This window comes from Paenibacillus sp. ATY16 (assembly GCF_003399985.2).
Lineage (GTDB): Bacteria > Bacillota > Bacilli > Paenibacillales > Paenibacillaceae > Pristimantibacillus > Pristimantibacillus glycanilyticus.
The window spans coordinates 230,686-288,356 of sequence record NZ_NMOK02000052.1 but is presented as its reverse complement, the minus strand read 5'-3'; the positions used below and the strand labels follow the sequence as shown (position 1 = coordinate 288,356).

Annotated in this window: 45 protein-coding genes (2 of these 45 only partly in view); 10 read left to right on the top strand and 35 right to left on the bottom strand. The window is 52.0% G+C overall.

Annotated features, from left to right (window positions below):
• Positions 1-1,274: the 3' portion of a stalk domain-containing protein gene (locus CFI03_RS27005; protein ID WP_248761543.1), read on the top strand. 22 nt of this gene lie to the left of the window's left edge; only the last 1,274 of its 1,296 coding nucleotides appear in the window; its start codon lies beyond the left edge, outside the window; it ends in the stop codon at positions 1,272-1,274.
• Between the two features lie 55 nt (positions 1,275-1,329).
• Here CFI03_RS27005 and kapB read toward each other — a convergent pair whose 3' ends face one another.
• Positions 1,330-1,716: a kinase-associated lipoprotein KapB gene (gene kapB, locus CFI03_RS27000; protein ID WP_201007894.1), complete on the bottom strand. Its 387-nt coding sequence runs from the start codon at positions 1,714-1,716 to the stop codon at positions 1,330-1,332.
• A gap of 282 nt (positions 1,717-1,998) precedes the next feature.
• On the opposite strand from kapB, the gene CFI03_RS26995 reads away from it, so the two are divergent.
• The 4 genes from CFI03_RS26995 (at position 1,999) to CFI03_RS26980 (ending at position 6,887) form a co-directional block, all read left to right on the top strand.
• Positions 1,999-3,114, top strand: coding sequence for an MGDG synthase family glycosyltransferase (locus CFI03_RS26995; RefSeq protein WP_248761541.1), 1,116 nt, complete (start codon positions 1,999-2,001; stop codon positions 3,112-3,114).
• A 118-nt stretch (positions 3,115-3,232) separates the two neighbouring features.
• Entirely contained in the window at positions 3,233-4,648 is a 1,416-nt protein-coding gene (locus tag CFI03_RS26990; protein ID WP_248761539.1) for an NAD-dependent malic enzyme, read from the top strand.
• A 161-nt stretch (positions 4,649-4,809) separates the two neighbouring features.
• A complete protein-coding gene (locus CFI03_RS26985) occupies positions 4,810-6,006 on the top strand; it encodes an acyltransferase (RefSeq protein ID WP_248761537.1) in 1,197 nt (398 codons plus the stop codon).
• A 29-nt stretch (positions 6,007-6,035) separates the two neighbouring features.
• Complete coding sequence (locus CFI03_RS26980) at positions 6,036-6,887, top strand: polysaccharide deacetylase family protein (RefSeq protein ID WP_248762452.1); 852 nt, start codon at positions 6,036-6,038, stop codon at positions 6,885-6,887.
• A gap of 61 nt (positions 6,888-6,948) precedes the next feature.
• Here the strand turns inward: CFI03_RS26980 and CFI03_RS26975 are convergent, their stop codons facing one another.
• The 4 genes from CFI03_RS26975 to CFI03_RS26960 all read right to left on the bottom strand — a co-directional run bounded on the left by CFI03_RS26975 (position 6,949) and on the right by CFI03_RS26960 (position 11,896).
• Complete coding sequence (locus CFI03_RS26975) at positions 6,949-7,845, bottom strand: cation diffusion facilitator family transporter (RefSeq protein WP_248761535.1); 897 nt, start codon at positions 7,843-7,845, stop codon at positions 6,949-6,951.
• Between the two features lie 135 nt (positions 7,846-7,980).
• Entirely contained in the window at positions 7,981-9,600 is a 1,620-nt protein-coding gene (locus tag CFI03_RS26970; protein ID WP_201007890.1) for an ABC-F family ATP-binding cassette domain-containing protein, read from the bottom strand.
• 134 nt (positions 9,601-9,734) lie between these two features.
• Positions 9,735-10,805 (bottom strand): Gfo/Idh/MocA family protein, encoded by a 1,071-nt coding sequence (locus CFI03_RS26965; RefSeq protein WP_248761533.1) that lies wholly within the window; start codon positions 10,803-10,805, stop codon positions 9,735-9,737.
• Between the two features lie 113 nt (positions 10,806-10,918).
• On the bottom strand, positions 10,919-11,896 hold the full coding sequence (locus CFI03_RS26960; protein WP_248761531.1) for an MBL fold metallo-hydrolase: 978 nt from the start codon (positions 11,894-11,896) through the stop codon (positions 10,919-10,921).
• A gap of 154 nt (positions 11,897-12,050) precedes the next feature.
• Between CFI03_RS26960 and CFI03_RS26955 the strand changes: the two genes are divergently transcribed.
• Complete coding sequence (locus CFI03_RS26955) at positions 12,051-13,199, top strand: virulence factor (RefSeq protein ID WP_248761528.1); 1,149 nt, start codon at positions 12,051-12,053, stop codon at positions 13,197-13,199.
• Between the two features lie 202 nt (positions 13,200-13,401).
• Here CFI03_RS26955 and CFI03_RS26950 read toward each other — a convergent pair whose 3' ends face one another.
• Positions 13,402-14,544, bottom strand: a complete 1,143-nt coding sequence (locus CFI03_RS26950) for a transglutaminase domain-containing protein (RefSeq protein WP_127491587.1) — start codon at positions 14,542-14,544, stop codon at positions 13,402-13,404.
• Positions 14,545-15,026: 482 nt separating this feature from the next.
• Here CFI03_RS26950 and CFI03_RS26945 point away from each other — a divergent pair, with 482 nt between their 5' ends.
• The gene (locus tag CFI03_RS26945) at positions 15,027-16,934 is read left to right on the top strand and encodes an LTA synthase family protein (RefSeq protein WP_248761526.1); all 1,908 of its coding nucleotides are present in this window, start codon (positions 15,027-15,029) and stop codon (positions 16,932-16,934) included.
• 58 nt (positions 16,935-16,992) lie between these two features.
• On the opposite strand, the gene CFI03_RS26940 is transcribed toward CFI03_RS26945, so the two are convergent.
• The 7 genes from CFI03_RS26940 to CFI03_RS26910 all read right to left on the bottom strand — a co-directional run bounded on the left by CFI03_RS26940 (position 16,993) and on the right by CFI03_RS26910 (position 26,689).
• Complete coding sequence (locus tag CFI03_RS26940) at positions 16,993-18,750, bottom strand: glycoside hydrolase family 2 protein (protein ID WP_248761519.1); 1,758 nt, start codon at positions 18,748-18,750, stop codon at positions 16,993-16,995.
• A 55-nt stretch (positions 18,751-18,805) separates the two neighbouring features.
• A complete protein-coding gene (locus CFI03_RS26935; RefSeq protein WP_248761517.1) occupies positions 18,806-21,229 on the bottom strand; it encodes a glycoside hydrolase family 43 protein in 2,424 nt (807 codons plus the stop codon).
• A gap of 4 nt (positions 21,230-21,233) precedes the next feature.
• Complete coding sequence (locus CFI03_RS26930) at positions 21,234-22,073, bottom strand: carbohydrate ABC transporter permease (RefSeq protein WP_248761515.1); 840 nt, start codon at positions 22,071-22,073, stop codon at positions 21,234-21,236.
• A gap of 14 nt (positions 22,074-22,087) precedes the next feature.
• Positions 22,088-22,981 carry a carbohydrate ABC transporter permease gene (locus tag CFI03_RS26925; protein ID WP_248761512.1) on the bottom strand — a complete coding sequence of 298 codons (894 nt, stop codon included), beginning with the start codon at positions 22,979-22,981 and terminating at the stop codon, positions 22,088-22,090.
• 87 nt (positions 22,982-23,068) lie between these two features.
• Complete coding sequence (locus CFI03_RS26920) at positions 23,069-24,478, bottom strand: ABC transporter substrate-binding protein (protein ID WP_248761510.1); 1,410 nt, start codon at positions 24,476-24,478, stop codon at positions 23,069-23,071.
• A 282-nt stretch (positions 24,479-24,760) separates the two neighbouring features.
• A complete protein-coding gene (locus CFI03_RS26915) occupies positions 24,761-25,684 on the bottom strand; it encodes an ArsR/SmtB family transcription factor (RefSeq protein WP_248761508.1) in 924 nt (307 codons plus the stop codon).
• Between the two features lie 132 nt (positions 25,685-25,816).
• The gene (locus CFI03_RS26910; RefSeq protein WP_248761500.1) at positions 25,817-26,689 is read right to left on the bottom strand and encodes a LysR family transcriptional regulator; all 873 of its coding nucleotides are present in this window, start codon (positions 26,687-26,689) and stop codon (positions 25,817-25,819) included.
• 112 nt (positions 26,690-26,801) lie between these two features.
• Between CFI03_RS26910 and CFI03_RS26905 the strand changes: the two genes are divergently transcribed.
• Complete coding sequence (locus tag CFI03_RS26905; RefSeq protein WP_201007881.1) at positions 26,802-27,125, top strand: antibiotic biosynthesis monooxygenase family protein; 324 nt, start codon at positions 26,802-26,804, stop codon at positions 27,123-27,125.
• Between the two features lie 13 nt (positions 27,126-27,138).
• Here CFI03_RS26905 and CFI03_RS26900 read toward each other — a convergent pair whose 3' ends face one another.
• The gene (locus tag CFI03_RS26900; RefSeq protein ID WP_248761494.1) at positions 27,139-27,591 is read right to left on the bottom strand and encodes a MarR family winged helix-turn-helix transcriptional regulator; all 453 of its coding nucleotides are present in this window, start codon (positions 27,589-27,591) and stop codon (positions 27,139-27,141) included.
• Positions 27,592-27,723: 132 nt separating this feature from the next.
• Here CFI03_RS26900 and CFI03_RS26895 point away from each other — a divergent pair, with 132 nt between their 5' ends.
• Entirely contained in the window at positions 27,724-28,158 is a 435-nt protein-coding gene (locus CFI03_RS26895; protein ID WP_248761485.1) for a GNAT family N-acetyltransferase, read from the top strand.
• A 315-nt stretch (positions 28,159-28,473) separates the two neighbouring features.
• Here CFI03_RS26895 and CFI03_RS26890 read toward each other — a convergent pair whose 3' ends face one another.
• The 3 genes from CFI03_RS26890 to CFI03_RS26880 form a co-directional block, all read right to left on the bottom strand.
• Positions 28,474-28,626, bottom strand: coding sequence for a hypothetical protein (locus tag CFI03_RS26890; RefSeq protein ID WP_201007879.1), 153 nt, complete (start codon positions 28,624-28,626; stop codon positions 28,474-28,476).
• 510 nt (positions 28,627-29,136) lie between these two features.
• Positions 29,137-30,135, bottom strand: a complete 999-nt coding sequence (locus tag CFI03_RS26885; protein ID WP_248761482.1) for an aldose 1-epimerase — start codon at positions 30,133-30,135, stop codon at positions 29,137-29,139.
• 31 nt (positions 30,136-30,166) lie between these two features.
• Positions 30,167-32,044, bottom strand: coding sequence for a beta-L-arabinofuranosidase domain-containing protein (locus CFI03_RS26880; RefSeq protein WP_248761480.1), 1,878 nt, complete (start codon positions 32,042-32,044; stop codon positions 30,167-30,169).
• 178 nt (positions 32,045-32,222) lie between these two features.
• On the opposite strand from CFI03_RS26880, the gene CFI03_RS26875 reads away from it, so the two are divergent.
• Entirely contained in the window at positions 32,223-33,104 is an 882-nt protein-coding gene (locus tag CFI03_RS26875) for a helix-turn-helix transcriptional regulator (protein WP_248761478.1), read from the top strand.
• Here the strand turns inward: CFI03_RS26875 and CFI03_RS26870 are convergent.
• From CFI03_RS26870 to CFI03_RS26785, 18 genes are all read right to left on the bottom strand, one after another.
• Positions 33,097-34,161: a glycoside hydrolase family 76 protein gene (locus CFI03_RS26870; protein WP_248761470.1), complete on the bottom strand. Its 1,065-nt coding sequence runs from the start codon at positions 34,159-34,161 to the stop codon at positions 33,097-33,099. The genes CFI03_RS26875 and CFI03_RS26870 overlap by 8 nt on opposite strands.
• Entirely contained in the window at positions 34,161-35,225 is a 1,065-nt protein-coding gene (locus CFI03_RS26865; RefSeq protein WP_248762450.1) for a glycoside hydrolase family 76 protein, read from the bottom strand. The genes CFI03_RS26870 and CFI03_RS26865 overlap by 1 nt, the downstream gene beginning before the upstream one ends.
• A gap of 28 nt (positions 35,226-35,253) precedes the next feature.
• A complete protein-coding gene (locus CFI03_RS26860) occupies positions 35,254-36,411 on the bottom strand; it encodes a glycoside hydrolase family 76 protein (RefSeq protein WP_248761468.1) in 1,158 nt (385 codons plus the stop codon).
• Positions 36,412-36,416: 5 nt separating this feature from the next.
• Positions 36,417-37,340, bottom strand: coding sequence for a carbohydrate ABC transporter permease (locus CFI03_RS26855; RefSeq protein ID WP_201007874.1), 924 nt, complete (start codon positions 37,338-37,340; stop codon positions 36,417-36,419).
• Between the two features lie 12 nt (positions 37,341-37,352).
• Positions 37,353-38,240, bottom strand: a complete 888-nt coding sequence (locus CFI03_RS26850) for a carbohydrate ABC transporter permease (RefSeq protein WP_248761466.1) — start codon at positions 38,238-38,240, stop codon at positions 37,353-37,355.
• Between the two features lie 107 nt (positions 38,241-38,347).
• Positions 38,348-39,694, bottom strand: a complete 1,347-nt coding sequence (locus CFI03_RS26845) for an ABC transporter substrate-binding protein (RefSeq protein WP_248761463.1) — start codon at positions 39,692-39,694, stop codon at positions 38,348-38,350.
• An 87-nt stretch (positions 39,695-39,781) separates the two neighbouring features.
• A complete protein-coding gene (locus CFI03_RS26840; protein WP_248761461.1) occupies positions 39,782-41,077 on the bottom strand; it encodes a glycoside hydrolase family 125 protein in 1,296 nt (431 codons plus the stop codon).
• A 202-nt stretch (positions 41,078-41,279) separates the two neighbouring features.
• Positions 41,280-41,798, bottom strand: coding sequence for a CBO0543 family protein (locus tag CFI03_RS26835; RefSeq protein WP_248761459.1), 519 nt, complete (start codon positions 41,796-41,798; stop codon positions 41,280-41,282).
• A 28-nt stretch (positions 41,799-41,826) separates the two neighbouring features.
• Positions 41,827-42,381, bottom strand: a complete 555-nt coding sequence (locus CFI03_RS26830; protein ID WP_248761457.1) for a CBO0543 family protein — start codon at positions 42,379-42,381, stop codon at positions 41,827-41,829.
• A 120-nt stretch (positions 42,382-42,501) separates the two neighbouring features.
• Positions 42,502-43,653, bottom strand: coding sequence for a GntR family transcriptional regulator (locus CFI03_RS26825; RefSeq protein WP_248761447.1), 1,152 nt, complete (start codon positions 43,651-43,653; stop codon positions 42,502-42,504).
• Between the two features lie 164 nt (positions 43,654-43,817).
• A complete protein-coding gene (locus tag CFI03_RS26820) occupies positions 43,818-44,513 on the bottom strand; it encodes an SDR family oxidoreductase (protein ID WP_127491626.1) in 696 nt (231 codons plus the stop codon).
• Between the two features lie 154 nt (positions 44,514-44,667).
• Positions 44,668-49,719: a glycoside hydrolase family 66 protein gene (locus tag CFI03_RS26815; RefSeq protein ID WP_248761445.1), complete on the bottom strand. Its 5,052-nt coding sequence runs from the start codon at positions 49,717-49,719 to the stop codon at positions 44,668-44,670.
• Between the two features lie 107 nt (positions 49,720-49,826).
• On the bottom strand, positions 49,827-51,434 hold the full coding sequence (locus CFI03_RS26810) for an ABC transporter substrate-binding protein (RefSeq protein WP_248761443.1): 1,608 nt from the start codon (positions 51,432-51,434) through the stop codon (positions 49,827-49,829).
• 64 nt (positions 51,435-51,498) lie between these two features.
• Complete coding sequence (locus CFI03_RS26805) at positions 51,499-52,380, bottom strand: carbohydrate ABC transporter permease (RefSeq protein WP_248761435.1); 882 nt, start codon at positions 52,378-52,380, stop codon at positions 51,499-51,501.
• 10 nt (positions 52,381-52,390) lie between these two features.
• Entirely contained in the window at positions 52,391-53,305 is a 915-nt protein-coding gene (locus CFI03_RS26800; protein WP_248761427.1) for an ABC transporter permease, read from the bottom strand.
• Positions 53,306-53,380: 75 nt separating this feature from the next.
• Positions 53,381-54,985 (bottom strand): response regulator transcription factor, encoded by a 1,605-nt coding sequence (locus CFI03_RS26795; protein WP_248761419.1) that lies wholly within the window; start codon positions 54,983-54,985, stop codon positions 53,381-53,383.
• A complete protein-coding gene (locus CFI03_RS26790) occupies positions 54,963-56,738 on the bottom strand; it encodes a sensor histidine kinase (RefSeq protein ID WP_248761417.1) in 1,776 nt (591 codons plus the stop codon). Before CFI03_RS26790 ends, CFI03_RS26795 begins: the two co-directional genes overlap by 23 nt.
• Positions 56,739-56,818: 80 nt before the next feature.
• Positions 56,819-57,671 carry the 3' portion of a LacI family DNA-binding transcriptional regulator gene (locus CFI03_RS26785; protein WP_248761415.1) on the bottom strand. Its footprint extends 155 nt past the window's final position, so only the last 853 of its 1,008 coding nucleotides appear in the window; its start codon lies off the right edge, out of view — the gene reads right to left on this strand; the stop codon is at positions 56,819-56,821.

Below are 57,671 nucleotides of genomic sequence, written 5' to 3'. Positions count from 1 at the left end.
TCCAATCTGTAGTTGTAATGTTAGCTTTCATGATCTTGGCCGCATCGGCCTGGGGAGGGGCGCCGGCTAGGGCTGAATCGGGGGTGTCTGAGCCTTATCGGATCGTTGCTCTCGGCGATTCCTTAACTGCGGGTTACGAGCATGGTTATACCGAAAAATCCGTTCCTTACGGTTACGTCGAGCAGGTGTACGAGCAGTCGCTGTTCCACGGTCTCCGCGCGGAATACGTCAATTACGGGATACTTGGACTTAAAGCCGAAGGCTTGAACCGCCTGCTTGAGGCTGTTTCGGGCGGCCGTACCGTGAAGGCCGACGATATTCAAAAAGAGCTGCAGGACCCCCGCAAGGAAACGCTTGCCGCTCAAACCGCCCAAATGGCTAAATCCATACGTTCCGCCAGCTTGATCGTTCTAACGATCGGAGGAAACGACCTGCTTCCGGTGATGACGAAGCTGGATTCCGGAGCAACCGCCGAAGAAATTACCACCTACATCCAAACGATATTGGATCAGTACGAAAAAGATCTCGAAGCTTCAATCCGAACGATAGCCGCCCTGAACCCCAAGGCGCAAATGGTCATGTCGGATCAATATTTGCCGGTTCCCGCGCCTTTGCAGTTCGGCTCCACGACAATCGAGCTGTATCCCGAAGCAAAGCGCAAGCTTCTGCTCGACGGAGTAACGAAGCTCCGCGGCAAGCTTGAATTGGTAAGCACCCGTCTTGCGGACGATGGCATCAAGCTTCAGGTTGCGGATGTCAGCAGCTTGTTTGTCGGCCACGAGCTGGAGTACACCTCCATCGCGCAAGGCGACATTCATCCGAACCATCTCGGTTACGCGGCAATGGGACGCGCTTTCGCAACCGCGATCTGGGGCGATTACCGGACCATCCGCCCGCGCCAGGCCAACGTTCAAATGTCCGTTGTTGTGGCCGGCAAGGAGCTTCCCGCTTCGGCAGCCCCGCCCGTTCTTCGCAGCAACCGCAGCTTTGTTGCGATGAGGGACATTACGGATGCTTTAGGCGCGAAGCTGACCTGGAATAACGCAACCCAAAGCGCAACGGTTTCTTATAATAATCATACCGTTATCCTTGCTATCGGTTCCGCATACGTAACGATCGACGGCAAGAAGGTCAAGCTGACAACGCCTCCCGCATTTTTGCTGAAGTCAGGAAAGGAATCGAAAACTTACCTTCCGCTCGCCGCCTTGTCCGAAGCACTCGGCCTTCAGGTCACTTACCGCGGCACCCTGCAAACCGCCTTTATTAACAAATAACCAAAAAGACCGCAAGGTCTCGATTTACCTACTATAGTAGAAGAGATTATTCTAGTTACTTATATTCCTTCCGCAATTCCTTCAACATTTCCAGCCCGCGCGCGGACCATCTCATCAGACGGTCCAGCGCGGCGATCTGGGCTGCAACCGCCTCCTGCAGCGAGGCATTGTAGTCCGGCACTTCCCCTTCAAACGGCTTCACATCGCGAAGCAGCACATTCGTTTTTTCCGTATAGCTCAATGCTCTGCGCTCATGAAACATCGCGACGTCCGGATTATAAGGATGATGCAGGTCTCCCTGCTCGGGATGCTTCAATACGGCCAGCACCTTAAAAACCGCGCGCGGCCCGTTTACTTCCACAATCTCGCCAATATATTGGCCGGACCTGACATCGGCTTTAACCAACGCTCCCGGAACGATAAAATCACGATTGTCTTGCATATGTAATAGACCTCCTAAAATAAATTGATTTGCACATTCGAATGCTCGCTACTTATTTCCAATGTGCTATAATACCGCTTAGTACATCGATCGGCTTTTCTTCATCCAGCAGAAATTCACAATATCATATAAGAATGTTTTCTTGCAAAGCAACCCGTGATTTTCCGATTGCAGCCGCGATGGCCGTCAGCTAGGACTATCGCCCCTGCAACTTCAATAGCAGGATGACTTGTTTTAAATCGAGCAGAGTCGTAATATGGAACTAGAAAAGTAGGTGACATTATGCGTAAGAAAAGAGTGCTCCTGCTCTCCGAAGGATTCGGATCAGGGCACACGCAAGCCGCGCATGCCTTGGCAGCAGGCCTGCGCCAGCTCAACCCGGATATACAGACCCGCGTGATGGAGCTGGGCAATTTTCTTAATCCCGTGCTAGGACCTTTAATTATTTCAGCCTATCGCAAAACGGTAAGCAGGCAGCCCAAGATGGTTGGCCTGATGTACCGCAGCAATTATAAAAAATCGTTAAACCGATTTATGCAGCTTGCGCTTCACCGTATGTTTTATACACATACTTCGCAGGTTATCGCCCAATTGAAGCCGGATCTCGTCATTTGTACTCATCCCGTTCCGAACGCGGTTGTCAGCCGCCTGAAGAGGCTTGGGCTGAACATAAAGCTATGCACCGTCATTACCGATTACGACGCGCATGGTTCATGGGTGAACCAGGAAGTGAACAAATTCCTTGTCTCCTCTTCCCTGGTAAAAGACAAGCTCATTAACCACAGCGTGCCGGAGAGCCGGATTGCCGTAACCGGCATCCCCGTCCATCCTCTTTTCTGGAAAAGCTACGACAAGGCCCAGATCAGGGAACAGTTCGGACTCAAGGCGCTTCCTACCGTCCTTATTATGGGCGGCGGCTGGGGTCTTATGTATGAAGACAGCCTGCTGGAATATATGACGGAGTGGCGCGAACGCGTTCAATTTATTTTTTGCGTAGGAAATAACGACAAGGTGAAAGAAAAAATGCTCGCGAATCCAAGGTTCCGGCATGATAACATCCGGATTATCGGATTTACGAAAGAAGTCAGCAAGCTGATGGACGTCGCGGATGTTCTTGTAACCAAGCCAGGCGGGATGACCTGCACGGAAGGGATGAGCAAAGGCATTCCGATGCTGTTCTACGAGCCGATTCCCGGGCAGGAAGAACAAAACTGCGAATATTTCATCAAAAACGGCTTCGGCGAAATGCTGGAGACGACCGAAACGGTCGATAAATGGATGGCTGTCATTCAGCAGCCCGAAGCTTCGGCCAGCTACCGCCAGACCCTGATCCATAAAAGAAACGAAGAATACAATCCGCTTACTTGTCCTAAAGCCGTCTTGCAACTGCTGCAATGACGGCTTTTTGCTTGTACAAAATCCTTCCCCGTTCGAATAGTACAAACCTTTTCCGGTTATTGTTATTATAGAGAAGGATACGTATATCGCAGTCGAATAGCAAAGGGAGAGGATTAAGATGAAGGAACGGAGCATGGACGGAAAAACAATCATTCTGCGTCTCGAGATCGATACCCAGCAGGCGTATTTCGGCAAGGCCGTCTCCGCGATTGAAGCGGCAGGCGGCGATATTGTAGCCATTGACGTCATTCAAACCGACAAGCAGGTTAGCATACGGGACTTGACGGTGAAAATTACGGAAGCCGGCGCAGCCGAGCGGCTGCAAACCGCGCTTCAGAGCGTGCCGGGCATTCGCCTCCGGCATGTGTCCGACCGAACTTTTCTATTGCATCTTGGCGGTAAAATAACGATACAGCCCAAAACCCCCATCCAAAACCGGGATGATTTATCCCGTGTGTATACTCCGGATGTCGCGAGGGTGTGCCAAGCCATTGAGGCTGATCCGAAAAAGGCATTTACCCTCACCATCAAACGCAATACGGTTGCCGTCGTCTCCGACGGCAGCGCAGTGCTTGGCCTCGGCAATATCGGCCCTTATGCGGCAATGCCCGTTATGGAAGGCAAAGCGATGCTGTTCAAGCAGTTCGCGGACGTGGACGCCTTCCCAATCTGTCTCGATACTCAGGATACCGAGCAGATTATTGCGTCGATCAAGCATCTCGCCCCTGCCTTCGGCGGCATTAACCTGGAGGATATATCGGCGCCCCGCTGCTTCGAGATTGAACGCAGGCTTAGGGACGAGCTCGATATTCCGGTCTTCCATGACGATCAGCACGGGACGGCTGTCGTCCTGTACGCAGGGCTTCTGAACGCTCTTAAGCTGACGAAACGAAAAATCGAAGATACGCGGTTTGTCATTTGCGGAATCGGGGCTGCTGGAACGGCATGCACAAAAATGCTGCTGGCCGGCGGCGCCAAGCATATCGTAGGGGTTGACCGCGAAGGGATTCTGACGGCAGACAAAACCTACAGCCATCCGATGTGGCAATGGTACGCTCAGAATACCAATGAGGCAAGAATCAGCGGAGGGCTAACAGAAGCGCTTGCCAATGCCGATGTATTTATAGGGGTATCCGCCGGCGGCATCCTGACCCGGGAGCATATTCAATCGATGGCACCCGAGCCTATCGTGTTCGCCATGGCAAATCCCGAACCCGAGATTCGGCCGGAGCTGGCCGAAGATATCGTAGCTGTCATGGCTACGGGAAGAAGCGACTATCCGAACCAGATTAATAACGTCCTCTGTTTTCCCGGCATTTTCCGGGGGGCGCTGGACAGCCGCGCGGTCACGATCAATGAGCAGATGAAGCTTGCCGCAGCCGAAGCGATCGCCTCCGTCATCAACGAGGATGAGCTGAGCAGGTTCTATATTATTCCAAGCGTATTTAATGCAAGAGTGGTTGAAGAGGTTCGCAAAAGAGTGATTCAAGCTGCGCAGGACAGCGGAGCAGCCCGCAGAAGACCAAGAGAATAAATAAAGGAAAATAACAAAATTTGTCTTAATCTCAATTGGGAGATTAAGACAAATTGTTGTGTATGCCTGTTCGTTTATACTATAATAACTAGGTTAATAGGTTAATAGGTTAATAGGTTAATAGGTTAATAGCTTAGAACCTAAGGAAGGATGTATAACGAATGGCTACGGCTTCACCAACCCTGCAGAAAAGGGACAATATTCCCCAGCTGCTACTCGTACGGGCAATGGCTATTATAGGCGTCCTGTCCGTCCATTCCACTTCGTTTGCCACCGTGGCTATGGTGGATTCGAACTACTTTTTTCTTTACAACTTCTTCAATATTTTCATGAAGATAGGAACGACAACCTTTATTTTCCTAAGCAGCTTTGTCCTCTTCTACAATTATTATACGCGGCCGTTGGACAAGCAGCTGCTCGGAAGCTTTTATAAGAAACGGTTGTTGTACATTATAATTCCGTATTTGGTCTTCTCTTTGTTTTATTTTACGGTGCTGCATTACCTTTATTATCCGGATCGGTCTCTATCAACGGAAATTCAGAATTTTATCGATAAAGTACTTACCGGCAAAGCCTATACGCATTTATATTTCGTGTATATAAACATACAGTTCTATCTGATGTTTCCGTTGTTCCTGTGGCTGATGAAAAAATATCCGCGCACGATCAAATGGGCCATTCCCGCGGGGATTGCCATTCAATGGGCGTTCTTTATTATCAATAAACACGTGCTTCCAGCCCCCGGCGTCCCTAACCGCGGCAGCTGGTCGTTCTCTTATTTCTCGTATTATCTGCTTGGCGCCGCTCTAGGGATTTATTATCCGAAAATCAAAGAATGGATTATTATTGCAAGGAAGCATGCAACAAACGCTCGCGTCGTAACGTGGGTTGCCCTGTGGGCACTGTGGATCGCGGCTGGCTTGGCCCATGTGTATTTGTATTACGAAACAAGGCTGCACCTGAAATCGTTCAACACTACATTGTTCGATCTGGTGTGGAATATTCATGGGGTGCTGACGGCGCTGGTTTTGTTGCAAATTTCGTTTATATTGTCCAAAAAGCTGCCGCATGTCCTGACCAAGGTTATCGCAAGACTTGGCGCTTTATCGTTTGGCGTATACCTGATTCATCCATTCTTCCTGCTTCTCTACCGGGAACGCCCGCTTCATACGGGTACGGCATGGCTGCTTCATCTTTGGTATCTCGGCGGCTTCGTGCTTGCCCTGACCGCATCCTGGATCGTGGTTGGTTTCTTCGCCCGTTATGTGCCATTCAACTGGATCGCTTTCGGCAATCTGCCAAAGTCCAAAAAACGGCCTTCTCAGCCGGTTATGCCGGAAAGACAGCTGGACGCGTAATACATCCGTAGGAGGAATAAGTTGTGAGAATGAAAGTGATTGCTGCACTCCTCGTCATCGCCATTGCGATCACTTGGCCGGTGTCCAAATACCAGCTTGAGGCTTCCGCAAACAAACCAGCGCATTACAAGAACAAGGTTATCGTCCTTATGTATCATCATATCGATGAGAAAGAAAGCGGAGCGACGATCTCGCCCAGCCGATTCGGCACGCATATGAAGCTTCTGAAGGAGAACGGCTACAATGTCATCAGCATTGAGCAGTTCGAGGATTTCATGCAGCACAAAGCGAAAGTACCGGATAACGCCGTTGTTATTACCTTTGACGACGGGTACGAAAGCTTTGACCAATATGCGGTTCCCATTTTGAAAAAATATAATTTCCCGGCTACGCACTTCGTTATCGGCTCGAGCAGCGACCATCAGAACGTGCACACGAAGCATCTGACTTGGGATACGATGCGCAAGCTAAAAGGCGAAGGCTTCAGCTTCTATAGCCATACGTACAACCAGCATGACTATGCCCCGCTTGATAAAAAGGGCAAGAAAAAGGGCCCTATGCTGAGCAATCCGATTTACCTTCCGGACAAAGGCCGCGTGGAGACGAAGAAGGAATACATGGCGCGCGTTGAAGCGGATGCGCAGCTGATGGAAAAAAGGCTGAAGGAAGAGCTGAATAATACGCGTCAGATGCTCGCTTTCCCGTATGGCGCTTTCAGCCCGACGGCTAAACAGCTTGAGAAAAATGCAGGCGTTACCTTATTCTTCACCGTGCATCCCGGCATAAACAGACCGGGGTCGGACGAAGCATTCCGACTGAACGCCGGAACTCCGGCACTCTCGGGCAACAAATTCCTCGAGATGCTGAAGAAATACGGATAACTGATTAGGAATAGCCTTACAGCAAATAACCTTAGCCGCACTGGCTAAGGTTATTTATTTATTAATGCAGAGCACCGGAACCGGGATAGGGCTCTTCATGCGGCTCCACATGAACATGGACGCTCATGATGTTATGTTTGCCTTCCATCCGCTGCTCGATCTCATCGCTGATCCGATGACTTTCAATAAGCGTCAGACCGGGATCAACCTGCACAATTACATCGATGAGCACATTGCTTCCGTGTACGCGGGCCTTTATGTCCTTAATGGATTTGACGCCTTTGGTCCCCTCTATCGTGGAACGCAGCGTCATTAGCTCGTTGGCATCAAAGCCATCCGTCAAGGCATGGGTTGAACTGTAGAAAATATCCCAGGCGGTCTTGCATATGATGGCTCCTACCGCAAGCGCGGCTACCGGATCCAGCCAAGGCAGGCCAAACTGAGCGCCTATAATCCCGATTGCCGCGCCGATGCTGACAAGCGTGTCGGATAAATTATCTTTTGCCGCCGCATGCAAAGCCTGGTTATTGATCTTGTCAGCCAGCCTGCGGTTATAGAGGTATACGGCCCCCATGCAGGCTGCCGCAAACAAAGCAACCCATGCCGAGGTCAGCGAAGGCACGGTCTGCTCACCCGAGAATAAAGAACGTACCGTGTTGATAATCACCTGCAGACCAACCGTCGCCATGATGAACGAAGCAATAAGCGCCGCAATCGTCTCTGCCCGGAAATGTCCGTAAGGATGATCTTTGTCGGGCGGCTTCTGAGAGATGCGAAGACCAATCAGTACGGCAACCGAAGCGATAATATCCGTCAGGTTATTAAAGCCGTCCGCAACGAGCGCCCCAGAGGCAAACCAATAGCCTGCGCCTAGCTTGATAGCCGACAGCCCGATATAAGCCCCGATGCTGATCAAGGCTCCTTTCTCGCCCTGCTTGATCTCTTCATACTGATTCATTACAGTAATCTAACCTCCCCTACCCAAGCGATTCCATTAGGGTCTAAAGAAACAGTGTTTACCCTATGCGTGCTTTTATGCATCCTACAAAAAAAGAGCCGTACAGTCAGGGACTGTACAGCTCTCTCTAAGTGATTAAACCGCGTACATACGCTCGCGAAGAGCTTTAATCTCATCGCTCTCGAGGTACTCGTCGTAAGTCATCATTCTGTCGATCAAGCCGTTAGGCGTAATCTCCATGATTCTGTTCGCAATAGTTTGCACGAACTGATGGTCATGCGAGGTAAACAGAACCGTGCAGTCCGTTTCCGTCAGACCATTGTTAAGCGCCGTAATGGACTCGAGGTCCAAGTGGTTGGTTGGCTCGTCGAGGATAAACACGTTTGCGCCGCTCAGCATGATTTTGGAAAGCATGCAGCGTACTTTCTCGCCGCCGGACAAAACGGATGCTTTCTTCATCGCATCGTCGCCGGAGAAGAGCATACGGCCCAGGAAGCCGCGGATAAACGTCTCGTCCGGATCCTTGGAGTATTGGCGGAGCCATTCCACGAGGTTCAGCTCCACGCCGTCGAAGTAAGGCGCGTTGTCTTTCGGGAAGTAGCCTTGCGTTGTCGTAACGCCCCATTGATACGTGCCGGAATCTGCTTCCAGCTCGCCCATGAGAAGTTGGAACAATACCGTCTTCGGCAGGCCGTTAGGGCCAACGAAAGCGATTTTGTCGCCTTTGTTTACGGCAATCGTCAAGTTATCGATCACTTTCTCGCCGTCGATTGTCTTCGTCAGACCTTCAACAAGCAGCAAGGATTTGCCCGCTTCGCGTTCGCCCTTGAATTGAATGAACGGATATTTGCGGTTCGACGGACGAATGTCGTCGAGCGTAATTTTATCCAGCAATTTTTTACGGGAGGTCGCTTGCTTGGACTTCGATTTATTCGCGCTGAAGCGTTGGACAAACGCTTGAAGTTCTTTAATCTTGTCTTCTTTCTTCTTGTTCTCGCTGCGTTGAAGCGCGAGAGCCAGCTGAGAAGACTCGTACCAGAAGTCGTAGTTGCCCACGTACATCTGGATTTTGCCAAAGTCGATGTCCGCAATATGCGTACATACGGTGTTCAGGAAGTGACGGTCATGGCTGACAACCACAACGGTGCCTTCATAACCGGACAGGAAATCTTCCAGCCAACGGATCGATTCGATGTCCAAATGGTTGGTAGGCTCGTCGAGGAGCAGAATGTTCGGTTCGCCGAACAACGCTTGCGCAAGCAGGACGCGGACTTTCTCGTTGCCGCCCAGCTCAGACATTTTCTTATCATGCAGATCCGGAGTGATACCAAGACCGTTCAGCATCTCAGCCGCTTGCGATTCCGCTTCCCAGCCGTTCATGTCGGCGAATTCGGCTTCCAGCTCGCCTGCGCGCATGCCGTCTTCGTCGGTGAAGTCGGCTTTCGCGTAAAGGGCATCCTTCTCTTTCATCACGTCATACAGCTTCTTGTGGCCCATAATAACCGTTTCGAGGACGTTGAACTCGTCGTATTCGAAATGGTTCTGCTTGAGTACCGCAAGACGTTCGCCCGGGGTAATGTGAACTTCGCCGCTGGACTGTTCAACTTCTCCGGACAAAATTTTCAGAAACGTCGATTTACCGGCGCCGTTCGCGCCAATCAAGCCATAGCAGTTGCCAGGCGTAAATTTAATATTTACATCTTCGAATAGTGGCTTCTTACCGAAGCGAAGCGTTATGCCGCTTGTACTAATCATTGTATTTAATCCCGTCCTTCTCTTCCAAACTCAATTTATCTCGAACCATTATACCACAGTCTGAACGTTCAATTACACCCAATGGGAAAAGATAAACAAAAAAGACTGCCCTCAGGCAGCCTTTTTCATAACTATTAATCCCAGTTCAGCTTCACTTCGTTGCCGGTACGGGACGATTCGTAAATCGCGTCCAAAATGCGGCTGTTGGTATAGCCCGAAAGCGCGGAGGATATCGGCTCCTTGCCTTCGTTAACGCATTCCACGAAATGCTTGCTCAGCAGCACGCGGTCTTCTTCGCCTTCAAGCGGCTCGATGTTCGACTCGACAATGTCGTCGCCTTCATGGGTTACGAATTTGCCGTCGCTGCCAACAAGCGCCGCGCCGCCTTCCTTGCCCATCAGGTGGATAAACGGATCCTGGCTCATGCCCGCCGCATGCGCGGCCCAGCTTACGTCGAGCGACAGCGTTGCGCCGTTATCGAACTTGATCAGCGCCGTTGCAAGATCCTCAACATCATAGTAGCCGTCCCAGTTCGGCGTACCCCAAGTGCCGATGCCGCGGCGTTCCGGACCAAATTCGGCATAAGTGGAGCCGTATACGGATACCGGCTTTGGATTGCCCATCAGATAAAGCGACAGGTCCAGCATATGAACGCCGATGTCGATCAGCGGTCCGCCGCCGGCCATATCCTTGCGGGTAAACCAGGAGCCCCAGCCCGGAATGCCTTTTTTGCGCACCCAGCCGGTTTTTACGTTATAGATACGGCCAAGATCGCCGTTTTCAACACGCGCTTTAATCGCGCGGTTAATGCCGGTCCAGCGCATTTGCTGCGCCATCATGAGCACTTTGCCCGAAGCCTTCTGCGCTACGTAGATCGTGCGGGCCGCCTCGGCATCAATCGCCATCGGTTTCTCGAGCAAGACATGCTTGCCATGCTTTAAAGCTTCAATGGCGAGCGGTGCATGGAACTGGTTCGGAACGCCGATAACGACGGCATCGATTTCCGGATCCTCCAGCAAGGCCTGCGGGTTCTCGTGAACCGTCTTTACGCCGAACTCCTCTGCTCTTTGCGCGGCAAGCGGCAAATAAGCATCGGTAATCGCGGCAACGTATACCGATTCCGCTCCAACCTTCGCGAATGTTTCCAAGTGGACCTTGCCGATAGCCCCTGCTCCAATTATGCCAAGACGAATAGGCTGACTCATGTTCTCTGGTTTCCTCCTAAAATGAATTATCCCCGTAATGGCGATATTCAATTGCAACAATATATCCCTAAGTATAGCTCTCCTGCCGAGGAGAGTCACTGTGCTTATTTGGCTTACTCTTGTTCTCGTTTGTTATTTTCCCGGCTTGGGCAGCGCCAAGTCTCGCCGTGAAGGAGTATTCGGACACGTTGTTCATCCAGCCCGATCCGTTCCCGCTCGTTAGCCAGCCGGTCAAGAGCTTCGCGCGGCGTATCGTCGGCAAGCTTGAACGCCCCGTAATGCATCGGCACAAACCATTTGGCCCCCGTATCCTCAAACGCCTGCAGCGCCTCCTCCGGCGTCACGTGCTGAGGTCCCATGAACCATTCCGGCTCGTAAGCGCCAATCGGCATTAAAGCCACATCGATATCGAACCGGCTGCCGATTTCCCTGAACCCGGAGAAATAACCGCTGTCACCGGCAAAATAGATCGTTGGCTCCAAGGAATTCTTGTCGGCCGGCTCCATCACCCAGCCGCCCCAATGGGAGCTGTTCATGTCCCATAGATTGCGGCGGGTCCAATGCTGGGAAGGCACAAAGGTAATGCGGATGCCGTCAATAACAACCGACTCCCACCAGTGCAGCTCCCTCACATTCGTGAATCCCTTCAGCCTGAGCTTCGTGCGGAGCCCTGCCGGAACCAGCAGCAGCTTGCTGCCCTGAAGACGCCGAAGCGATTGGATATGAAGATGATCGTAATGGGAATGAGAGATAAGGATAATATCAACCGGAGGTACCTCCTCGATGGGCAGCCCCGGCGGTGTCAGTCTTCTTTGAAAAGCCATTTGTCCGGCCCATACGGGATCCGTGATCATATTTTTTCCGGCAAGCTGAATAAAGAAGGTGGAATGCCCAACCCATGTCAAAGACGGCTTTGCCCGATTTTCATGCAAAAAGGAAAGATCCGGCTCAACGCTCGGAACGGAATAAGAATAATCCTTCGTTTTTATTTTTCGGAGACGCTCCTGGCGCCATCGTTGCAAATGCTTAATGGAATTTTGCAGCTGTACCGGCTCGCTGTTCGTAAATTTCGTAAATTTATTCTGCTTCAACCGTACATCCCTCCTGATTGTCTTGCTCTGTTATTTAAAGATACCAACTTGGGAATGTCCAATCAACCGCTGCGGAGCTGTATTCGCGTAAGCTGTTTTTTTCATGTACACTATGATTATAAGCTCAAGTTAGTGAACGGGAGGCATAATGAAAATGAAACTTATTTCAATAGAACCAACCCCAAGTCCAAATTCCATGAAGCTGAACGTGGATGAATCGCTACCGCGCGGCATCAGACAATCCTATACGAAAAAAGAAATCGAGTCCGCACCGGAGCCGCTGAAGGCGCTCCTCGCTATTGAAGGCGTGCGGAGCATCTTCCGCACGGCCGACTTTATCGCGCTGGACCGCGTGTCTAACGCGGACTGGGCGCGTATTCTCGCCGATGCGAGAGCGCTGCTGCAAGGCGGCAATGACGGAGACGCCGCAGCGGGAGCCGCGCTTGCGGCCGAGAGCTACGGCGAGGCGCATGTGCTTGTGCAGATGTACCGAGGCATCCCGATACAGGTACGGGTGAAAAACGGCGAGCGCGAAGCCCGCTCCGCGCTGCCGCAGAAATTTACCGATGCCGTGACCGAAGCAGCCGGCGCTTCGATGATCCGCGAACGGAAGCTGGAGGAATTCGGCGTTCGTTACGGCGAGCTTGAAGAGATTGCGGCCGAGATCGTGAAGGAGCTGGAAGCCGCTTATACGCCTGACCGGCTGAAAGAGCTCATCTCGGCAGCCCAGGCATTAGGTCCCGGCGAAGAATCCGCCGCTCCGGCTAGGCCGGCACCGCTGTCCGGCGAAGAAATCGCCGAGCGCTTCGAGTCGCCGGAATGGCAGGTCCGCTACGCCGCTCTGGAGCGGATGGCTCCAGAGCCCGAGCTGCTGCCGCTGATTGCCAAAGCACTGCATGACGAGAACATGTCGATCCGCCGTCTTGCCGTCGTTTATCTTGGCGATCTGCGCACGCCGGAAGCCATGCCTTACCTGTTCGAGGCGCTGCGCGACAAGTCCGTCTCCGTACGCCGTACAGCTGGCGATACATTGTCCGATTGGGGCGATCCGGCCGCAACCGGCCCGATGATTGAAGCGCTTCGCGATCCGAACAAGCTTGTTCGCTGGCGTGCTGCGCGCTTCCTGTACGAAGCCGGCGACGAGAGCGCCGTGGAAGCGCTGCGCGAGGCAGCGAAGGACGCCGAGTTCGAGATCCAGCTGCAAGCGCAGATCGCGCTGGAGCGGATTGAGCGCGGCGAGGAAGCGGCCGGCTCCGTATGGCAGCAGATGACAGCCGCCAGAAGGAGCGAGCAGCAGCAATAAGAGCAGCCGCTGTAGACCGGAAGCGAGGCTGCCAGCTACGTTGGATAAGCTGTTTTACGTTGCAGAAAGTACAATATATTACCTCAAATCCATCCTTTTTAAGCCAATCCGGGCTATATATACTGCTGATATCGCAATGGTGTCGCAAAAAAGAGCATTCGCTTGATCGCAAGCGAATGCTCTTTCTTATTGTTTAGGCTTCTTATTGATAATCCAGCTGGACCTGCACAAGCATCGAACCGTCGTTGCCGTACGGCTCGTAACGGGCCGAATAGCGAACGGATACATGCGCCACCTTAAAGGCCGTCGGCAGATCGGTCGCAAGCTGCGAGCCATGCACATAACGGAACTTCATGCCCGTCTGCTGCTCCATCACGGCCTCGCGGATTTCCTGCTCCAGCTCTACCAGGCTCGCTACCGTATTTTCCGGCTCCGTCCAGTGCAAGCCAAGATCGGTAATGAGCTTAGCGTAGACATCCGCCTTCCCGCTGTCCGTGCTCCGCAGCTTGTTAAGCTCGCTGCCATAGGAATGGTTCGCCGTTGGATAAGTTTTGACCCACTGATGATCGACGCGCATCTCGTCATCCGTCTTCAAGTAATAGTTATAGCTGAGACGGGACTCGGTCTGCTGCGTGCCGGCTTGCTTCACAACCGGATCATCCCAGGTCAAATCGAGATGATACCAATTGCCGCCGAGCTGCACCATATTCCAAGCATGATCGCCGGTCTTGACTTTGCCCTCGGCAATAAGAACAGGAATTCCGACAGCTTTTAGCATTTTATAAGCAAGCAGCGAATAACCTTGACATACAGCGGTTCCCGTTGTGAGAGCATCGTAAGCGGTGTAATGCTTCAACGTCTCGTCATACTGCAGTCTATTGACAATCCAGTCGTGGATCGCCTTCACCTTCTCGTGCTCATTCATCTGCGGGGTAATGATCTGCTTGATCGCTTGGCTGACCGTTGCGTCAACGGCAGCGGTCTGGTCCGTCGTCTCGCGGTATCTGGCCTCCAGCTTGATGGTGGACAGATTACCCCAGCTGCGGATGGTATAAAGATAGGAGTCAAGAATATACGCGGTGTAATCATCCTGCGCCAGCGCCAGATTAATCGTATTTTGCAAGCCGTCGGAAAGCTTGTGCTTGTCTCCTTTATATTGAAGCGTAAAATGCTCGGATCTGCTTTGAAATTGCGATGCCAGCTCATCCTCGAGCTGATCGATCGTACCGCCTCCGCCGCTTGACGCGGAAGCGAAAACAGAGAACAGATCGGATTTCATGTTTAAACCGATGGCAACGGCAAGCAAGGCTGCTACTGTCGCTATTTTCCAACCTGTTTTTCGCATAGGTACCTCCCGCTTCGGGAATATTAGTTTCTTTCCTTATTTTATGCGATTCCCAATCGTGATAAACACTACAGTACCTAAAATATAAAGGATATGAATCTATCTCCATCATAACGCTATTTTCCGCTATGGCAAGATAAGATTTCATTGTCGAACAGGAAGCGAAAAAATAAAGCCAGCCTATGCAAATGCTGGCTTTACGTTTCGGTTATCTTGCTTTTCGTTCTCTTAATGAATTATAGTAATAAAGTAATTAATAGAGACTTCGTACACCCGTGCTCGGAGGTTAATGCTTTGATGCTTTCCCGTCAAACACCCCCGCAGCACTTTTTCGTCTGCTGGCATGCATGAACGTACGATTTTGAACAACCCTATTACTAATCCCGCAAGTCGCGAGCTGCAATCGGTACATACGGGGGCAGCCGTTCATATTATACAGCTTACCCCTGGTAATTAACTGAATGAAAGGGAGACGATTCGTTTTGACTAACGGATATCGGTGGAAAGCGCTGCTGAACAAGCCTTTTGTTGTCTTTTCCATCATCATGATTCTAAAAATGCTCCTCGTCTGGATCATCGTATTCGATGGCGGCACGGGAGATATCGTAAAAATGCTGTTAACCGGCATTTCATCAATCGGATTTATTTTCTGCCTTATCGAGGCCTTTGCTTACAGGAAGAAGTTTATGACTTACCTGATCCTCGACCTTATTTTAACCGGTATTTATTTTGCGGTTATTATGTATTACAAATATTTCGGCGTTATCGTTACTTATCATGAGCTGCGCCAGGTGAACCAGGTTGGCGAAGTAAACAGCAGCGTCTTCTCGCTGATGGATCCTTACTTCCTGTTTATCTTTACGGATATCGTGTTCCTGTTCATCATGTTTGCCAGCAGCAAGCGATTCCGCGCCTGGAGCCGCACCTTGTCGGTTAAAGGAAAAAGAAGCTGGTTTGTGGCTGGACAAGTGCTTGCGGTTGCCGCATGCGCGACTGCCATTATTCCTTACCGCCAGGACATGAACGAATTCCAGCAAGCGAAAAACATGGGGATTCTGAACTACGAAATTTATGCGACGTTTGCTCCTTCCAAGGACTTGCCGATTAACGCGGAGGAAGTAACCCCGGCTATGGTCGAGCAGGAAAAAGGAAGCGCTCAGCCCGCGCAGCCTGCTTATTGGGAAGCTGCTAAAGGCAAAAACGTTATTGTGATACAGCTTGAAGCCTTCCAGAATTTCCTCATTAACTTGAAAATCGACGGCAAAGAAATTACGCCGAATATGAATAAGCTGGCCGCGGATCATTTCTACTTCCCGCATTTCTTCCAGCAAGTAGGTCAAGGCAATACGGCGGATGCCGAGTTTGTCGTGAACACATCGCTTTACGTGCCGCCTAACGGCGCGGCTTCAGAGGTGTATGCCGACAAGGAGCTGCCAAGCATGCCGAAGGCCTTTGCCGCTAACGGCTACCAGACAGCAACCTTCCATACGAACAACGTTATGTTCTGGAACCGCGACCAGCTGTATAAGGCGCTTGGCTGGGGCAAATATTATGATGACCGGTTCTTTGGCAAGGAGGATCCCGTTGCTTTTGGTCCTTCCGACGAAGTTCTGTACGCGAAGACGGCCGACGAGCTTGCGCGCATGCAGCAGACCGGCCAGCCGTTCTACGTTCAGCTGATTTCCATGTCCGGCCATCATCCGTTCCGCATTCCGGAAAGCAAATACAAGATGGAACTGCCGGACCGCTATAAAAACACGCTTGTCGGCGACTACATTGAAGCCCAGAACTACGCGGATTACGCGCTTGGCCAATTGATCGACGAACTGAAGAAGAACGGCGTCTGGGATAACAGCGTAATCGTCCTCTACGGCGATCATCAAGGACTGCCGATTTACTCCCTGAACAACAACGAGAAGAAGCTGATGAAGGAAATTTACGGCCGTGACTATACGCTGCCGGATATGATGAATATCCCGCTTATTATGTCCGTGCCGAGTCAAACTCCTCAAATCTTCCCTCAGGTTGGCGGACAGTCGGATATTTTCCCGACCATCTCGAACTTGATTGGCGTCTCGCTTAAAGATCAGGTCCACTTCGGACAGGATCTGCTGAACCATACAAGCAACATTTTGCCTGAACGTTACTATCTCCCTACCGGTTCGTTCATTACGGATAAAGGCGCGTTTGTGCCAGGCTCGGGTTACGCGGACGGCATCACCTATCCGATCTCGGGCGGTCCGGTCACAACTCCGCAGGATACGGAGGACACCTTCACGAGAGCTCACCGACTGATCAGCATGTCGGATGAATATGTCGCTTCGCTGCCGGAATGGAACAAGAAGGTTACGCCGGCAGACGATACGAAGCAGGTTGCATCGGCAAAATAATCGATAAAACAAAAATAGCGAAGCAGGAGTAATTCCTGCCTCGCTATTTTTTTTCATATTACATCAGATTCACTTCGCGGATCTTCTCGATCGGAAGCTTTGGCTTGCGGTCCGCCGTAAGCACTCCGTTCACTTCCTGCTGCACGTCCGTAATTTGCGTATAACAGTAGCCAACGATATAATCTCTGTCCTTGATCGCTTGATGGATATTGCGGAAGCGGTTCAGGAACGCCTCATCCGACGCAACCTGGTTGCCGTAACCCCAGCCTGCTTCCGTCTGGAAGGCGATGCCGCCAAATTCGCTGACGATGACCGGCTGCCCTTGATATTCGTAACCATCCGCAAAAGCATACTTCCAATGGTTAAACGAAATCTCGTTATTCAGAATTTCGTCTTTATTGCTGTAACGCTTCTCGAACTCTTCCTTCGTCTCCACGTAGTCGTGAAGAGTCAGAATATCGGACACGGTATGCTCCCAGCCGTCATTCGTAATAACCGGACGGTAGAGGTCAAAGCTTTTGGTCAAATGATAGATGGCTTCGGTAAACTTCTGCTGCTTCTTGTCCTTCTTGATGTTCATGACGCCCCAGGATTCGTTGAAAGGAACCCAAGTAATGATAGACGGGTGATTGTATTGCTGGCGCACAACCTCCATCCATTCGTTCGTAAACTTATGAACGGCATTGTCGTTAAATTCGAAGGTTGCGGCCATCTCCGACCAGACGAGCAGGCCTTTCACGTCGCACCAGTACAGGAAGCGCGCATCCTCCACCTTCATATGCTTGCGGACGCCGTTGTAGCCCATCTCCAGAATAAGATCGATATCCTCAATCAGCGCTTCTTCCGACGGAGGCGTCAGATGACTATCCGGCCAGTAGCCTTGATCCAGAATAAGACGTTGATAGAGCGGCGCGTTGTTGAGCAGGATGCGGCCCTTTTCGATCGAGATTTTTCTCATGCCGAAGTACGAATACACGTGGTCCAGCTTGGTATCGCCATTGTACAAAATAAACTCCACGTCATACAGATTCGGATGCTGCGGCGACCACATGCTATGCTTCCATGGGCCGTTCGCCTCGTGAACGAGATCGGCATCCAGCTGAAGCCAAGGACGGTCTACCGTCAGGCTCATCCGCTTCACCTGTTTGCCCTTCAAGCTAATGATAGTCTCCAAGCGGATATCCGAAGCCGAGTAATCTCCTTCTACCTGATATTCGAAACGAACGGAGCGGTTGTCGATATCCGGCGTAATCTTGACGGCATCCACGCGGACGGGAGCGACAAACTCCATCCATACCGATTGCCAGATCCCCGTCGTCTGCACGTAGAAGCATTCGAAATTGTCCTTCACCCAGCGCTGCTTGCCGCGCGGCTGCGTTGCATCCATGCTGTCCTCCACCTTAACGGTCAGCTGGTTCTCCCCGCCAATGGCGATATAAGGCGTAATGTCGAAGGAAAAAGCCGCATAGCCGCCTTGATGGGAGCCGACGTAAGTACCGTTAATCCATACCTTCGCGACATAGTCGACAGCCTGGAAATGCAGCAGCACTTTCGAGCCCTCTGCTTCGGCCGGAATATCCAGCGTACGGTTGTACCAAACATAGGGATGATGGCTTTCGTCGTTAATGCCGCTCGCCGGCGTTTCGTAAGTAAAAGGCACGTTAATCTTCAAATCGCTGCTGAATACAGCAGGTAAATTCGCTTCGCCCGTATTCGCGTCGTCAAACGCAAAGTTCCATTCGCCGTTCAAATCGACCCATTGCTCGCGGACGAATTGCGGACGGGGGTAGTTTTTGATATACATTTTTGTTGTCATGCGTGTTCCCTGCTTCCTGTAACGCTTATGTGCTGCGTTTAATTATGGATGAATGTTATGATTTCGTATTGACCGTGATATGACTGAATTGCCAGTCCGAAGAGCTTGCGCGAAGTCCGATCCTTCCATGCAGGAAGGCATTCCGGTCCGTCCAGGACAGAACGGGCTCGTCATTGTCCCCGTCCAATACCTCTATGCTTGGTCCCTTCAGCTTAATCCGGATCGGGTGGGCTTTACCGTCCCCCAGCTCCAGCACGCCGGAGGTAAGCTCCTGATTCACTTCATAGCTGACTTTCTTCAGGATAATTCTGCCGTTGCGGAAGGTAAGCTCGTAGCCGATAAAAGAATCGGCAACCTGATCGCGAAACGAGGATTCCATCGTTGTCCGCAGCAGAATAGATGCCTCGTCTTCGGCTGCTTCGGCCTGCGTGACGTCCACGCTAACCTCCATATCCGTCCAGCGGGCATCCCCGCCGAAAATCATCGAATTATCGCCGGCCAGCTGCAGCCCTACGGTACCGCCGTCTTCCTGCCAATACCCAAAGGTTGAGTCCGGGTCAAAAGCAACCTGCTGCTCTCCTTCAGGCGCTGCCGCGTCGATTGTTTCGATGAACCGGATGTCCGGGTTTCCTTTTCCCTTGGAGATTGCAAGCCATTGGAGGCCTTTCTTCAACGGAAACGTTCCGAGCGGAACCTTCATCCATTCCGAGGAATCGTCTTCTGTAACGAACTCCTCCGACTTAAGCTTTACGGACCGCTTTACGCCGCCCGCTTCAACCTCAAGCTTAGAGCCCGCGGAAGCATCCGACACCATCGCAGCCAGCATATAATCCCCGTCCGAACGGACGTATACCGGGAAAGCTAGCTCAGCTGATTTGCCGGTCAATTCGGCCGAGTAGCTGCCGTCAGGCGTTCCTTCATGATGAAGAGTGACTTCATTATTACCGGACGCTGCGGCATGTACGGCTTCCATCGTGCCGGGCACCTGCTTGATCATTTTGTTGTCGCTGCTGCCTCCCGCTTCGTTCGAGAATGCCGTGTACAGCAGCTCCGGCTTCAGGCCTCCCGTCCAGGCGTAACCGATTTGGCCGGCTTTTGCCGCGAGCTCCGCATTATCGATGAGCAGAAGCCCATCCCAATACACTCTTGTTCCGCTTTGATCCGCTTCCACTCGAACGGTATGCAGCTTGGAGAAATCCATGCCTTCAGGCAAAGAGGCTTTCCGGATTTCTTTATCCGCCGCCGCATCCCTTAACGTAATGGAATAGTCTGCCGGATTGATCCGAATGCTGCGATAATCATCCGCGCTAGCATAAGAGAAGATCGTCTCCAATTCACCGCTCTCGCTGCCAAGCGCAACGTTGTATTCCGCCGTAAACCGATCCCCGGTTGGCCTCTTAGTCACCCAGGCCGCATCCGCCCCGGAGATTTCGGCCGATTGCCATTTATCCGCGCCTGGACTGCCGCCAAGCGGATCGCGAAACGCCGGAAGCGCGGGAGCCGGAACCGGCGTGCCATGCGTTGGCCCCAGCACGGACATTTTATCCCCGTTAAACGTCAGGCGATCCATATTAAGCTTCCTTACGGGAGGTCCTTCGGCCGAGCTGCCGACCAGATTGTGATAAACGATATAATAGGAATCCATATCCGGGCCAAGCACCGTTGCGCTATGCCCAAGCCCGTTAAAATCTTTGTCCGTCGAGATAATAATCGGATTATTGTCCGGTATCGTATACAGACCGGTTGGCGACTCATGCCCTACCGCGTAATTAACGCGATAGCCTTTCGAGAAAACATGATTACCGGTATACGTGATGAAATATCTGCCGCCCCGCTTAATAATCATCGAGCCTTCCGTCCAATGCCCCAATGACGTGTTCAGCTTATCGCCTGCTTCGATCGTATAAGGATCGCTCATGCTGCTGGCCATAATGCCTCCCGATTCGGCATGGGTGAAATACCATTTGGCGTCATCATCGATAAAGACGGAGCCGTCAATCGTAAGGCCGAGATTATCGGTTTTTACCTCGAACGGTCCCGTGGGACTGTCGCTTTGCAGCACGTAATGCCCTTTGCCCGCGGGAGACGTATACATATAGAAGGAACCGTTCCAATACACCACCTCCGGCGCGTAAGCGCCTTCGCTTACCGGCTCCTCCGTTACAAGCCCTTCGTAGCTCCAATTCACCAGATCGTCGGAGCTCCACGCTTTTATGCCAACCCGCCAGTCCTTCGTGCTGCAGTACAAATAATATTTGCCGTTGTAGCGCAGCACGTAAGGATCGCCGATGCCGTAATCCTCCCATTCCTGGTCCAGCGTCATCGGATTCTGATAAGTCCGGTCCATCGTAATAGCCTCTCTTGCTTGTCCCTGCTCATCCTGCTTTTGCGTAAGCAACCATATCCCTCCTCCGCCTGCTGCGAGTACGACCGCGATGCCAATGCCAATCAAGGACCGTTTCATTTGCCATCCGCTCATGCCTTTACCCCTTAATACCGCTGATCGCCATCGATTCGATGAAGTAACGCTGCGCCATAAAGAACACGATAACAACCGGCACAAGCGCAACAATCGACGCCGCCATCAGGGACGGGTAATTCGAGGTGGAAATATAGTTGGACTGCATGCTTGCGATAAGGACTTGAATCGTTTGGCGTTCTGGCGTATGCAGGTAAATGAGCGGACCCATAAAATCATTCCAGATGCCCATAAAACCAAGCGCTGCTTGCGCGGCAATCGCCGGCTTCGCAATCGGAAGCGCAACGGTCGTAAAGGTGCGGAAATAGCCGCAGCCGTCGATTTTGGCCGCATCGATCAGATCATTCGGAATAGAGCCCTGCATAAACTGCCGGAAGAAGAAGATCGTTACGATATTGCCGAACAGGCCCGGAACGATAAGCGGCGCAAGCGTATCCACCCACCCAAGCTCCGAGAAGCCGATATACTGTGGGATCATAACAACCGAATAAGGAATCATCATGGTGCCAAGCAGCGCCATAAAGATCCATTCCTTGAACGGAAACTCGAACTTGGAGAATGCGTAAGCGGCCATCGCTGCCACAAACAAACCGACAGTCAGCACGCACACGACAACGATTGCGCTGTTCATGAATCCGTATAATAGAGGCGCCTTCGACCAGACATCCTTATAGTTGAGCCAAGTGAGCGGTTCCGGAATCCATTGCGGAGGCACGTCGAACACATGCTGCTGCGTTTTTAATGAAGTCGACACTGTCCATACGAGCGGGCCCAGCATAATAACGGATCCCGCAAGCAGCAGCACGAATATGAAGGTATTGATAAGACGGCGTTGATTAGCCATTGCTTAAAGGCCTCCTAATCCTGGTACACCCACCGCTTGGACAAGCGGAACTGTACCAACGTAATGATGAATATAAGGATGCCAAGCACCCAGGCAACCGAACTTGCGTAACCCATGTTGAAATATTTGAACGCTTCTTGGAAAATGTAGTACACGATTGTCGCGCCGCTGTATTCCGGTCCGCCGTCCGCAGCCAGAATGTACATTTGGCTAAAGGATTGGAACGTTCCGATAATGCCCATAACGACAACATAGAAGTGAATCGGCGACAAAAGCGGAAGCGTAATATGCCTGAATTGATGCCAACGGGTTGCCCCGTCAACTTCTGCTGCTTCGTAATAGGTAGATGAAATGCCTTGGAGACCGGCCAGATACAACACCATCGTACCCCCTACGCCGCCCCATAATCCCATAATAATGAAGGATGGTTTTACCCAATTCGGATCGCCCAGCCAATTCGGGCCTTGCGTTCCGAAGACTTTCCAAATAAACTCGTTAACCAGGCCGTAATCGTAATTGAGCATCCACTGCCATAAGAGGGATACCGCAATAATCGGAGAGATAACGGGAATGTAATAAATCGTCCGGAAAATCGAGATGCCTGCCAGCTTGCGGTTCATCATAATAGCCAGAATCATCGAGATAACCATGCCTAGCGGAATGCCGAGCAGCAAGAAGAAGGTGTTGTATAGGGACTTATAAAACTTCTCGTCATTAAACATGTAATGAAAATTATCGAAGCCGACAATTTTCGAAGGGGTTAGCATATCCCAGGTCATAAAGCTGAGTCCAAACGAAGTGAGCAGCGGCGCCAACCCAAAGATCAGAAACCCGAGTACGGGTGGCATAACAAATATGAGGGACCAGATCATTTCCTTGCGCCGGTATCCGGTAATTGTTTTCTTCATTAATAATCCTCCCTGGCCGAAGATGAGAGGGGCAAAGACGATGTGTGATCATCTTCGCCCCTAACGCATCAGCAAGTTCAACCTGCTTTACTTATTGCCATCGTCGTACAGTTTTTGAAGCTTCGGCTGCTCCGCTTTCACGAAGTCGGCCGCGCTTTGCTTGCCGGTCCAGACCGCGCTGGCGTCTTGCCAGAACGTATCCAGCCATTTCGTGTTTTTCGAGCTGTTTTCAATCGGAGGACGGCCGTAATCGGAGATAATATCAAGGAATACTTGGCGGGTCTCCGGTTTTTTGTCCATTTCGAGGAATTCGCCTTTTGCCATATCCATCAGGTTAGGTACCGCTTGGCCAAGCTGATAGTTTTGTCTTTGCGAATCTTGGTCAAGGCTGAGGTACGCCGCAAGACGGAAGGCGTCGTCTGGGAACTCGGTTTTAGCCGATACGACAAAGCCAAGCGATCCGAGCCATGTTGCGGTTTTTCCTGTATTCGGGCTAGCCGGCCATGCAGCGATATCCCAGTTGAAAGGCAGATCCCAGAAGCCTGGCTGATCCCATGGACCCATCGGGAACATGGCAATTTTGCCGGCTACGAAACGCGCATAGCCGTTTTGCGCTTTTTCATCGTCCGGGGAAGGACTTACTTTATGAACAAGGCTAAGGTCCGCTACGAATTGCATGGCTTGCGCAAACTCCGGAGTGTCAATGGTGATCTTGCCATTTCCGTCTGTCCAGTCTCCGCCATTTGCCCATACGGCAGATTCGGTGGAATAACCCGCTACGCCAAAGGTATCGATCTTGCCGCGTTCGTTAGCAACCGTCAGCTTCTTCGCATCGGCAAGCATATCGTCCCACGTGTATTCGCCGGCTTTTGCGCTAGGATAAGGAAGACCGGCTTTGTCGAACAGATCTTTATTGTAAGCAAGCGCCCAAGGGCCGACGTCTTTCGGAAGACCGTAGATGTCGCCTTTGCCGGAAGCCGTACCGTCATAACGGTAGCGGTCCAGAGCGGCAGGCCATACGTTGCTTTGATCAACCAGACTGCTTGTGTCCAGCATCTTCTGAAGGTTCATCAGCACGCCGCTGCTTACGAGCTTGTTGAAGTTCGCGCCGCCTGCGTAGAACACATCCGGTGTTTTCTTAGCTGCGATCAGGGTATCAAGCTTTTGGTAATACTCGCCTGGAGGTACAACCGTGTATTTTACCTTTTTGTTCGGATACTTCTTCATATAAGCATCAATCAGCTTTTGGAAGACGGCTTTCTCCGTGTCTCCGCCCCAGCCCATAAATTCGATGCTCGATTTCGCGTCGGCTCCGGCATCCGTTCCTTCTGCCGCCGCTCCCGTGTTCGACGATTCCTGTGCTGCCGCATTGCCGTTGTTCTTGCCGTTGTTCGAGCTTTCCTTGCTGCCGCCGTTATTGGAGCTGCAGCCTGCCAGTACGATAATGAGACAAAGCATTGCAGCCATCCAAACTTTACCGCTTCTCCATTTCGCCATCTGTTACTTCCCCCTTCATAATGAATGAACGATATGATTTCCTGCGCCGTAAACAAATAAGCCATGACCCTTATGTACAGTTCAAAACGGCCCCCGCTAGCGTTCCTTCATAGGCTCGTGTATACCGACATATTTTTTAGTTTGTTTCAACTTATTTGTTTATAAACAAAATATACATGCATGAAATTATGATGTCAACGCTTTCTTTCAATAAAACTGTATCATTCAACAAAAAAGTTCCAGATGCTTTTTTGCGAACAAAACATCTGGAACAATTGGACGTTATTCGTATTGCATGCGCATAATGATTCCCTGCGCGTAATCGCCAAACGACTTGCCAAACAAATTCATGCCGCCCTGATGCTTGGCATCCGGCTTGAGTCCGATCCGGAATGTAATAAAAGGCTTCTGATCCATCTGCAGATCCCGAAGCGTTGTCGAGGAGCTTTTCTCGTTATCGATGGTGCTGCGGCTTTCTTCGATCGCCCAGGTTTTGAGCAGTCCGTGCTGGGTGCTGGAGTCATTCCACCAAGGCGGATTCAGCTTGCCCCGGTGGTCGCCGAAATCGCCGGGCGAAATCCAGGAGCCTATCTCCCTATCATTTACCCATACCGTAATTTCGGAAGGCCAATCATTATTGTAGTTCGGCGCCTCCGAGCATAGTTCAAGAGAGAACTCGAGCGATTTCACCTTAGCGCCCGCCGGCAGCTTCTTCGGAAACCGGTATTCGATCCAGCCCTTGCGGAACCAGATAATCTCGGCCGTCCGGCTGTCCGGATGATAGAAGTTTTCCGGCTCGTCCTCAATAAACAGCATGCCGGTCGTATTGGCCATCCCGCAGGTAGGCTGGATGTCGAAGTTAATGAAATGGCCGATCGGCATTTCGACTTCAACGGCCTTGCTTGTGTTCTGGTAGTATGCAATCGGATTAAGTATCATGCGGACATCGTCGAAATTCCGGCTGCATACCTTCATGGCCCCGCGCGACGCCGGTTGAAGCTCGGTCAGAATAAGCTCCGCCTCTTCCAACACCTTTACGTTGGTGGCCGCCGTGGAGACCGGGATATCCAGCGCTTCCGCAATTTCGATAATATTCAGGTTTGGCTTGGCAAGCAGCAGCTTTATGATGCCGATTCTGGTATGTGTACTAAGAGCATGCGCAACCTTTACGAGACGATCGGGCTCGTCTATCGTTAATTCTAACAACGCAAAGTCCCTTCTTCCTCTGTATCGATTATGTTTCTTACAATCAGATTAGCGCCATTTGAAATTTTTGTCTAGTTTATTTGTAACAAAATATAATTTTGTTTTTGTTTCAGATTTTGTGTAACTATAAGTTTATCGGGACGCCATCCAAGTTCTAATCCATTCCATCAACTTTCTTGCTGCCGGGGAGACATTCTTAAAAGACCTTGCGGCAAGGCCAATTTGGCGGTAATACTCGCTTTCCAGCGGACGGCAGCAGACGTTGTCCGGAAGATGCGACAATATCATTTCGGGAAGAATGCTGATCCCAAGATTGCTTTGCACCATTGCAATGATGGCATGGTCATCCTCCAACTCGTATTTAATTTGCGGCTTGCATTTGTTCTGCGAAAAGATTCGTTGTACATCCGTGTCGCAGCCCGCAACCGGCATAATAAAAGGCTCCTCCATAATCAGCTCCAAGCTGACAGCCTTCCGATGACTGAAAGGATGCCCGGCATTCATTACGCACATCATCCTATCCTGATGAAGCGGTACGACATCAAATGCTTCGCGGGTAGGGAGATTTACAAAGCCAAAATCGGCCGATCCATTCGCGATCCACTCCTCGATCTCATGGTAGTTGCCGTCCAGCAGCTTCACTTCGATTTGAGGGTACAGATTCTGAAATTGCTTCATGATTTGCGGCAGCCATTGTATCGAAACGCTAGTGAAGGTCGCGATCTTAACCGTTCCGATCTCGATTCCTTTTATAGCGGCTACCTCTTGATTCAAAATATCATTCGCGCGAAGAATTTCTCTGATCGGATGGATGAGACGTTCACCGTTGTTCGTAAGCTGAATTCCCGCCCTGTTTCTTATAAGCAGACTTAAGCCAAGCTCGTTCTCCAAGCTGGAAACCGCGTGACTGATCGCCGATTGCGTCAGATTCAAGAGCTCCCCCGCCTTTGTTAAACTTCCCACCTCAACGACCTTGCTAAATATCCGGTACTTTTCTATATTCATCGTTGCCCCGCCTTAAATGAAACTCTTTCATGTTTAGCATTATTATCATTCATTTTATTTATCTTACAATCAATAGTATAGTCTAATTAATGCAGAAAGGAGCCTGATAAACATGGTAATGGACACTTGTTATGCGGTTATTTTTTCGAGTCAACGGACGGACGGGGATCATGGATACGGCGCCATGTCCGACAAAATGGAGGAGCTTGCCGCCAAGCAGCCTGGATTCCTATCCGTGGAGAGCGTGAGGGATGCCTCGGGAGCAGGCATTACGATTTCCTATTGGGAAAGCCTGGAGGCGATTCAAAACTGGCGGCAGAACGGGCTGCACCAGGTTGCCCAGGAGAAAGGCAAACAGGCTTGGTATGAGAGCTACAACGTTAAAATCTGTAAAGTTGAACGGGCCTATTCCTACCCGGCAGCCGGTCATTCATGACGGCTGCCTTCTCTTAGTAGTCTCTTTTATTCCCCTTTTTCACGGAGTCCCACTCGACCTCAATATTTTTCCTGACCCTTTGCAGCAATTGGAAAAGCGTTTCCGCTTCCTCTTCCGTTATTCCCGCCAGTGCCACAGAATTCGAATGATCCCCTTCCCGCTTCAAATAAGGATAAGCCAACTTGCCTTTCTCCGTTGTAAACAGCCTTTTGATCTTCTTGTTTGATTCATCGTCTTTCTTCTCGATAAACCCTTGAATCTCAAGCTTCTGGATCGCGCGCGCAGCCGTCGTCCGGTCTACCTTTATCATTTCCGCCAGCTTCTCCTGAATAATTCCCGGATGCTCAAAGATGCGAACCAGATACAGGTATTGTCCTTTGGTAAGCTCAAGCTCCTTGAACTCGATATTGCTTATGGAATCCAATGCCCTCGCGATCATGCCAACCTCTCGAAGTATCTCTCTCATGTTGTCACCTGCCAGCCCGTTGAATTTTGTTGCATTTACAGCAATAATAAATTTATATATACTGCATGTATCGCTGTTATTCATTATGACGATAATCGCCATAAAAATAAATCCGGAAAGGCTGGGGAATTCATGAACCCAACAAAAATTGCAACGCCGGAGGAGCTTGAGAGCGCATTTTCGATCAGAAAGAAAGTGTTTGTTGAAGAACAAGGAGTACCTCTTGCCGATGAATTTGACGAATTTGATCGGTTGGACGGAAAATGCGAGCATATTCTGGCCTATTATGATGGGGAACCGGTTGGTACGGGAAGGATCCGCACGGTCGAAGGAATGGGCAAGTTAGAGCGTATTTGCATACTAGAGCCTTACCGCAAATTCGGGATTGGCCGGCAAATCATCGCCGCATTGGAAGGCATCGCTCTCGAAAAGGAACTTCCCAAGGTTAAACTGCACGGGCAAACCCATGCGAAAGGATTCTATGAGAAGCTTGGCTATGAGGGAGCATCGGCTGAATTCATGGAGGATGGCATCCCTCATGTTCTCATGACCAAATCTATGAAATGAAATCAGGTCATTGCGCGGGATGAACCTTTTCGCCGCATGCAGCGCACATTTTTGCTTGCGGCGTGCGCAACGGCTTACCGCATTTGGGGCAGGGTTCCCCGTACATGGAGATTCTATGGTGCATGATGGCATTGTGATGCATATCTTTATAACCGGTCATTTTCTCGTATTCTCTTACCAGGAGCTTAAAGGATTCGTTAATAGGACTGTCTATCCGAACACTGCTTCTCGACATTCTATATTTTTGCACACGGTCAAAACATTTTTTATAGAAAGCACCACATTATTTTCATACCGAAATATGCGCTCCCCCTTTTATTCGGAGTCTTTATTGGTTTGGGCATGGAGCAGAAGATCAAGCTTCTCGATTATAAGCTTCTGATTCTCCAAATGCTTCTTTATTTTCCCGTCTATATTGAGCACGGCCAGCAGCATAATGACAAACGCAATGATAAAAAAGATCCCCATATCATTCCCCCCCCCACTATCGATCGCGAATTATTGTAAATTTCATCCTATTTCTAATGATTTTTAACGCAGAAAGCAGCGCGAAGTTGCGCTTTGCCTCGCTAACGAAACTACAGAGCCTTAGAACGCGGAAAACAGTCTCTCGCCAGTTTTAGCGAAACTAGTATATCGCTATTTGGCACTTTGACGGTATAATTGCACCAATACACCTTCAATAACGATATGTAGTTTCGTTACAATTACAAAAGCCTCGTTTTGGAGCGAGTAGCGTTACGTAGTTTCGTTAGCGGTCAGGCGGATTCATGTTATTCGACGGTAGGCAAGTCTGCGATAGGTTATTCGGCAATAGACGAGTAAGCGAACGGTCGAGCAACTTGAAGGCGAACAAGTGAAGAAATCGGCAATCAGACGATCACGCGGTTGGGCGATTAAGCGTGCAACCAGACAAACGCACGCAAAAAAAGCTGCCCCTCATCATCCGAAGATGACGAAGGGCAGCTCCACGCGCTATTAGCCTTTTACAACATAAAGACGGCTGGATTCCTCAAAGATTTCCCCCGCAGCCAGGCTTAAGAGACCGATTTCATCCGCTGGCAGATCCACATTGGGAGCGTTCACCAGATTGATCTGCGGCTCCGGACAGAAGAAGCCCTCCGTCGCATTGTTATTCCAGATCATCCACTGCTTATAGGAGGTGCCTACATCATAGACAAGCTTAATGCCCGCTTTGGTATCAGTCAGCTCCATCCGGTTGCGTCCGTTCTGCGGGCGAGCCGTATAGTGGTTATCCATCGCTTCGAAGAACGGATATACGCTGCTGTCGCGCATAAGCTGCTCTTCTTCCTTCAGAGGCTGATACTGCTTCGTCGGCAGCATCCGCTCGTTCAGCTCCCAACGCTCGCCAAGCGTCATATGGATGCGGTAATCTTTAGCCTCTCCGCCCGGCACAAACGGCGCGTTCACCGAAGTATGGAAAGCGAGCAGGCAAGGCATTGCCTCTTCGCCGTCATTGCGGACCGTCACTTGCTGCAGCAGGCCGTTCTCGCTTAACGAGTAACGGAGACGGATCGTATAGTTAAACGGGAAGCTGGCATAAGAAGGATGGTTCTCATTCACCTGAACCGATACGACCACATAGCTCTCCGTTTTGTTAACGCCGAAGTCTTCAACCTGCCATTGAGTCTGATAAAGGAAGCCATGAAGATGGTTGCCCGTTGCCGGTTCATTGACATCGAATTGATGAACTCTCCCCTCCCAAGGGAATTTGCCGTCCTCATAGCGGTTCGGCGGGAACAGCACGGGGATGCCGTGGATCATCGGCCTTGCCTTGAAGCTCTCCATCTCCTCGGGCGTTGGTTCATGCAGGAAGCGGTATTCCTTCTCTACATCCCGAAAAGCAATCAGATTGCCGCCAATCTCGGGAAGAAGAGCAGCCTCGTACGGTCCAAAACGCAGCCAAATCGCGCGTTCACCGTGGAATAATCCTTCGTTTGCTTGATTTACCGTCATTCTTCTTACACCTCGTCTGTTAGTTTCCGTATTATCGCGTTCTCGCTGTCTTACGTTCGCCGATTAACGGGAATTCGCCTATCCGAAGCTTTGCTCCCCCATACGGAACAAGCATAAGCTCGGTGATCGGCTGATCATCTGTATTCGGTGCGATTGGCGGAGTTCCTGCATTATTGCCCTCCATTTTCCAATCCGGCACCAGCTGGCCCCATACGGCGAGCTTAACGGGAGACTCTACGGCCAGGAACGGCTGGTATGGAATTTCCTCGCTGCTTGCAACCGCCTTGAACGTGGTATCCGCCAGCAAGCCGTATTTCCACGGGGAAGCCGGGTACACCTCATAATCATGGAACCGTTCGCGCTTCCGCAGCAGCTGCCAGTTCTCTTCCACGGGAAGGGCATAAACAAGAGGTCCTCGTTCCACGCTTACGGCATACAAATTGCGGGAGACGGTCTTCGGCTCCATCGGAAGCAACAGCTCCATGCGGTCTCCCGTCTGCCATTCGCGGTAAATGGCCGTATAACCTTGCTCGATCTCAAGCGCTGCAGCGGTTCCGTTTACCGTAATGACCGGCGCTTCGCACCAGCCCGGAATACGCAGCCGTACCGCAAAGCTGGCCGAACGCTCCAGCTGAAGCTCTACTTTTACCCGCTCCCGGAACGGATACTCCCCGGATACCCGAAGCTCGGCTTGCACGCCGCCCGCGACCTTCGTACGAACAAGACACGGAGCATAGGAAACAGCCGCTAACCCGCCCTCATGGTCTTTCATCCACAAATGGGAAACCAGCTTAGGCCAGCCCTGGTGCATGTTAGCCGTACAGCAGCCGAAATTCGGCTCCAGGCCAAAGACGTTGGCATATGGACCGTTGCTCCATGCGCGCGGGGCCACGTTGCAAATAATCTGATTCACCTGCTGATCGTATTGATGGGAGGTCCAATCTGCCGAAATAGCGGCAGGCAAAGCATTAAAGGCTACCTTTTCCAATACGTCGGCGAATTTGCCGTCTCCGAAAATTCGCGTCAGCTGCTCCAGCGTGAACATGTATTCCACTACCGCGCATAATTCCACGCCTTGGCCTGGATGCGTGCCCGACAGCCATTCATCGCCGGAGAACATGCCATGGGCCTGTCCGTGATAAGTCATCAGGCTTTCGATTCCGCGGTACACCGCCTCCAGCTCATGGCTGTCCTCGGTCAGCTCGTAGAGCACGCCCGGCGTCTTGAGTCCCATCGCTACATTAACGACATGCGTTCTCCAATCCCACTGCTCGACCTTCCGCCAGAACGGAAAATCGTAAAAGATATCCGTCCAGTCCGTTGTCTGCTCCTTCACGATGGAAGCCAGCTTCAGCAGCTCTTCCTTGCCGGTGCGCTTATACAGCCAGATGAGGCAGAGCAGCAGCTCCGCTCCGCGCGCTTTCGCCCATCCCTGCAGCGGCTGCTCCGCAATCTTCCCGGCTACGTAATCCGCGAATTTCGTCAGGAACGGAATAACCCGCGCATCGCCGGTCGCTTCCTCGTATTGCGTAAAGACCTTGAGCATGATCATGTAATGCCACCAATCCTGCTCCTTGCTTACGTCATTATTGACCGTTTCGATTCGTGCCGGACCGAACATGCCGCTCTCCTGCTGGCTGTTCAGCGCCCACTCCACCCAGCGGTTTGCCTTCTTAATCAATGTCTCATCGTTCAAAATATAAGCAAGCGGCAGCAAGCCGTCCAGATAATACGGACCGCGTTCCCAGCTTTCGCCGTTGCCGCCAATCCATCCGTTATCCGGGCCAACGTCCGGCCAATGCTCCTCCAAATGCCCCGTTAATCCGTCTGCCTGAATCCGAAGCTGGTTGTACAGCCACCCCTCCGCTTGTATGCTGCCGAGCGGCAAAGCCTCAAAGATACTTTTCATGGTTAAGCTCCCTCCCATTCGTCTGTCTCGAATATACCATTAGACGGGCCCCGGGCTGGATAGACAATCGCAACTACTATTTGTCCGATCACAACCTAATAGATTTGGAGGGATGTTTACGAATGTCCCGCATTTACTTATACTGGATTCATTCCTGTTCAATCGGAGGAGGCAGATAATGTTTCATTTTGAATGTCCGCCTATGCCCCACTTTGTTCAAATCGGGGAAGACACGTACCAGCCGGGAAGAAAACATCCCGACCGCAGCAGCATCGGCGTATTTGATCTCCTCTTCGTAACCGAAGGATGCCTTTATCTCGCCGAAGGGGAGAACGAGCTCACCTTGCCAGCCGGTTTTTTCGGTATTTTGCGTCCGGACCTGGACCATCATACCGTCATCCCTTGCAGGGAAGAGACCCATTTCTACTGGCTGCATTTCCAGACGACCGGACAGTGGCATCCCGAGCCTTACGACAAAGAGCCCTTGCCGCCTGAGCAAGAGCCTCTTTATCCGCCTATCGAATACTTCTCCTTCTATCTGCCGCGCTCCGGCCCAGTACAAAGCCTCGGAAGAGGAGAAGAGCTGTTCCGCGAGCTTCTTCACCTGTATGAGAATCCAACCGGAAACTCCCGCTGGCAGGAGCAGCAGCTGTTCCACGCGATTCTCCTTAAGCTTCAGGAGGACAGCAAGGGAGAAACAACGCAAAGCTCCCATCTGCAGCTGGCCGAGGATGCCGCCCTTTATTTGCGTAAGCATTACCGCGACCCGCTAAGCTATAAGCGGATGGCGGAGGAGCTGCATTTTCACGCCAACTATATCGCCTTGTGCATGAAAAGAACGTTTGGCTGCACGCCGCTTGACTATGTCACCCAATATCGGATCGAACAAGCCAAACGGCTGCTTATTCACACCAACGATCCTGTCGGCGCCATTGCGGAGGATACCGGCTTTGGTTCCTTCCCGTATTTCGTCCGCTGCTTCCACAAGCGAACCGGCAAGACGCCTAAGCAGTTCCGGATGCTGTACCGTCAGAGCAAGCCCCCTGCCCCTGCTACCTAGGCGCCAGGAAGCCGTCTCTTTCAAGCTCCGCCATCGCCTCAAGAAGCATCACGCCGCTCAGCTGGCCGCTCAGTTGAACTTCCGGCTCCGGCTCTCCTGCCCAGGATAAGCTGAACAAGCCGGCTTCCGAACGTCCCCGCTCCCACAAGGAGACCGCGTTATGCCGGATCAGATTGACCCATGGCAGCGATAAATCAGGCTGAATACGGATGAGATTAACCAGATAACGGATCAGAATGCCTTTGAACAGGCCGCAGTCGTCATTCCCCTCGCGCGGCAGCATGCCCATCTCCGGATCAACCAGCTCCTGGACGGCTGCCCCTGCCGTTCTCTGCGCATCAACGAGATAGCCTTCATCCCCCGTGCAGTTGTACAGCTCAATGCCGGCTCCGATAAAGACGCCTTGGCAATACGTATATTTCCAATCGTAATCGATATTGCCGTCGCCCAGCCGGTTCATGCCGTCCCAGACAAAGCCGGTCTCCGGATCCACAAGCCGTTCCTTATTGAATCGGTAGATCCGTTTCGCCCATTCCAAGTCTTCTTCGCGGCGGTCCAACCGATAAAGGCGCGCAGCCAGAATGGAGGCCGGGGCATTCGCCGGCGTGTTTTTGTAGTCCAGCTGATCCTTTTTCCAAGCCATGCCGCCGCCCATATGATCGTTCCACGCGGTCTTGATATCTTCCCACAGCTCAAGTGCGCCTTCCTTATAGAACGTCTTCCCCGTCGCACTATAGGCTCTGAGCAGCGCAAGCGCCATCCATTCCATATCGTCGTAGTAATTATGAAGCAGCGTATCGCCGTTCCATTTCTTTGCCCCGCGGAATGCCCGCTCCAGCAGAGCCTCATCCTCTTCCGACTTCGTGCGCCCCAGGGAGTCTACCAATACGTCTACCACATGCGCATGCCACCAATAAATCCAATGGTCATTGCAAGTGCCGTTGCAGGGCACCACTTGATCCATTACGCCGCGCTCTTCATTCCAGAACAGACGGCGAAAATCCTCCTGCGCGATTGCCGCACGTTCTGTCCATATTCCTTGTGCTGCCATCGCCATCAGGACTGTACCTCCTCGGTTAACGCCGTGCTTGTCAGACCGCGCTTCTCCAGCACAGCCAGCTGCTCCAGCAGCATAATGCCGCTAAGCTGCGTGCTAAGCGTAACGCGCTCTTCCGGCTGAATGCTCCATAAGGTGCTGAACACCTTGCGCGCAGGATCAGCGCCACGCGTCCACAAGGCTTGGCCCTGCTGTTCCAGCAGCGCCGACAGCTCTGCCCGCTCCTCCGATACGGAAGCCAGCTCGCCCAGATAGCGGATCAGAATGCCTTTGAACAAGCCGCCGTCTCCATCGCCTTCATCCGGCCATAGTCCGCCTTGAAGCAGCTCGTCAGCCGCAGCCTTCGCCGTGCGCTCCGCGTCCCGCAAATAAGCCGAATCGCCCGTAATCCGGTACAGCTCTACCGCAGCGCCAATGTAGACGCCTTGGCAGTAAGTGAATTTCCAATCCTTATCAATCGATCCGTCGCCGGTCCGGTTCATGCCGTCCCAGACAAAACCGGTCTCCGGATCCACAAGGCTTGCCTTCAGCCAATTGTAGATCTTGTGAGCCCACGCCAGATCCTCTTCGCGGCCAAACGCCTGATACAGTCTTGCCGCCAAAATAACGGCAGGAGCGTTGGCAGGCGTATTCTTGTAATCGAGCTGCGGCTTCTGCCAAGCGATTCCGCCGCCCGCATGCTCGTTCCAGCCGGTCTGGATATCCTCCCACAAGAGAAGGGCCGCACCTTTGTATTTCTCGACGCCGGTCGCCTGATAAGCCCGCAGCCAAGCGATCGCCATCCATTCCATGTCGTCGTACAGCTCATTAGGCCATTCGCCGCTGTTGCGGTTCAATATGCCTTCGTAGAAAGCCTCCAGCCGCTCCCGGTAGAAGTCGCTTCCCGTCCGGTTCAGTCCATCCGCCAATGCATCCACGGCATGCGCCATCCACCAGTAATGAAATATCGTATTGCAAGCGCCGTCCGGGCACGGAATTTCGATATCGTACATGTTAATGGAAGGATTCCAATACAATTGCTCCAATGCCTGCTGCGCCTCTTCCGCTCTTGCCGCCCACACCATTGCTCTCACTCTCCCCGCACTCCTCTGTCTACTGTAATTGTCCGGTTTTCTCCAATACGGCCATCTGCTCGAGCAGCATTATTCCGCTTAGTTCCGTGCTTAACTGCACGATTGAATCCGGCGCTTCGGCCCATGAATTGCTGAATACCGCTTTATCTTCCGCTTTGCCGTATTGCCATAAGCTGTTCGCGTTGGTCTCAAGCATGCCAATCCATTCTTTACGCTCGGGCCCATCGGGATCAGCGGCAATCAGTTCTCCCAAATAGCGGATTAATACGCCTTTGAACAAGCCCCCGTCGCCGTCGCCTTCCGATGGAAGCATGCCGGTTGCGGGAGACAGGAACGCCTCCTTCAGATGAGCCGCCGTCCGGCGGGCATCCTCCAGATAAGCCTTATCCTCCGTTGCCCGGAATAGCTCAACGCCTGCCCCGATAAACACGCCTTGGCCATACGTGAATCGCCAATCCTTATCGATATTGCCGTCGCCCGTCCGGTTGATTCCGTCCCATACGAGACCGGTATCCGGATCCACAAGCGTCTCTATTTGCCAATCGTAAATTTTTTTCGCCCAGTCCAGATCTTCCCCGTTATGGAAATGCCCGTACAGCCGTGCCGCCAAAATAGCCGCGGGAGCATTCGCCGGCGTATTCTTGTAATCGGTCTGCTCCTTGCGCCAAGCGATGCCGCCGCCCATCTCCCCGTTCCAGCCGCCTTTAATCTCTTCCCACAGTTCAAGCGCTGCCTGCTTATACTTCTCGTCCTTGATGGCATCGTAAGCTCTCAGCCAGGCTAACGCCATCCATTCCATATCATCGTAATAATCGTTGATCATCACGCCCGCGTTGCGATCAAGCAATCCTTGATACAGCTTGGCGATCTGCTCCGCGTACCGTTCATCCCCGCTGCGCTCATAGCCGTCGACCAGCGCATCCACCGCATGCGCCAGCCACCAATAGTTGAACGGATCGGTGCATAGCTGGGCAATACACGGCGCGGCATTGTTGTAGAGCTCACGCTTGTCGTCCCAGAAGGACTTGGTCAGCTCAAGCTGCGCTTCTTCCGCCCGTTCCTGCCAAACGACGGAGGTTGCTGCCGTTTTATCCTTCCAGACCAATGACCAGACCAACGCTAGGAGGATAACTGCCGCAGCGCCGGCCAGCCACAAATATCGTTTGTTGCGATTCAATGCGATCAGCCTTTCGTCCCCGTAAAGGCAATGCCCTGTACGAAATACTTCTGGAGCAGAAGGAACAAGACGAGAATCGGCAGGATCGCGATCAGCGCACCGGCCATCATAGGGCCGAAATCGGTCTGATGGTTGAATGAGAACGCCTGCAGTCCCATCTGTATCGTTGCTTTTGCCGGATCATTCAAGACGATCATCGGCCACAGGAAGCTGTTCCAGCCCGCCTGGAAAGTAAAGATCGACAGGGTTGCAAGCGCCGGCTTCGTCAGCGGCAGGTAAATATTCCAGAAAATCCGGAATTCCCCCGCGCCCTCAATCCGCGCCATCTCCATCATGTCGGAAGGCAGCGTCAGGAAGAACTGCCGCATGAAGAAGACCGCAAACGAGCCTGACGCACCCGGCAGAATAATCCCCCAGAAGGAATTCAGGAAGCCGTTGCCTCCGGCTCCAAGGATGTCATTGCCGCCAATCAGCGGGAAATGCTTCAATACGTAGAAGCTTGGAATCATCGTTACGATTCCCGGAATCATCATCGCCGCCAGCAAAATGCGGAACAGCGGTTTATTCAGCTTGAAGTTCAGCTTCGCGAAGGCATAGCCGCTGATGGACCCAAAGAACAGGTTGCATAATACGCCCGCTGCGGCCAGGATAAAGGAGTTAGCGAAATATCCCGCGAACGGTACGGTCGTAAACGCCGACCGGTAATGCTCTAACGTAAGCTTGGACGGAATCCACTTGATCGGCACCGAGAAGATCTCGTTGCTTGGTTTAAACGAAGTAATCAGACTCCAGAAAAACGGCAAGAACATTGCTGCCGCTATAGCTATCGCAACCGCGTAGAACAGGACGCCGACCAGAACCCTTTTGAGAGTATAAGAAGGCGGCTTGGGTGCGCGTACTGCAATGGATTTGACAATAGGCTGTGCCATTTGCGTGCCTCCTTACACAATCGGTTCTTCGGATTTATTAATGCGCATGTTAATGAAAGAAAAGATCAGAATCGCCACGGCCAGCACAAACGCTTGGGCAGACGCGTAACCCATCTTGAGCTGGTTGAAGCCCTGGTTATAAATGAGATATACAGGCGTCTTGGTCACGTTGCCCGGACCGCCCTGCGTCAAGACAAAGGCCTGGTCGAACAGCTGCAGCGCCCCGATAATCGCCATCGTGCTGACTAGGAAGGTTGTTGGGCGAAGCTGCGGCCAAGTAATATAACGGAACCGCGCAAAAGCCGTTGCTCCGTCCAGCTTGGCGGATTCGTACAAGTAATCCGGCACGCCTTGCAGGCCGGCGATATAAATGATCATATTGGAGCCGACCGACTGCCATAACGTCACCATAATAATGGAGAACATCGCCGTCTCGGTCTGAGCGAGCCAAGCCGGACCCGTAATGCCCACGTAGCTGAGCAGGTTGTTCACCAGGCCGAACTCCGGATGAAGCAGCCAGATCCAGACCGTGGACGCCGCAACGGCAGAGGTTAAGGTCGGAAGGTAATTCATCGTACGGAACAGCTTGACACCGAACCGCTTAAAGTTCAGCAGCATGGCAAGCAATAAGGAAATGATGATGTTCAGCGGCACGAAAATAACGGAATAGAAGAATACGTTCTTGAACGTCGTCCAGAACAGATCATCCTCAAGCAGCTTCTTGTAGTTGTCGAGCTTAACGAATTCCATCCGGCTGACCACATCGTAGTTCGTAAAGCTTAAGTAGAGCGCCATGACGACAGGAATAATGGTAAAAGCGAAAAACAGCAGCATCGTTGGGGTAATAAACAGGTAGGCCATGCGGGCCTGATGCTGATTCAGCTTGCCCATTGAAGACATCAGCACTCCTCCCTCCTTCGTAGTGAATCCCGTTTGGCCGGCCGGAATAAATAAAGGGAGGTCTCCCTCCCTTTATCATCCGGTCCGTGCCACCGGGAGACCATTAATTATTTCACGTCTTCGTTGTCCGCGAGCTGCTGGTCGCCCCGCTGCTGCGCTTTCTTGAGCGTATCCTCCGCGTTTTGCTTCTTCTGCTGGAACAGCTCCAGGTTAGGAATAAGCGCTTCGGTCTCCATGACGGAGTAGCCAGGGTGAGCCGGACGAGTCTTCGCGAATTCGAGCGTATCGAGGAATGGCTTCCAGAGCGGATCTTCCTTGAAGAACGGATCGTCAAGCGCCGGCTTGTAGCCAGGAATGTTCAAGCTTGTTTTTGCCCACAGAAGCGCGTTGTCTTTGCTTGCCGTCCACCACTTGATGAACTCCCATGCCGCTTCCTGATTTTTCGAGGCTTCCGGAATAACGAGGCCAAAGCCGCCCATCACGCCGCCTTTGTCTCCGTTAGGTCCAGCCGGAGGAGGCACAACCCCGAAGTCCAGATCCTTGCCGTATTTCTTATACGTGCTCAGCATCCATGGACCGTTGTAAGTCATGGCAACCTTGCCGGTTGCGAAAGCGTCGGTTCCTTCGCCAAGGCCTTGCTCGAAGCCAACCTTATACACTTTGTCCTGGTTCAGCATGCGGTCCCAGAATTCGAGCACGGACAGGCCTTTTTCGTTGTTGAAGTTTGTTTTCTTGCCGTCGTCGGTCAGCATCGAGCCGCCTGCCTGTTGAAGATACATATTAAAGAGTCCGTTATCGGCAAGCGAGAAGCCTGCTACTTCAAGCTTGCTTCCGTTCCATTTGGTTGTCTTGATGGCAGCCTGCTCGAGCTCATCCCAAGTTGTAGGAGGCTGCGTTACGCCTGCGTCGGTCAGAAGCTTTTTGTTATAAAATAACGCGCGGGCATCAACGGTTAAAGGAAGGCCGTACAGCTTGTCGCTATTGGACAATTCCTTCAGCGCTTCGCCGTAGAAATCATCCTTGTTCAAGCCGTCTTTCGCCATGAAATCATCGATCGGGTGAAGCACGTTTTTCGGCGCGTACAGCGGCGTCCGCCATCTGTCCCACAGCAGCACGTCAGGTGCGCCGCCGGATGTAGCAGCCGTCAGGAACTTCGTAATCAGATCCTGCTGAAGCACATACTTGACATGAATTTTGTCCTGCGATTTGTTGAACGCGTCAACCATCGTCTGGAATTGCTTCTGTCCGTCGCCGGCCCAGTCGCCCCAGAACGTCAGCTCTACGGCTTTGCCGCCGCCGGAATTCCCCGACGCGTTATCCGTTTGCCCATCGTTGCTTGCACTCGCATTGCTGCTTTCCGTGCTGTTGCCGTTGCTGCTTGTCGTTGTTTTTGCGCAGCCGGCTGCCGTTGCTACTACCGTGACCAAGGCGATCATCGTGATCCATTTTTTCACTTTTCATGCCTCCCTTTTTTAGTAACCCACTACACTATTTATTTCGAAGGAAGCCTCCATTAAGCAAAGCCTCCTATGAAACCGCTTTTATTTCGTTTGTACTCGAATCCCGCAATAATCAAGCAGAAGCTCGCTGAACATCATGTTGGCCCACGAGAACCATGGACGGCTGAACTGATACGGATCATCCGCGTGGAACCCTTCGTGCATAAATCCGGTTCCAGCCGTTGTGGCTTCCATCAGGCTCAGCAATCTCTCCTTCTCGGAACGGTCATTCGTAGTCAACCCCTGCATCGCCAGCGCAATGTGCCAGATGTAACGGTCCGGGGTATGCGGACTGCCGATTCCGGCTGCCGCTTCGCCTTCGAAGTAATAAGGATTGCTGCTGCTTAGCACAAAATCGCGCGTATTGCGGTAGATCGGATCCTCCTGCGAGGTATAGCCGAGATAAGGAATCGACAGAAGACTCGGTACGTTAGCGTCATCCATAAAATTGTAATGGCCTAATCCGTCGGTTTCATAGGCATATATTTTTCCAAATTCCGGATGATCGGTAATGGCGTAGGTCTGGATACCTTGATGAAGCTCCCCGCCAAGCTTAGCCGCTCTTGCCGCAAGCTCCTCGTCGCCAAGCACTTCTTCGGCAATTTCCTTGAGATAGCCCAAGACGACAACCGCAAACATGTTAGCCGGTACCAGGTAACCGTATGTACAAGCATCATCGCTAGGACGGAAGCCGCTCCATGTCATGCCCGTATATGCGGTCTCCGTGCCTTTGCCTTCGCGCAGCAGCGTATCCGTTGGCGCGCAATTAAAGCGCTGGAACCGGTAAGGCGATGCGCTCTCATGCTGCTGCTCCGTTGTCCAGAGATTCAGAATCGTATCCGCGGCTTGACGGAAGGCGGTTCCAAATTGCGAGGTTCTGCCGGTATTCTTCCAGAGCAGGTAGCTGAGCTGCAGCGGGTAGCAAAGCGAATCGATCTCGTATTTGCGCTCCCAGATGGATGGTCCCATCTCCGTCAGATCATCCTGATGTCCTTTGCCGGTTGGCCCGTTATTAAAGGCATTCGCGTAAGGATCAAGCAGGATCGAATCCATCTGCCTCCGGACAAGACCTTCAATCAGATCGGCCAGCTCGGCATCCTCGGACGCAAGCACCAGGAACGGGCGAAGCTGCGCGGCGGAATCGCGAAGCCACATAGCTGGTATATCACCTGTTATAACAAATGTCGTGCCGTCCGGCAGGCGCTGGATCGTCGTTTGCAGCGTATTGTGAATGGCCTTCTCGAATATCGCCGACCAATTCGGATGATCCGCTGTCTTTTCCTTGATACGCTCCACTAGTCGCGTTAAGGATGCGGGAATTTCTGTCGATTGCGTCATCAGTTTTGTGCCTCCTTGTTTCCTTTGAACGCTTTTTATAAAACGCTTTCATTTGATATTGCTATTATATTGGCATGTATATGGTATGTCAATATATATTTTTGCGAAAGGTTATACCAACCTTTATACTAATCAACCGGGACTTCGGACGCAAAAAAAAGAACCTCCAGACCGGAGGCTCTTCCTGCGCCTTTATTTTGAATCAATTTCTTTGTTCAACGGGAACGTTAACCGGGATCTTGAAATACCAGACATAGAATGCGCAGAGAACAAACGTGATTCCGTAGGCAACAAGCGGTCTCCTGTGAAAGATCCACAGCAAAGGGAACATGGTGAAGTCAAAAAAGATAGACCAGCCGAGACTCCATCCGTACTGGTAGACGATCCGGTCCGTCAGCATAAACAACCACTCCACCCCTACGTAAACCCCGATGTACCTTGCGTAATGACCGATGATTTTGTTAGGGCGGTCAGGGTAATTCGAGATAAACATTAACGCCGTCGCCGGAAAAATAACAAAGGTATATACCATTTCGGTCAAGCTGTGGTTAGGAAAAAAGTCCGGCTTCAGCTTCCACAGGAAGTGGCCCGCCGTCAGAAAATTATAAAGCAGGTTGCCAATAACAATAAACATCATGATGTGATGATATCTTTGCCAATGCCGCCAATCCCCGTACCTCCATGCTGCAAGCACGGTAATAACCCCCAGGATCAAATGCACATCGATTGCCCCTCTTTATAGGTCGAGCTCAGGCCAGCTCTTTGAATTTTTGTCGGCGACTAAAGTAGTGAGCCAATAAATAGAGACCAAACTGAATCGGAACGGAATACGTGTGATGCCACTTTGTTGGTTGATATATGCCAAGCCAATGAATAAAAGGCTCTGCCGCATAGGAGGTTAACAAGGCAAATACCAGCGCTTTTAAGAATGGGCTGACAGCAGGCTTTATCTGTATTAGAAACATGACCCCTACAGGCATTAAAGTGACATCCCAGGGGAAATAAGTCGGGATAAGAGGAATGACGTTAAACCTGTAATGCCAGAATCCGTATTGATCTCCCAGTACGTCCAGCGTCAGCGCAAGGATTGTAGTCAGAAACCCGGCATATAAGATGCGGTCCGTGCTTTGCTTGTTTCGGAGCAGGATCCACAATATCCAAGGCACAATGCTTAGCATAACGCCCAGCCACCACAATCCTGAGAAGACCACATAGTCGGACCAGATTTGCACTTTTTGATCAAGCAATTCTTCGATTTTATAATAATTTTCATCAATGAGATCAGCGACCTTCTCTTTATCCACGATTCTCCATCACCCCCTGCAAAAATATTGTGCTCTAACCTTTTTTTGTTATACTCTGCCCGCCATGAAAAAGCGCAAATAAAAAAACCTCCGCAAAGGAGGCTTTTGTGTACTTGAAAACTAGGATGGAGCCGGACCTGTCGAGTCGCTGACTACAAGCGAAGCATCCAGCAGAATTTTGTTCGGTACGGATTGCCCGGCCCACAGCTTAAGCACGTTCTCGAAAGCAACGCGCCCCATCTCGTGCTGATTCTGGCTAAGGTGGGTAAACGGGTAACGTCCATTGGTTTCCGGACAATCAAAGCAGACAATCGAATAGTCCTTAGGCACGGACTTGCCCATCTGCTGCACCGCCTGGAACGCGATCTGCCCGATATTGAATTCCGTCGCAAACAGCGCCGTTATCTGCGGATGCTTGTTCAGATGGCTGATCAGCTTCTGAATATCCTCCTGCTTGTTCTCCTCCGTATTGTGCTTCGGAAGCGTAGACGTAATATTCTCCATCCAGATCTCCCGGTCAACAACTATGCCCTTCTCCGCATGGGCTTGAATAAACCCTTCGATCCGTTCCTCGATAGCGGTTGTATCCACCGGCGGAGGCGTCAGGAATGCAATCGATTTATGTCCAAGCTCAAACAGGTAGTTTGTTCCGTCCTTGGCGGCGCCTACATTGTCCGTTGCAATGGAGCTGGCCGAGATCCCCTTCAGATGGCGGTCGACAAGCACAAACGGGAACTGGTTAATGACCAGCTTCAAGATTTCGGCATTAAAGTATTCGCCTTGCGCCGGGAAAATAATGAGTCCGTCCACGCCAAGCTCGAGCAGTCCCTTGATCGCTTCCTCCTCAAGGGCAGGCATGCCGAACGTGCGCCGGAGAACCAGGTAGCAGTTATGCTCGCGGGATGCTTCCTCCATGCCGTAAATCAGCCCGTTGCCGTAGCTGTCCGCAAAATCGGTAATGACAAGGCCAATCAGCAGCTTGCCGTCTTCCTTGCGCGTCTTCTGTGCCGGGATCCCGGCTGCTGCCTGCTGCTTCGGCTGCGGCGCCGGCTGATCCGATACGAAAGAGCCGCGTCCCGGCTGCCGGATAATATAGCCTTCATTGGCCAGCAGCTCCAGCGCCTTCTTGCTCGTAATCCGGCTCACGTTGTATTCGTCGCCCAGCTCCTTTTCCGAAGGAACCCGGTCGCCCGCCGTATATTTCTTCTCTATAATGTCTTCGCGGAGTGCTTCGAAAATCCGTTCATACATCGGTTTCGATGATTCGTTCATCCTGTTCGTTCCCCCGTCTTCCCTCTGACAAGTGTTTATTATATAACAATATATCATGATATATGTTATTTGCCAAGCTGAATTGACATATCAACTGCAGAATAACGACAACGCAAAAAGCCTGTCTCCCGTTCGGGTGACAAGCTTCAACAAATATTACATTGCTAGATCGGCATTTCCTTGCCCGTATAATCCACGAAATTGAACTTGCCCTTCGGCACGAGCTGACCTTCGATCATATCCAGAATACCCTTCGCGCTTTGGCGCGGATCGGTAGGCGCGTTCTCCCCGCCCATGTCCGTCTTCATCCAGCCCGGATGTACGCTAAGCACTTGAATGCCCCGCTCCCTCACGGCGGACAGGAGCTGCTGCGTGAACATATTCAGCGCCGTCTTCGAGATGCCGTACGGGTAATCACCCGGATAAGCATTCGAGATGCTTCCCGCTTCGGAAGAAATATTGATGATGGCTCCATGCTTCTCCGTCACTAGCGGAAGGAAATGCTTCGCGACCCGCATTGGCCCAAACAGATTAATATCGAAGGTTTTAGCGACTTCCTCGATATTCAACTGCTCAATCGGGGTATTGCGTTCTACGAGAATGGCGGCATTATTGACGATTGCGCCAATGGCTCTTCCTTGCTGCCGCAAGGTCCCCGCTAACGCGGCAACTCCCGCTTCGTCCGTAACATCCAGCTCCACAAGCTCCAGCTGCCCGCCGTATGGCTTGGCAAGTTCGGCAAGCTTGCCTGGCGCCGCGGTATCGCGCACGCCCGCAAGAACATGATGCCCGCGCTCCAGCGCTTCGGCAGCGATTTCGTAACCCAGACCTCTATTGGAACCCGTAATAAGTATATTCATAGCGCAATCTCCTCCTTAATCTTCCATTCTATTAACTATAGCATAAAGGCATGTAAACATACCTTAGCAGATCCTTTGATAATATAAGGAGTTCCTATTAAACAGGCTGAGCAGATAGAGCTGCTCAGCCTAGGGAAGGTTACACCCTGGATCTTTAGATCCTTTCCAGTAAATTATCGATGGCCTGCGCGATTTCAGCGCGCGTACCTTGACGTTCCGGAGCGAATCGCCCGTTGCCGTTCCCCTGCATCAGGCCGGCCGTGCCGGCTTCGGCAATCGCCGTTTTCGCCCAGGCGGCTATTAGAGCCTCATCGGCATACTTCACCTTGCCGGCCTCAGCCTCCGATAATTCGCCGCCTGCAAGCTTATAAGCTCTCAGCAGCATGACTGCCAGCTCCTGGCGGGTAATTAGAGCGTTCGGGTTAAAACGACCGGAAGCATCTCCTTGAATGAGCCTTGCTTCATAAGCGGCGGCTAATTCCTTGCCATACCAGGCGCCTGCCGGAACATCCTTAAATCCGGCTGCAGAGGAGGCCGCATTTCCGTTCAGATTAAGCGCCCGGACAATCATAGCCATCACTTCCGCGCGGGTTCCCTTCCGTTCCGGAGCAAACTGTTCCTCCGTCACGCCGTTAACGATATGCTTTGCCGACAGCGAAGCAACGGCTTCGTAGAACCAGCTCGAGCTTCCTACATCCACGTAACTCTTCTCGTATTCAAATACGGCAAAGGCGCCTGCGGTATTTATTTCAGCCGTAAAGCTGTCCTTTGAAGCCTTGTATTTGCCGCCCGCATACTTCCACTGACTATTCCCGCGGTCATAGACGTACAAACCAAGCAGCTTACCCTTTAGCTTGGGAGCTGACACTTCAGACTCCACTTCAGCCTGAAGATCAGATTGAGCGGATGTCAGCAACGTTCCGTCCTTTGCCTTCAAATTCAGCTCAATGGAATAGACGGTACCTTTCAGCCTCATGTCTGTCGGAACGGCAGGCGTTGCGGCAGACGATACCGGCTTCAGCGCAAACTCCAGATAGGTTCCGGCCGAGGCCGAATCTGCAAGCTTCTTCAGCGTATCAGGATTCCACTTCAGCGCAAGACCGCCGCTTGCCCGAAGCGTTAGTTTATTCGTGCCGAGACTGCCGATGAGCGATACAGGGAGCAATACGCGGTCCATTCCTTTTTCCAATAGGATGGCTACTTGACCGTTTGCGGCGTCGTTCACATCCTGTTCAGTTACGGTACGACTGCCCTCAGACGGCGGTTTAACCGCCGTGCCCCCGCCTGATCCCGCACTGCCGTTTAGATCAAGCTGCTGTACTTGCCCTTGCTTCGGATCTCGGTCTACGACCAGCATCGTCCAATAATCCAGTGCAGGAACATCAATCGCAATATGGTCGTCATTCCAGGTATAAGTCAGCTCCGTCATAGCGCCTTCCCCACGGTCGGGGGTAGCCGCAAACACCTTCAGCCCCGCAGCTTCCTGCTTGGTTACTCCAACAGCATAATCAACCTTCAGATCGCCTTGCTTCTCCGGCTCGTTCGCCGCGTTTCTCCAGTCGGAGTCGTTATTGAGCAAATTAACAAGATGGATAATATCGTAATGTTCATAGCCTTCGTTCGAAGCATTCCTGCGGACGGTATACCAGAGCGTATTTTCCGAGCCGTCCTTGCTCAGCGCCAGGTCCTTTCCTCCTGCGGTCTTAACGCCAATTGTAGCGGCAGAATCGGCCTTGCTGTCGAAGAGCAGGTTCTCGTAAGCCGCGAAGAACTTATAATAATCCTTCATCGCTTCCTTCGTGCTTTCCGTCATTTTCTTGCTGCGGTTCGGGTAATACTCGTGGGCCAGCATATTGGGCCCCTCCTCAAGCTTCTCCGCCGTGCCCAGCTCGATATGGGTGGCTCCCATAGAAGCCAGAGCCGCATCCATCAGCCGTACGGAAGATTCGTCAAAATAGCCTGCCGTTACGCCGCGCAGCTGGATCATACCCGGCTCATCGTCCTCTTCCATCTTAAGCGTCACCGTGTGCTGCCCGGCCGTCATATGCGGGATAATCACGTAGCCGTCGCCGCTGTAACTGTCTTTGTTGTCCGTCCCCGATAATCCCAGCTTCAGAGCGTTTCCGCTTGCATCCTTGGCTCGTACGCCGTCAATGTAGACGGAACGGGTCGTAAACACCCCCGGGTTGGAATACGTAAAGATCAGGCTTTGCTCACCGGACTGCGGGATCATGACCGGATAAGTAACCTGCTGTCCGACTTCGCCGAAATTCATTACCGTGTCTTTGTATAACGAAAACGGCGTTACCGTATTTAAGCTTTCCGCTTCGTAGGAGCGTTCGGCAAGGCTGCCGCCTCCTACGGGAACAACCTTCAGCTTGTCCAGCTGAATGCCGCTGTCGCTGCCTTCAAGCATCTTGATCACTACCCGGTTTGCGCCCTTCTGAAGCTGTACTCCGCTTAACACGGCTTCGCCCCATTCGTCGTTTGCCGTAGGCGCAAAGCTTACCGTCTGACCTGCTCCGTCCCCAATATAAACCAAGCGGCTTAGCGGCGACCCGTTATTCCGGTAGAACCAACGCAGATCATAGCTTCCCGCTTCCTCCGCGGTTACGTTGAACGCAAGCCGGTCGTTTTCGTTATTAAAATCGGAGGCATAACCAACCACCGGAATGACGCCGCCGACCGTCACCGCGCTTCCTGTGCTGTATTCGTACCCGCCGGCCAGCAGCCCGCCGACATTCGTATATTGGCCGCTGGATTCCATCCGGAGCGTAATCGCATGATGGCCGGCCGGAACCGCTGCCTCCAGCACCTTCCGCTGCATCGCGCCGCCCCAGCCGCCAGGCGTTTTCGGGAACAACACCTTTTGCGCGTTCTCCGCAGGCTCGCCGTCTACAAGCACGGACATCGTTGGACTATTGTCGCCATGGTACAGCACCGCAATCCGATCAACGGCGTCCGCCAGATCCACCTCATAGGTTACCGTTTGACCGGCCTGACCGAAATTATCCGTCTTGCTTTCGTTGTAGGAAATACTGTTCGTCTGCGGGATGTCCGCATATAGCGCCTCGTACTTTTTGTTCCCGACAGTCATATACCGCAGCTTGATGCCCAAATCATCCGTTGGCGCCTTCAACATAACCGTATTGTCGCCGGCCTCCAGGTGAACGGTCGCCAAACCGTTATGCGCAACAAACTTATCCCAAGTGCCGTTGCCAGGGAAAGCAAGGCTGCCCTGCGGCTGATCGTTAACGACCAGGTCACGGCTTACCGTCTGCCAATCCGAGGCGTAGCTGAAGCCAAGCGGATAATCGCCCGCTTCCGGCACGCGGACGTGGAACTTCAAATAATCGCCTTTTGTATCAAAATAGTAGACGTTGCTGTACTGATCGACGATAGCCGTATCCAGCTTGGCATCCACCGCTTCGTAACGGTCGTTCACGCCGCCTCCCACCACGTCCAGGCTGGCCAGGTTCAGCCACAGGTTATTCGTATTAAGCGTCAGCTTGACCGTGTTTTCACCGGCTTTAAGCTCCGCCGGCACCGTATATTGCGCGGTTGGATGGCCCCAGCCCGTATTGACCGAGAAAGGAATAACGCCTTCCGCAACCTCGCCGTTTACTGTCAGCTTGCCTTCCGGCCCCGTTGTCCCGTTGCCTTGGCCGTAATTCAGGACAAGATTGTAATTCCCTGCTTCCGGAACGGTTACGGTAAAGGTCACCGCGTCGGTATCCTTGCGTCCGAAGTTGCCAACCCATCCGTAAGCCTTCGTTATCCGGGACTGGTAATCGACGGTGGCCGTAACATCCTCCGCTTCCGTTCCGCGGGTTGTTACGCCGGTCGCCTGCTTATAGTTCATATAGCCCGCGATAACCATCGCTTTGCCGCCGTTTGCGGCGCGCGTATCCTCCACAACCTTCTGAAGATCGCGGTATTGATTCCGGTCCTGCCAGATTTCGCTGTAATCAAAGTCCGTCTTGGTGGCCGGATTCGGCACCGCGCTGTATTCCGCATTGCCGCCGACCATATTGAAGGTCACGTCGTTTTTATTCGGGTTATTGACGGTTAACGAATCCTTGACCGCGTTAATCAGCTTCCCGTAATCTAGCGAGTAATAACGCTTATTGCCATTGTAATCATACAAAAAGTCGTTATCGTTCGCTCCCCATTGATCCAGATGAATGCCGTTAAAGCCAAACTCGTTTACCGCGCGGTTAAACTCCTTCGTAATAAAAGCCTGCCACTCCGCATTGCCCGGATCCTGCAGGAACAGCGACGTCGGATGGCCGTTTACGTCAAACGTAAATCCGTTCTGGTCCTTCTGCGGGTTGCCCGGATCAAGCGGGAACTGCGCCGACTTGTTGTACAGCCCCCATAACGGGCTGACGCCAAAATCCTCGTAATTCTCCCTCGCGGCATAATTCATCTCATAAGCCATCGCGGCAGAGCCGTATTTCTGAGCGGCTGCCACCTGCTGCTTCACCGACATCGGAAATAATTCGCGTCCGAGCAAATCCGTGTAATGCGTATCCGCATTCATCGTTTCCGTTATAAAATTTCCGTTCTCGTCGGTAAGCGGCTTGCCGCTGCTGTCCGTCTTGGAATAGACCGATACATCGTGCCGCCACATCCAATCATAGAACTGGTAGCCGTTCAAATAGTAGTCCTGGGACAACTGCTTCAGCTTCGCATCGCTTTGCTCCGCCGTTTCCTTCGGAAACTCGCCGACATAGCCGTATCTCGGGTACTTCTTCCAATCGCTGGATACATCGATGGCAGCGGTTACAAAATCATCGCTGGCCGCCCCTTTCATCCAAGCCTTCACCATATAGCCCTTATAGTCCTCTGCCGGTGGCTTCCACTTTACCTGCAGCTCTCCCTGCCCCTGCAGGACCGTAACGGCCTTCGCGCCTTTGGCCACAAGCTTGTTTAACTGATAAATCTCCACATTGAGCTCGCCGCTCCATGAGCTGTCGTCCTTCAAGGCAAAAGTCAGCGTTGCCTCTTCGCCGGGCATATAGCGGGCTTTATCCACCGCCAGCGAAGTAATCGCTTTCACGAATTGGCGCTGTTCACCGCTTGCCGTTTCGGCATAAGCCCTCGATATATGTTCACCGGCTGCCGCTTCGAATACCGATACCGCACCTTGCAAGGCAACTATAGCTGCAAGCGACTGCAGCAAGGTTTTATTCAGCTTGTTCATCGTATCCTCCTAAAATGAAATCATATCTCCGATTGCTCTCCTGCTTTATCTGCCGTTCTAAAAAAGAAAGGTATAACCGCTTTGGATTATACCCTTCTTGCTGCTGCTTATTTGCCGTTTGCCGCGCGCCACGCGTCAAGCTGTTTTTGCGCTTCGGCGATGACTTTGTCCACGCCTGCCGCTTTTTGCTTCTCGAGCAATTTCGGAATGTTCTCCTCCGGATCCAGCTGGCCGGATTTCAGTCCGTCAACAAAAGCTTTGTTGGCATTGTCGATGGCGATAATCTCGTTCTTCACCGGTTCCGGATCAAAGATAAAGCCAAACGTGCGGGCCGGACGGCTCGAGACCATCTCGTTAAATTTCTCGTAGTTCTGGTATTTGTTCGGGTCTTCGCCTTCGCGGGTGTAGTTCAGCATCTGGTTGCCGATCTGCCACATAATATCGTGATAGAAGCCCGTGTCATTTGTTGTTTTGCCGTCAGGCAGCGCGATTTGGCCGTTCTTCAGCACGTAATGCTTACCCTCTACGCCGAAGTTGAATAACGTCAGAAGCTTTTGATCCTTGAAGAACAGGTTCAGCAGCATCATGGCACGTGCCGGGTCTTTCGACGTTTTGGAAATAGCTTGCATGGTTGCCGTCATTTTGCCGGTCTGCAGTCTGTCGACGTTTAACGGGATTTGGATCATTTCATGGCCGGCTTTAATAGAGGCGTTAGGCGCTTTAGCTACCGAGCCGATCTCCATATTAGCCAAAATCTCCATATCGCCTACCAGGGCAAAAGCCTTGCCAGCCTGGATTTTCTTCCATGCATCAAGTCCCGGAGTCAACGCATCTTTGTTAATAAAGCCCGCTTTGAACCATTTGTGGGTCAAGTCGGCAAGCTCCTTGTAACGAGGCGTTTCAAAGGAATTAATGACATCAAGGCTGTTCGGATCCGTATTTAACGTGTTTACCGCCGCTACGCTCGAGATCGTATCCAGCGTGCCCGACGAATAGTAAGCTTCAAGCGGGAAGCTTGGCGCCGCCAGCGGCGTTACGCCAGGCTCATTATCTTTAATGATTTGAAGCAAAGGCTCCAGATCTTCTACTTTGCCGGATTTCAGAGCGGATAGGTCCATGTTGTATTTGTCGACCAGCGCTTTGTCGAGATAGACGCCTTGCGAGCCGCCCAGCTCCTGATGCGTATGAATGCCGTACAGCTTGCCGCCGCGTTTGGCCGGCTCGTGGTAATCCTTTTCCACCGCCTCGATATCCGGGCCGTATTGGGCAAGCAGATCGTCAAGCGGAAGCAATCCGCCCTTCAATACCTGCTGGTTATAGCCTAACCAGTCGGCCGTGAACAGCAGGTCGAACTTCTCGTTGGAGGCCATCATAAGGTTCGTCTTGTCGTTCCAAGCGCCCCAGTCAATCGGATTCAGCTTCACCGTCATATTTAATTCCGGGTATGTTTGCTTCAAATAATCGTTCATTCCGGTCTGTACGCTAGCCAGATCCGCTTGCGGCGCGTCCGGGTACACCATCACGACCTCATAAGGATCAAGCGCCTTCGCTGCGTTTTTTGCCGGTTCCGCCGAAGTATTCGCCGAGCTCGAAGCCGTATTCTCTTCCTTGCTGCCGTTTGAGGCTTTGTTCGTCGACGAGCATCCCGTTGCGGCAAACGCAATCGCAAGGATAAGCGTCAGAAGAACAAGCGAGCTTTGTCTAAAACTTTTCATTAAAGTGACCTCCCCAAAATGATCAAGCTTAAGTTCTGTATACTAAACCGAAGCGAGTTCGGACTTAGCCTTTGACTGCGCCTACCGTCAGCCCTTTGACGAAATACTTCTGCAGGAACGGAAACACGAACACGAGCGGGCCGATCGCCACCATCGCCATCGCCATCCTGATCGATTCCAGCGGCTGCGTCACATTGGCGGTATTGCTGTAGGCCTTGTTCGCGATGCTCTGCAGGAACGAAGCGTTCATCAGCGTTTTGTTAAGCAGATACTGCAAGGAGTACAGCTTCTCGTTATTGATAAACACCAGGCTTGTGAACCAGTCGTTCCAGTAGGATACGATAGTGAACAGCCCGATCGTGGCCATAACCGGCAGGGACAGCGGCAATATGATGCTGAAGTACGTCCGGTACTCGCTCGCGCCGTCAATCTTGGCCGACTCGACAAGGGACGGTGGAATGCTGTTCGTAAAGAACGTCCGGATAATAAAGACGTTGAAGCCGCCGATTAACCCCGGTATGATAAGCGCAAGCAGCGTATCCTGCACATGAAGGAACCGGGTATAAACCAGATACCAGGGCAGCAGTCCGCCGGAGAACAGCATCGTGAAGAATACATAGAAACCTAGTGCATTCCGATACGGAAACTCAGTTCGAGACAAGGCGTAGGCCATGGCTGAAGTAATCAGCAGGCTTATTACAACGCCGGTAAGCGTAACCGTGATCGTTACCCCGTACGCTCTCGCGATATTCGCGGAATCATGGATCAGGTAACGGTAGGCTTCCCAGTCGAAATGATTAGGCCAGAACGTGTAGCCGTTTCGCGTCAGATCGTTCTCATTGGTCACCGATACCATAAAAACAAGCCAGAACGGAATGAGACAAGACAAACTGAACAAGGTTAAGAACAACAGGATAAACGGGTTTGTGCGATTATTCGTCTTCATGCTTGGCCCCCTAGAACAACGCGTTTTCTTTGCTGAATTTCTTCACGATATAGTTGACCGTAAGGACAAGCACAAAGCCAACGACCGATTGAAGAAGACCTGCGGACGATGCGAGCCCCGTATCGCCGGTTACCAGCAAAGCGTTGTAGACGTAGGTATCGATAACCTCGGTTGTTTCCTTCAGCATCCCCGAAGCCATCGTTGCTTGGTAGAACAAGCCAAAATCCGCATTAAAGATCCGGCCTACCGCAAGCAGCGTCAGAATAATAATGACCGGCGTGATGAGCGGCACGGTTATGCCGGTCATCTGCTTCCATTTGCTCGCCCCGTCAATGCGGGCAGCTTCGTAATACTCCTGGTCGATGCCAACAATCGCGGCCAGATAGACGATGGCGGAATAGCCGACCGTCTTCCACGTATTGACAATCGTGAGAATATACGGCCAATATTTCGGCTCCGCATACCAGGCAATCGTCTCCTTGCCCATCGGCTCGAGAATTGATTTGTTAATAAAGCCAAGCTCCGGATTCAGGAAGCCGTAGACGAGGTAACCAACGATAACCATCGATACAAAGTTCGGAAGAATGGCGGCACTCTGGAAAAACTTCGACAGCACCTTCCGCCTGACCTCATTGAGCAGAATCGCAAGCAGTACGGCCAATACCGTATTGATGACCAGGAAAGCGACATTGTACAAAATCGTGTGCTTAATGATCATCCATGCGTCATTGGAGGCAAACAGGAACTTGAAGTTCTGCAGTCCTACCCAATCGCTGCCCCATACGCCCTTCGTATAGTTCAGATCCTTGAACGCCAGGAAAATGCCGAACATCGGAAGATAGTTATTGATAAATAGCATGATAATCCCCGGTATCGCGAGAATAATCAAAGCGCGATGCTTCAGCAGCCGTCGCAGCACGGGCATGTGTTTCACCTTCTTGTTGTTTGTATGTCCTAAGTATACGGCCGCCCGGCAGACCCCCCTACCGTTTTTGTAACCTCAGTCTAGTCGTTTTGTGACATTGCGGTATTGTTGCGGATTAACCCCGTATTGCTTCTTGAACATCTTCGTAAAATGCGAAAAATTCGAATAGCCGACCTGCTGCGCGATTGCGCTGACCGTCATTCCCGTCGTATCGAGCAGCTGTCTGGCTCTTGCCATCTTCGTCTCGATGAGGTAATCAATCAGGTTCTGCCCGGTCTCCTTCTTGAACAGGCGGGACAAATAAGCCGGATTCAAACCGACATGCGCGGCGACGTCCTCGCGGGAGATGTCCTCCTCCACGTTCTCTTTCATATACTGAACCGACTTCTGCACCACGCTGTTGCTCTCTAATGCAGTAAAGGCCGCATCCATGACGGCAGAGACGATATTTTCCGCCCAATGCCTGTATTGGGACAAGCTGCGGATTTGAGCCGATGCCCACAGCGGGAAGTTGGGCACCTGACTTGGGCTCATTCCCTTTACGTGCATAAAGCCGTAAACCACCTGCAGCGTGTCCAGATGGTAGGTCTCCAGCTGGTTCTGATGTATTTGACCCGCTTCCAGCTTATCCACGCTACGGTTAATCAAGGAGATCACCTTGTCCCGTTCCTTGTTCAGCATATAGGACGACCATTCCGTTACGTTGATATTGTCCGGCACTAGCAGCGGCGCGGCCGCACTGCCTTGCGGCACGTACATAATGACCGACTGCGACTCCTTGACGTTATGACGCTCCTTGTCCTTCAGCCCTTCGCATAACCCGGACACTTCCTGAAGGCTGACGAACTTTCCGATATAACAGGTGATCTGGCAGTAGAAATAGGTTCGGCATACTTCGATGAACCTTCTGCAGGTCTCGATCCAGCTGCCCGCAGACCGGGCGGCTCCTCCCGTATAGACCATCGCGAACATCACGCCGCTCCGGTCCGTAATGACATCCCCGGCGCTGCCCGAGAGGAACAGCTCTCCGGCGGCTTTTTTCACCGCGTACTCCATTATCTCCTGATCCCGCGCATCAAGCGGCTTATGCCATTCTTCGATGCTGATGAGAATAGGCATCACTCTGCCGTCGGCTTCCAGCTCGATTTGGGCATCCTTCAGCCCCCGCTCAAGGAAATCTCCGAACGAGAGCTGACGCCTCGACAACATATCCTGCCAGAAACGTTCGGCGAGCAGCGGCTGCTGCTTGCGCCACAGCTCCGCGTATTTGCGGTACTCGGCATGATGCTGCACGCTCTCTTCCTTCTCTCTAACCGCCTGAAGCATTAAGGAGACCGCCTGCACAAGCTCCTCACCGTCGACCGGCTTCAGCAAATAATCGAAGCTGCCGAGGTTAACCGCCTGCTTGGCATAAGTAAACTCCGAATGGCATGTAAGAAACAGAGACTCGGTATGCGGGGAATGCTGTTTCACCCAGCGGACCAGCGACAATCCGTCCTCGTCGGGCATCTCGATATCGCAGACGAGAATATCGATGCGGTGCTCCTTCATGATTTGTCTTGCGGCATCGGCGTGATTGGCGGTATACACGGCTTCAATGCCCAGCGTTGACCAATCGTTGCATTCGCAAATGCCGTCCACCGCAAATTTCTCGTCGTCAACGACCAGCATCCGCGCCATCTTCATCCCGCTCCTTTGTATGATCGATAGGTAAAGTCAGCCGTATGGCTAATCCTTTTGGTTCGTTTGGCCGGAAGCTGATCCGGGCCCGGTTGCCGTAACGCATCGCCGCCCGTTTCTTCACGTTCCAGATTCCGATGTGATTATCGTCCGAAGAGGGCTTGTATAACTCCGATGCCAGCTCCTCCATCCGCTCCTCGCTTAAGCCTTTGCCGTTATCCTTGACTTCAATCTGCATCAGGCCGGAGTCCTCGTCGTCCCGCATGGCCGTGATTTGAAGCAGGAACGGTTCACCTTTGACGCTCATGCCGTGAATCATCGCATTTTCAGCAAACGGCTGCACGAGCAGCGAGGGAATACGGGCATCCCGAAGCTCCTCCGCGCACCCGATCTCGAATTCGAAGGTATCCTGATACCGCATCTTCTGAATCTCCAAATAGTTGCGGATATGCTCAAGCTCCTGCGACAAGGTGATCGTATCCCGGCTTGTTCCAAGCATAAACCGGAAGTAGCCGACCATATGGCGGACCGTCTTCTTCACCAGCTCGTATCTTTTCAAATCCGCCAGCTGAAAAATAATGTTCATCGTATTGAGGAAAAAATGCGGATTAATCTGCGTCTGCAGATGCTTCAGCTCCGCCTTCTGGGCGTTCAGCCGCTCCTCGTACACGTCGATCTTTAGGTCCTTGATCTCGTCCATCATGTTGTTAAAGGTATGATTAATTATCGCAAACTCGGTAATCGGCGAATCCGGCAGCTTCATCTCCATGTCCCCGTCCTTCACTCGCCGAATGGTGCCAAGCAGCTGGAGAATCGGGGCGAGGATAATGCGCCGGAATACAAAGAGATAGACAAGCAGAATAATCAGGACAAACAGCGGAAGCAAATTGATAATCGTCTGGAATTGCTTCAGCCCCTTCAAGAGATCCGAATACGGCAGAACCACGGCCATGCTGATCCCGCTGAGCGGCGATTTGCTCGTAATGACAAACAGCTTCTTGCCTCCGTCCGAATAGGAGAAGGACGTATTCCTCGCCAGCTTATCGGCCGGAAGCCGAAAATCCTTGCTTAAGCTGTCTGACGGCTTGGACAGAATCATCCCGTCTTCTCCGGCAAACAGCACGTCGCCGCCAGTCCTCACATCCTTAAGAGGCAGCTTTAACGTATTCATGCTGATCAAAGCGCCGATATAAGCGTTATTGGTCGTATCATCGCTGACAACCCTGTGCAAATAATAGTCCTGCCCAATCTTGACGATCTTCCATTGATACAGAAGCGGATGCAGCTCTTCGGCGTTATTCAGCGTCTGCGTAATCCAGCTGCTGACCTGGTCATGGTCGGTGTCCGAGATGACATTGGTTGTCGCCAGAACGTCATTGGGCTTCGAATACACGTAGAACATGTCTACCGTATGGTAATAGGAGCGGTAAGCCGAATTTCTCTGAATCAGCTCCATCTGGGCAAAATAGTATTCGGAGTCCGACAGCCCCGTCTGTCCGAACTTCTGAAAGTTCTCGTCATGGTCCACGTTGTAAACCATATTCGTCGTTATATCGTCCAGGCTCCGGTCGATCATATTCAGATTGGAATTCACCAGATTCTGATAGGAATTCGCCACCTGCGTGAGCACGACATCCTGCGCATAGTGACCGGCAGCAAACAGGATAAGCAGGAGCGGCAGGGTGACGGCCGAGAACAGCAGGACAAACCGCGAGCTTAGCTTTTTCGTTTTTTTCATGGATTTGCCAAACATGGTGGAACCTCCCGCGCCCAATATAAGAGCAGAAAATGCGTGACAGACCTCTTGCATTGGCCCGCCACGCATTTCCTGTTTTATGTACGCAAATCCTTGACCGTCTGCCTTTCCACAATCTCATGCGGAACGATAAGGCTCGGGACGATCTTTCCCGTTTCAATCATCGTAATGACCTTGTCGGCCGCATCGCGGCCTAGCTGCAGCAACGGCTGTCCAACTGTCGTCAGCGCCGGGTAGACCATCCTCGACAGCCGGATATTATCGTAGCCGATTACGGACAAATCCTCAGGCACCCTGATGCCTTGCTGCATGGCGGCATTCATGGCTCCAACGGCCATTTCGTCGCTTGCGGCAAATACGGCCGTTATCCCGCGGTCCTGCGCAAGCAGCGTTTCCATCGCCGTACAGCCGCTGTCATAATGGAAATCCCCGTAAGCAACCCGCGAGCTGCGAAACGGAATTCCTTTGTCATACAAGGCATCCTTGTACCCCTGCAATCTTGGGATGCCCGCTATCGGATCTTCCGCCGTGCCGGCGATCATCGCGATATCCTTATGCCCCTTATCGATCAGATATCGTACCGCATCGTACGAGGCCTGCCGATCATCGACCTTCACAAACGGGACCTTCGGATCCTCATTCTTGGAGGAAACGAGTACAATCGGCACCTGCATCGTATCCAGAATCTGCTTGTATTCATGCTTAAGCACTTCGCTTGCGAAAATGATGCCGTCGATCTGCCGTTCCCGAAGCACCTGCAGATACTTCATCGTCCGGTTCCCGTCTACTGCCGTATTGCATACAAGCACGCTGTAGCCCCGCTCCAGCGCATATTCTTCAATCCCCTGCAGAACCGCTGACGCGAACTCGTTGGTAACGGCGGGGAACATCACCCCAATCGTCTGGGTGCGCCTGTTGTTCAGGTAACGC

Coding starts and splice junctions, on each gene's coding strand:
- kapB (WP_201007894.1), bottom strand. CDS start 1,716: ATGCAAGACAATCGTGATTTTATCGTTCCGGGAGCGTTGGTTAAAGCC.
- CFI03_RS26995 (WP_248761541.1), top strand. CDS start 1,999: ATGCGTAAGAAAAGAGTGCTCCTGCTCTCCGAAGGATTCGGATCAGGG.
- CFI03_RS26990 (WP_248761539.1), top strand. CDS start 3,233: ATGAAGGAACGGAGCATGGACGGAAAAACAATCATTCTGCGTCTCGAG.
- CFI03_RS26985 (WP_248761537.1), top strand. CDS start 4,810: ATGGCTACGGCTTCACCAACCCTGCAGAAAAGGGACAATATTCCCCAG.
- CFI03_RS26980 (WP_248762452.1), top strand. CDS start 6,036: ATGAAAGTGATTGCTGCACTCCTCGTCATCGCCATTGCGATCACTTGG.
- CFI03_RS26975 (WP_248761535.1), bottom strand. CDS start 7,845: ATGAATCAGTATGAAGAGATCAAGCAGGGCGAGAAAGGAGCCTTGATC.
- CFI03_RS26970 (WP_201007890.1), bottom strand. CDS start 9,600: ATGATTAGTACAAGCGGCATAACGCTTCGCTTCGGTAAGAAGCCACTA.
- CFI03_RS26965 (WP_248761533.1), bottom strand. CDS start 10,805: ATGAGTCAGCCTATTCGTCTTGGCATAATTGGAGCAGGGGCTATCGGC.
- CFI03_RS26955 (WP_248761528.1), top strand. CDS start 12,051: ATGAAACTTATTTCAATAGAACCAACCCCAAGTCCAAATTCCATGAAG.
- CFI03_RS26950 (WP_127491587.1), bottom strand. CDS start 14,544: ATGCGAAAAACAGGTTGGAAAATAGCGACAGTAGCAGCCTTGCTTGCC.
- CFI03_RS26940 (WP_248761519.1), bottom strand. CDS start 18,750: ATGACAACAAAAATGTATATCAAAAACTACCCCCGTCCGCAATTCGTC.
- CFI03_RS26935 (WP_248761517.1), bottom strand. CDS start 21,229: ATGAGCGGATGGCAAATGAAACGGTCCTTGATTGGCATTGGCATCGCG.
- CFI03_RS26930 (WP_248761515.1), bottom strand. CDS start 22,073: ATGGCTAATCAACGCCGTCTTATCAATACCTTCATATTCGTGCTGCTG.
- CFI03_RS26925 (WP_248761512.1), bottom strand. CDS start 22,981: ATGAAGAAAACAATTACCGGATACCGGCGCAAGGAAATGATCTGGTCC.
- CFI03_RS26920 (WP_248761510.1), bottom strand. CDS start 24,478: ATGGCGAAATGGAGAAGCGGTAAAGTTTGGATGGCTGCAATGCTTTGT.
- CFI03_RS26910 (WP_248761500.1), bottom strand. CDS start 26,689: ATGAATATAGAAAAGTACCGGATATTTAGCAAGGTCGTTGAGGTGGGA.
- CFI03_RS26905 (WP_201007881.1), top strand. CDS start 26,802: ATGGTAATGGACACTTGTTATGCGGTTATTTTTTCGAGTCAACGGACG.
- CFI03_RS26900 (WP_248761494.1), bottom strand. CDS start 27,591: ATGAGAGAGATACTTCGAGAGGTTGGCATGATCGCGAGGGCATTGGAT.
- CFI03_RS26895 (WP_248761485.1), top strand. CDS start 27,724: ATGAACCCAACAAAAATTGCAACGCCGGAGGAGCTTGAGAGCGCATTT.
- CFI03_RS26890 (WP_201007879.1), bottom strand. CDS start 28,626: ATGGGGATCTTTTTTATCATTGCGTTTGTCATTATGCTGCTGGCCGTG.
- CFI03_RS26885 (WP_248761482.1), bottom strand. CDS start 30,135: ATGACGGTAAATCAAGCAAACGAAGGATTATTCCACGGTGAACGCGCG.
- CFI03_RS26880 (WP_248761480.1), bottom strand. CDS start 32,044: ATGAAAAGTATCTTTGAGGCTTTGCCGCTCGGCAGCATACAAGCGGAG.
- CFI03_RS26875 (WP_248761478.1), top strand. CDS start 32,223: ATGTTTCATTTTGAATGTCCGCCTATGCCCCACTTTGTTCAAATCGGG.
- CFI03_RS26870 (WP_248761470.1), bottom strand. CDS start 34,161: ATGGCGATGGCAGCACAAGGAATATGGACAGAACGTGCGGCAATCGCG.
- CFI03_RS26865 (WP_248762450.1), bottom strand. CDS start 35,225: ATGGTGTGGGCGGCAAGAGCGGAAGAGGCGCAGCAGGCATTGGAGCAA.
- CFI03_RS26855 (WP_201007874.1), bottom strand. CDS start 37,340: ATGGCACAGCCTATTGTCAAATCCATTGCAGTACGCGCACCCAAGCCG.
- CFI03_RS26850 (WP_248761466.1), bottom strand. CDS start 38,240: ATGTCTTCAATGGGCAAGCTGAATCAGCATCAGGCCCGCATGGCCTAC.
- CFI03_RS26840 (WP_248761461.1), bottom strand. CDS start 41,077: ATGACGCAATCGACAGAAATTCCCGCATCCTTAACGCGACTAGTGGAG.
- CFI03_RS26825 (WP_248761447.1), bottom strand. CDS start 43,653: ATGAACGAATCATCGAAACCGATGTATGAACGGATTTTCGAAGCACTC.
- CFI03_RS26820 (WP_127491626.1), bottom strand. CDS start 44,513: ATGAATATACTTATTACGGGTTCCAATAGAGGTCTGGGTTACGAAATC.
- CFI03_RS26815 (WP_248761445.1), bottom strand. CDS start 49,719: ATGAACAAGCTGAATAAAACCTTGCTGCAGTCGCTTGCAGCTATAGTT.
- CFI03_RS26810 (WP_248761443.1), bottom strand. CDS start 51,434: ATGAAAAGTTTTAGACAAAGCTCGCTTGTTCTTCTGACGCTTATCCTT.
- CFI03_RS26805 (WP_248761435.1), bottom strand. CDS start 52,380: ATGAAGACGAATAATCGCACAAACCCGTTTATCCTGTTGTTCTTAACC.
- CFI03_RS26800 (WP_248761427.1), bottom strand. CDS start 53,305: ATGCCCGTGCTGCGACGGCTGCTGAAGCATCGCGCTTTGATTATTCTC.
- CFI03_RS26795 (WP_248761419.1), bottom strand. CDS start 54,985: ATGGCGCGGATGCTGGTCGTTGACGACGAGAAATTTGCGGTGGACGGC.
- CFI03_RS26790 (WP_248761417.1), bottom strand. CDS start 56,738: ATGTTTGGCAAATCCATGAAAAAAACGAAAAAGCTAAGCTCGCGGTTT.